Genomic DNA, 56642 nt, shown 5'->3' with positions numbered 1-56642 from the left:
GGCTGGGTTGAGGTGATCCCGTTCCTGGCGGGACTGGGAATCATCACGCTGACCGCCCAGCTGCTGGTTGGATCCATGCGCAGCGGCAGCCTGCGGCGCAACGCCGCGGTGGGCCTTCGCACCAGCGCCACGCTGGCCTCGGACGAGGCCTGGCTGACGGGCCACGCCGCCGCGGTCCCGCAGATGGCCCGCGCGGCCCGCAGTGGATGGCTGTTGCTGGCGGCTTCCGTGCTGTGCGCGGCGCTCTTTCGGCCCCCTGTGGGCTTCGCGGTGGCCGGGGCGGGCTACCTGCAGGTGATCGGCTGGCTGTTGGCCGCCGCCGTCACCGGCCATCGCGCCGCCAAGGCGGTCGCGGACGCGCTGCCCTGAGCCCGTTGTTGCGCGTCGATTCGCGGATTCCTGCCAACTTCAGCCCTGGCGGGTAGTCCTGCGCGGTGGGGAACGTGTCGAACGCCATAAGTGATTGGCACAATTCAATCAAAAGGATGACTCCAAAGCCCAACGGGGACTACTAGACTGGCTTTCGCCCTCAAATCCCTGCGCCGAAAAACCGGTTCGCGCCCAGCGGTTTCGGGACTGACGCTAGCGAGGACAAACCACATGCTTCTGAAGCTCATCCTAAAACACTCCAAACCCTATGCCGGGTGGATCGTTGCGGTCTTCATCCTGCAACTGGCCACCACCATGGCCACGCTGTTCCTGCCCAGCCTGAACGCCAAGATCATTGACGTGGGTGTGGTCAACACCGATATTGACTACATCTGGCGCACCGGCGGGATCATGCTGGTCGTTGCCTTCGTGCAGGTGATCACCGCGATCGGCGCCGTCTACTTCGGCGCCAAGACCGCCATGAGCCTGGGCCGGGATATCCGCCAGGCCGTGTTCGAGCAGGTCTCCACGTTCTCCGCGCAAGACGTGAACAAGTTCGGGGCCGCCACCTTGATCACCCGCGGCACCAACGACGTGCAGCAGGTGCAGATGCTCACCCTGATGCTGCTGAACTTCATGATCACCGCCCCGATCATGTCCATTGGCGGGGTCATCATGGCCATCCGCGAGGACCCGGGCCTGTCCTGGCTGGTCTGGGTGTCGGTGCCGGTGGTGCTGATTGTGGTGGGCATCCTGGTCATCAAGCTGATGCCGCTCTTCCGCCAGATGCAGGTGCGCATTGACGGGATCAACGGTGTGCTGCGTGAGCAGATCACCGGCATCCGCGTAGTGCGCGCGTTCGTGCGCGAACAGCACGAGACCGAGCGCTACGCGGACGCGAACCAGAAGTTGACCGACCTGGGTGTCAAGGTCGGCAACCTGTTCGTGCTCATGTTCCCGGCGATCTCGATGATCCTGCACCTGTCCACCGCCGCCGTGCTGTGGTTCGGCGGGCACCGGGTGGATGCCGGCCAGGTGGAGGTCGGGGCGCTGACCGCGTTCCTGCAGTACCTGCTGCAGATCCTGATGGCGGTCATGATGGGCACCTTCATGGCCATGATGGTCCCGCGCGCCATGGTCTCCGCCGACCGCATCGGCGAGGTGCTGGACACCAAGCCGAGCATGACCGAGGCCGAGGACCGCGAGGTGCACCTGCCCACCCCCGGCACCGTGGAGTTCCGCAACGTCAGCTTCGGCTACCCGGGTGCCGAGGCCCCGGTGCTGAACAACATTTCCTTTACCGCCCAGCCGGGCAAGGTCACCGCGATCATCGGGTCCACCGGTTCGGGCAAGACCACCTTGCTGAACCTGATCCCGCGGCTCTACGACGTGACCCGCGGGCAGATCCTGATCGGCGGGGTGCCGGTGGATGAACTGGGCCGGGATGCGATCTCGCGCAACATCTCCGCCGTCCCGCAGCGCCCCTACCTGTTCTCCGGCACCATCGCCAGCAACCTGCGCTTCGGGGCGCAGAGGGCCAGCGACGCTGAGCTGTGGCAGGCGCTGGACATTGCCCAGGCGGCGGACTTCGTCGCCGAACGCGAGGGGCAGCTGGACTCAAAGATCTCCCAGGGCGGCACCAACGTCTCCGGCGGGCAGCGCCAGCGCCTGTGCATCGCCCGGGCCCTGGCCGCCAAGCCGCGCACCTACCTGTTCGATGACTCGTTCTCGGCACTGGACGTGGCCACCGACGCGAAGCTGCGCGCCGCCCTGGCCGAGCCGACGAAGGACGCCGCGGTGATCATCGTGGCCCAGCGCGTCTCCACGATCACCCGGGCCGACCAGATCCTGGTGCTGGACCACGGGGAAATCGTGGCCCGCGGCACCCATGAGGAGCTGCTGGAAAGCTCGGAAACCTACCAGGAAATCGTTTCGTCCCAGCACAGTGCGGAGGAGGTGGCCTAGATGGCGGATCAGAAGAAGAACTCCTCGGCCCCCGAGGTGGATGCGAGCCTGGAAGAGGTCGACGAATTCGCGGCCGCGGCCAGCAGCGACACCTGGGACGAGGCCCCGGTACGCAAGGCCCAGCACTTCTGGCCCTCGGCCAGGCGCCTGGTCGGACTGCTCGCCCCGTACAAGCTGGGGATGAGCATCGTCTTCGCGATGATCGGCATCTACGTGGTCCTCTCGGTCACCGCACCGCGGGTGCTGGGACGGGCCATGGACGTGATCTTCGCCGGGCTGATCGGCAAGAACATCCCGGCCGGGACCCCGGCCGACGTGCTGATCCAGCAGCTGCGCGACAGCGGCGATGACACCCAGGCCGACATGCTCTCCCGGGTGGACTTCGTGCCCGGGCAGGGCATCGACTTCACCCAGCTCTCCCGCTTCATCCTGATCGTGCTGTCGATGTACTTCATCGCCTCGATCTTCATGTGGCTTTCGGGCTGGCTGCTGAACCGCCTGGTGATGAAGGTGGTGTACCGGCTGCGCAAGGACGTTGAGGACAAGATCAACGCACTGCCGCTGAACTACTTCGACACCCGCCAGCGCGGGGACATCCTCTCCCGGGTGACCAACGACGTGGACAACATCCAAAACGCGCTGCAGCAGGCGCTGAGCCAGCTGGTGCAGTCCGCGCTGAGCGTGCTGGGCATTGTGATCATGATGTTCGTGGTCTCCTGGCAGCTGGCGCTGATCGCACTGGTGGCGCTGCCGTTGTCCGCGGTGGCCGCCGGCATCATCGGCACCCGGGCGCAGAAGCTGTTCACCGCCCAGTGGAAGAACACCGGTGCGCTGAACGGGCAGATCGAGGAATCCTTCTCCGGCCACGAGCTGATGAAGGTCTTCGGGCGCGAGGACGACATGGTGGAGCGCTTCACCCAGCGCAACGACGAACTGTACAAGGCCAGCTTCGGGGCCCAGTTCGTCTCGGGCATGATCATGCCGGTGATGAACTTCGTCTCCTACCTCTCCTATGTGGGCATCGCCGTGGTCGGCGGGCTGCGCGTGGCCTCCGGGTCGATGAGCCTGGGGGATGCGACCGCGTTCATCCAGTACTCGCGCGAGTTCACCCAGCCGCTGGGGCAGATGGCCGGGCTGGCCAACATGCTGCAGTCCGGGGTGGCCTCCGCCGAACGCACCTTCGAGCTGCTGGACGCCGAGGAGCAGGAGGCGGAGGATGCGCGCACCCAGCTTCCCGCCCGCACCGACGGGCACGTCTCCTTCCAGGACGTGAGCTTCTCCTACACCCCGGACCAGCCGCTGATCGAGAACCTGTCCTTTGACGCGGATCCCGGGCACACGGTGGCGATCGTGGGGCCGACCGGGGCGGGCAAGACCACCCTGGTGAACCTGGTGATGCGCTTCTACGAGCTGAACTCCGGGCGGATCCTGGTGGACAACGTGGACATCACCCACCTGTCCCGCGCGGACCTGCGCTCCAAGGTGGGCATGGTGCTGCAGGACGCCTGGCTGTTCGGTGGGACCATCATGGAAAACATCCGCTACGGCCGGCTGGACGCCACCGATGACGAGGTCATCGAGGCGGCGAAGGCCACCTTCGTGGACCGCTTCGTCCGCGCCCTGCCCGAGGGCTATGACACCGTCATCGACGAGGAGGGCACCAACGTCTCGGCCGGTGAGAAGCAGCTGATCACCATCGCCCGCGCGTTCGTGGCCAACCCCTCGCTGCTGATCCTGGATGAGGCGACCAGCTCGGTGGACACCCGCACCGAACTGCTGGTGCAGCAGGCCATGGCGGCGCTGCGCACCGACCGCACCAGCTTCGTGATTGCCCACCGCCTGTCCACGATCCGCGACGCGGACACCATCCTGGTGATGGAGGCCGGACGGATCGTGGAGCAGGGCAGCCACGAGCAGCTGCTGGCCGCCGAGGGCGCCTACTACCGGCTCTACCAGTCCCAGTTCTCCGGCCCGGCCGAGGACGTGGACGCCAACCCGGACACCGCCGCCGTGCCGGTGACCGGCGGAAGCCCGGCCGCCGCCGCTTCCCCCACCCCGGGGGAGCAGTCCGAGACCGGACGGTAGTCCTGCCCGCAGGGCCGCGATGGCGGGAAGCACCCCTTCCCGCCGTCGCGGCCCTGACGCATTTAAGGGGGCCAACCCCGCACAGTGATGTTGCCCATGCCGCGGCGGCAACCCCCGTGCTGCCGGGGGTGGAACAGGCCCGGCAGCACGGGCGAATGCTGGTGTCCGTGCGGAAATCCAGCTTCCTGGCAGCGCGCCGGGAGCGTTGACAGGCCGCTTTGGATGGTTGGATACTGACAGCAGATCGCCGACCACTTGGCTGTTTTCCAACGTCGTTGCGTCGTCCGGAGCGTGCGGCCCGAATCGGGGCCCGGGCATCGGGTACCACGATGAGTGGCCGGATGCATGTTCGCAGTGGCACGCCGAGGGAAAGATGAACCAAGCATGGCAGCTGAGACCGGGGAAGCGATACAGGGCCACGTAGCCAAACTCAGCATGCTCACCCTCACCGGCGTGGTCGTCGGTTCCATGGTGGGCGCCGGGGTCTTCTCACTACCGGGCAGGTTCGCCAGCGAAACCGGGATCTTCGGTGCGGTCATCGCCTGGATCATCGCCGGGGCCGGCATGCTCATGCTCGCCTTTGTCTTCCAGATGCTGGCCAACCGCAAACCCGAACTGGACGCCGGGGTGTACGCCTACGCGAAGGCCGGGTTCGGGGAATACCTCGGGTTCTTCGCCGCCTTCGGGTACTGGGCCAGCGCCTGCGCGGGCAACACCTTCTACTGGGTGTTCATCATGTCCACCCTCTCCGGGCTGGGGGTGGCCGGGCTGGGTTCCGGAGCCACCCTGCTGGCGGTGGGGCTGTCCTCGATCGGGTTGTGGGTCTTCTTCCTGCTGATCCGCCGGGGCGTGCAAAGCGCGGCCCTGGTCAACCAGATTGTCACCATCGCCAAACTGGTGCCGATCATCATCTTCATTCTGATCTGCCTGTTCGTGTTGGACCCGGAGGCGTTGCGGCAGAACTGGTACGGCGCGGACTACGCCGGATCACTCTTTGAGCAGGTCCGCTCCACGATGCTGGTCACCGTCTTTGTCTTTTTGGGCGTGGAGGGCGCGAGCGTGTATTCGCGCCACGCCCGGCGCCGGACGGACGTGGGACGGGCCACCATCCTGGGGTTCCTGTCCGTGTTCGCGATCTTTGCCTCGGTCACCATCGTCTCCTACGGGGTGATGCCCATGGAGCAGATCAGCCAGCTGGAGCAGCCCTCCATGGCCGGGATCCTGGAATACGCGGTCGGCCCGTGGGGCCGCTGGTTTGTGAGCATTGGGCTGATCATCTCGGTGCTGGGCGCCTACCTGGCCTGGTCGCTGATGGCCGCCGAGGTGCTCAGCGTGGCCGCGAACGAACGGGACATGCCCTGCTTCCTGGGCAAGCTGAACCGCACCGACGTGCCGGTGAACGCGGTGCTGCTGACCTCCGTGCTGGTACAGGGCATGCTGGTCATCCTGCTGTTCGCCGAGGACGCGCTGGACCTGGCGCTGGATTTGACCAGCTCCCTGACGCTGATCCCGTTCCTGCTCGCCGCGCTGTACGCGGTGAAGGTGGCCTACGCCGCCCGGCACGGGCAGGGGGAGCGCCGGGCCTCCGGGAGGGACCTTCTCACCTCGGTGCTGGCGGTGGCCTACACCGCCTTCCTGGTCTTCGCCGCCGGCTGGCACTTCTTGCTGCTCTCCTTCATCATCTACGCCCCGGCCACCATCCTGTTCGTCATGGCCCGCCGGGAGCAGGGACGCAAGGCCTTCGAAGGCCGCGAACCGGTGATCTTTGCCCTCTCCCTGCTCGGCGCCCTGCTGGGCGTCGTGGCCCTGGGCGCGGGGTGGATCCACCTCTAGGACAACAGTCGCTGAACTGCACAACGAGAAACCACCAGGGTCGGGCGGCTGTCCGATTCGCAAGGAACGGAAGGAACACGGACCATGAGCGAAACCACGGGCAAGGGTGTGCATTCGGAGGTCGGGCAGCTGCGCAAGGTGCTGGTGTGCGCGCCGGGGCTGGCCCACCGCAGGCTGACCCCATCGAACTGTGACGACCTGCTGTTTGACGACGTGATGTGGGTGGAAAGCGCCCAGCGCGACCACGCAGACTTCGTCTCCAACCTGCGCGGCAACGGGGTGGAGGTGCTGGAGCTGCAGGAGGTGCTCACCCAGACCATGACCCAGGCCGAAGCCCGGCAGTGGCTGCTGGAACGCAAGGTGGTGCCCAACGTGGTCGGTGGCGGGCTGGTCGAGGGCACCCGGGCCTACCTGGATTCGCTGGACGAGGGCCGCCTGTCCGAACTGCTGCTGGGCGGCATGGCCACCAGCGACCTGCCCGAGGACTACCGCACCGATTACGTGAACCTGGCCCGCGAATCCCGCGGCATCTATGAGTACCTGATGCCGCCGCTGCCCAACACCCTCTACACCCGGGACACCACCTGCTGGATCTACGGGGGAGTGACCCTGAACCCGCTGTACTGGGATGCCCGCCGGGATGAGACCCTGCTGATGAAGGCGATCTACAAGTTCCATCCCGAATTCCGGGATTCGACGATCTGGTGGGGGGATCCCGAACAGGAGTGGGGCCAGGTGACCGTGGAGGGCGGGGATGTGATGCCGGTGGGCAACGGGGTGGTGCTGATCGGCATGAGCGAGCGCACCTCCCGCCACGGCATTACCCAGCTGGCCTCCTCACTGTTCCGCCAGGGGGTGGCCGAGCACGTGATCGTGGCCGGGATGCCGAAGCTGCGTGCGGCGATGCACCTGGATACCGTGTTCACCTTCGTGGACCATGACGTGGTGACCCTGTATCCCAAGATCATGGACGAGGTGCACACCTTCTCGCTGCGTCCCTCCGATCAGGAACCGGGTGTCACGGTGATTGACCACGGCACCAAGAGCTTCACCGACGTGGTCGCCCAGGCGTTGAACCTGCCCAAGCTGCGGGTGGTGGCCACCGCCGGGAACAACTATGACTCCGAACGCCAGCAGTGGGACAGCGGCAACAACGCCGTGGCCCTGCGCCCCGGCGTGGTGTACACCTATGACCGCAACACCCAAACCAATGATGCGCTGCGTGCCGCCGGCATCGAGGTGCTGCCGATTGTCGGCGCCGAGCTGGGCCGCGGCCGCGGCGGCGGGCACTGCATGACCTGCCCCATTGAGCGGGACGCCGTGCAGTACTAGCACGCACCTGCCCACGGGTGCCCCGAAGTTGACGAGGCGGCGCATTGGCGTGCAAAGACCCCGGGAACGGGTGATCGGCTTTCTGGCCGACCGCCGGTTCCCGGGGTCTTTTGGGTGTTGGCTCCTAGCCCAGCTGTTCCACGGCATCGCAGGGGTTGGTGCCCGGCTGCAGGTTGCGCACCGTCAGGGAGAGCTTGGCCAGCAGCTCCTGCAGCTGGCGGCTTTCACTCTCATCGAGCTGGGCGAGCAGTTCCTGCTCCGCCTGCGCGACCTTGCCCTCGAGCCGCTTCAGGGTTTCCAGCCCCTGCGCGGTGGCGATAATCTTGCGCGCCCGCCGGTCGGAGGGGGCGGGGATGCGTTCGACCAGGTTTGCCTGCACGAGGTCGTCAATGAGGTAGGTCAGCACGGTGCGGTCAATTCCCAGGTGCCCACCGAGCGCCTGCTGGTTGGCCGGGTCATGGTGCACCACGGTGGACAGCAGCTGGAAGCCGCGCACCCCGCAGGGGATCCCGGCGACCGCCTCGGCGAACCGCGACTGGTGCCCGCGCAGGATCATGCCCAGATGCCAGGCCAGGTCCCCGGGATTGGGGGTGCTGGCGGCGGCTGGGGCGGTGACAGTGTCCGGTGCGGTGTTCATGTCATCCATTCTATCGGAATATATGCGCTTGCATAGATGTTCTGTTATCAATATAGTCTGTACTACAACATATTTGAAGGGTGTGTCAGATGGATTCAGTTCAGCAGCGCGACCAGAAGACCGTGGGGATTCTGGGTGCCGGCCGCGTCGGCACCGCCGTGGCCCGCCTGGCCCTGGACGCCGGCTACCGGGTCAAGATCGCGACCTCCAAGCCCGCCAGCGAGATCAGCCTGATCGTGGACATCGTCACCCCGGGCGCCGAGGCCGTCAACGCCAGCGACCTGGCCGACGCGGAAATGATCGTGGTCGCCGTGCCCCTGCACAAGTACCGCACCGTGGACCCGGCCCTGCTGCAGGGCAAGACCGTCATTGACGTCATGAACTACTGGTCGGGCACCGACGGGGAGATCGCCGAATTCGAGGACCCCACCCAGTCCTCCAGCGAGGTCATCGCCCAGCACCTGGCCGGGGCCAACCTGGTGAAGTCCTTCAACCACATCGGCTACCACGACATGGAGCCGGAAGCCGGGGGAGCCGGGGACGGCGAGGCCCGCGCCCTGGCCCTGGCCGGGGATGACCCCCGGGCCGTCCAGGAGGTCGCCGAGTTCATCAGCAGCGTCGGCTTCGCCCCGGTGATCGCCGGGGACCTGCGCTCCGGGCGGCTGTTCGAACCCGGAACGCCGATCTTCAACGGGCGCTTCACCGCGGCGGAAATGGAAGAGCAGTTCAACGCTGCCCGCGTCTCCCGCTAACCACATCACCGCTTCCCACCAAGACAAGGAACCCACGACATGGAACTCGGCGCCTACAGCTTCGGCGACACCCAGCGCAACGCTGACGATTCACTGCGCAGCACCTCGGAAGCCATCACCAACCTGTTCGAGGCCATCAAGTTGGCCGACCGCAGCGGGCTGGACTACTTCGGGGTGGGGGAGCACCACACCACCAGCATGCCGGCCTCCTCGCCCGGAGCCATCATCGCGGCGGCCGCCGCAGCCACCGAGCAGATCAAGCTCGGCAGTGCGGCGAGCATCATCAGCACCGATGACCCGGTGCGGATCTACCAGCAGTTCGCCACCGCTGACATCATCTCCGGCGGCGGCCGTGTGGAGATCACCGCGGGCCGCGGCTCCTCGGTGGAAACCTTCCCGCTGTTCGGCTATGACCTGGAGGAGTATGACGAGCTCTACGCCAACAAGCTGGATCTGCTGATGACCATCAATGATTCGCAGGCCCCGGAGGTCACCTGGTCCGGGAACAAGCGCCCGGCCCTGAACGACCTGGCCGTGGTGCCGCGTCCGGCCCAAGGCAAGCTGCCGATCTGGCTGGCGACCGGCGGCAACGCGAGCTCCTCGGCCCGCGCCGGCCAGCTGGGCCTGCCGGTGTCCTACGCCATCATCGGCGGGGCACCGCACCGCTTCGCCCCGTTGGCGGACCTGTACCGCAAGGCCGGTGCCGCCTCCGGGCACGCACCGGAAACCCTGAAGGTCTCCGTGGCGGCCATGGGCCTGATCGCCCCGACCAAGAAGGAGGCGTTGGAGCGTTTCTACCCGGGCTGGTACAACCTGAACCTGGAAATGGGGCGCCTGCGCGGCTGGCCAGCCCCGGACAAGCGGGCCTACGACATCCAGGCCGAGGCACCGGGCGCCTACTACGTCGGTGACCCGGACGAAGTGGCCGAACGCATCGTGCACCTGCACGGCTACCTGGGCCACACGCGGCACTTCCTGCAGATGGACGTCGGCGGCATCCCGCAGGAGCAGCTGCTCGAATCCATCGAGCTGCTGGCCACCGAGGTGAAGCCCCGCGTCCAGCGGCTGCTGGAAAAGAAGTAATCGCGGGTTAGCGGCGGAATAAAGGCGCGCGAACACCACCAGGGTGTTTGCGCCCCTTTGCACTGCCCGGAGTCCGCCAGGGGGCGTGCGGGAAAACGGACGCAGACTCTGAAATGACTGGATGCAATTCACCTTTTGGGACAGGGGACACTACTGTTCAAACAGAACATGTTCCCCGCGGGTGCTACCTTCGCCTGCGCACCATGTCGCCTTATCATCCTCGTGTCCACGAAAGGCCCACCCCATGCCTGTTCCCCGTATGCGCGTACTGCGCGCCCTGAGCGCCGGCGCCCTGACGGTTGCCCTTGCCGGCGGCGCCACCGCCGCCACCGCGGCGGCTGGCTTCACCGCCCCGGCCTCCGGTGTTCCGGCGCTCTCCACACCGCACCTGGCTGCCGCCCCGGCCGCGGCCAAGAAGGTCGTCACCAAGGTCACGACCACCGCCAACCTGAACCTGCGCGCCGGTTCAAGCACCAAGCACAAGGTGATCCGAACCATTCCCAAGGGCAAGACGGTCAACGTTTCGGCGACCGCCTCCAACGGCTGGTACAAGGTCAGCTATGCGGGCAAGACCGGCTGGATCTCGAACAAGTACACCAAGGTCGCAGCGAGCACCGCGCCCAAGCAGCCGGCCCCCAAGGGCGCCAGCACGGTGAAACTGTGGGTGACGGCGAGCGCGAACGTGAATATCCGCAAGGGCAGCAGCACCGGGCACGCCTCCGTGGGTACCCTGCCGAAGAACAGTGTCGCCAAGGCGACCGAACGGGCCGCAAACGGCTGGTACAAGATCAGCTACAAGAACAAGACCGGCTGGGTGTCGAACAAGTACGTCAAGACCTGCTCCAAGGGATGCCAGGTCGATACCGGCGACTACACCACCAACCGGGCCGGGCTGAGCGACCGGTATTTCACCAAGGCCAACGGCAGCGACCTCTATGCCGCCGTCGGCGGGACCCGGAGGGTGGGGGATATTCCAAAGAACTCCATCGTCTACCGGGACCTGAAATGGGAGAAGGAAGGCGGGCAGGTGGCCGGCTGGTACTTCGTGCGCACCCAGGGGCTGAACGGCTGGATGAAGGCCAGCGACCTGAAGCGCAGCAGCAACGCGGGCACCACCAATTCGAAGGGATACACCCGCGCCCAGGTGCTCAGACAGTCCAACGGCAAGGTTTCCAGCTCCATGCTGGCCGCAGTGCCGTGGGACAAGGAGAAAACCCTCATCGCCGCACCGGCCGTGAAGGACCTGACCCGGCTGAACACCGCCTTCAAGAAGCAGTTCGGGAAGAACCTGGACATCGACCTGGCCTACCGGACGCTGGATACCCAGAAATACCTCTACGCCGAGCTGGGTTCCTACATTGCGGCGAAGCCCGGAACCTCAAACCACGGCTGGGGCCTGGCCATCGATGTGCCCGAAACCTACGACTACTCCTTCCGCGGCAAGTACTACAAGTGGCTGAAAGCCAACTCCCACAAGTACAACTGGACCCACCGCAAGAACCTGGAGGAGTACCGGTCGGATGGTTCCAAGAACCCCTACGCCGAAGCCTGGCACTTCGAATACACGGGGAAGTAGGCCGACAGCCGCAGGCCGTGGGTTCCAGGGGTGCAGTGCAGCCCACCCCTGGAACCCAGCGGTCCTATTTGCTGCTTAGCGGCGGGATCGCGGGGCCTGGGCTGCCCGCGGCGTAGTCGCTCATCGGAACCGAACCGTCATCAAAGAGCTTCTGGATGTCCGCCAGAATCCTCCAGCCCTGTTCGGAGGCGTCCCCGCGCACACTGAAGGTGGCATCGGCGCTCAGGATGCCCTTGAGCACGTTGCCGTACGCCGAAAGCCTGGGGGCCGAGGTGTCGGTCTGGAAGGTCACCCGCTCCATGCCCTGCACGGCGAAGGGGCCGCCCACGTTCATCTCGAACTCCAGTTGGCCGGTGTCCAGGCGCAGGCGCATCACATTCGGCGGCACCCGGCCGTCGTGGGGGAACTGTGGGTACTCGTGGGGCGGGCGGCGGAAATTGATGGTGATCTCCTTGCGCGGCTTGCCAATGGCCTTGCCCGAACGCAGGGTCACCGGCACACCGTTCCAGCGCCAGCTGTCCACTTCCAGGGTCACCTGGGCGAAGGTTTCGGTGTTCTTTGCCGGGTCCACCCCCTGTTCGGACACGTAGTCGGGAAGGTCCTTGCCCCCCACGCTGCCGGCCGTGTACCGCCCGCGCACCACCGAGGACGCCGGGTCCTTGCCCCACAACCGGGCCGAGCGCAGCACGTGCGCGGTCAGCACCGGAAGCTCCACATGGTCAATGCGGGCCGGTGGCTCCATCATCACCAGGGACATCACCTGCAGCAGGTGGGACTGGATCATGTCGCGGAACGCACCGCTGGAGTCGTAAAATCCGGCGCGCCCCTCCAGCCCGAGCGTCTCGTCGTAGGTGATCTCGATGGACTGCACATGCTCCCGGCTCAGCAGCGGCTCCAGCAGCCGGTTGGCGAAGCGCAGCCCCGCGAAGGAATGCACCGCGGGCAGGTTCAGGAAGTGATCCACCCGGAACGTCTGCTTCTCGGGAACCAGCCGCGCCACCAGCTGGTTCAGCTTGCGGGCGGACTCCAGGTCGTGGCCGATGGGCTTCTCCAGGGCCAGCACCAGGGATTCGGGCAGCTGCAGTCCCTTCAGCACCTCCAGGGACTTCATGGTCACCTGGGGCGGCAGGGCAAAGTAGAGGCAAGCCGGTTCCTCCAGGCCATCAAGCAGGGACTGCAGATCCTGCGCGCTGGTGGCGTCACAGGTGATGAAACGGGTGGTGTTCAGCGTGTGCTCGGCGGCGGGACCGTGGCTGTCCACAGTGTCAAAGGCCTGCTGCACCGTTTGCTTCCAGGTGCCGTCGTCGTTGCGGTCGGCGCCGATGACGGTGACCCGGCACTCGGGATCGGCACGCAGCAAGGTGCCCAGGCCCGGGAGGAGCAGACGGGAGGCCAGATCGCCGGTGGCGCCAAAAATTACCAGATTCTTGATGCTGTCCATGCCCCGCACCCTACTCCCTGTGAAGAGGGAACTGTACCCTTTCGCGCTATCGCCCAGTTTGTTTGAATGAGGTCATGGCTAGCGAGAATGAGAACACTGGATCCACGCCGCTGGAAGACTACGCGCTGCTTTCGGACCTGCGCACCGGGCTGCTGCTCAGCCGGGACGGGAGCATTGACTGGCTGTGTTTTCCCAGATTCGATTCGCCGGCCGTGTTCTCCGCCCTGCTCGGTTCGGCCGCCGACGGGCGCTGGCGGCTCTGGGCTCCGGAGGGAAGCGTGGTCTCCCGCCGCTACCTGCCGCGCACCTTTGTCCTGGAAACCATCTGGCGCACCGCCACCGGCACGCTGGAAGTGCTGGACTTCATGCCGCCGAGCATCGAGCAGGCCGACGTCATCCGCAGGGTCACCTGCCTGGAAGGGGAGGCCGAGATCGAACATGACTTGCGCATCCGCTTCGACTACAACCGCGCCAAACCCTGGACCCGGAAGGTCACGCTGACCAAGGAGGGCGCCACCGGCCTGCTCTCCGTGGCCGGACCGGACGCGCTGCTGCTGACCGGTCCGCAGCTGGAGCCCGACCATGCCTGGAACCAGCGCCATGAACGCCGTGAGCGGCAGGACAGCGCGGACCGTGGCCAGGGCCGGCCCACCGACTACCAGGGCGCGGTCCCGGACCGGCTGACCGGACGGTTCACCCTAAAGGCGGGGCAGACCCAGGACTGGGTGCTGACCTGGCACAAGTCCCATCTGCAGCCGCCCAAGCCGCTGGATGCCGAACAGGCGCTGCAGGCCACCGTCAGGTACTGGCGCGACTGGTCGGCCCGCGTGCAGGTCACCGACCGCTATGACAACCAGGTGCTGCGTTCGCTGATGGTGCTGCGGGCGCTGACCGACCAGGCCACCGGCGGGATCGTGGCCGCACCGACCACCTCGCTGCCCGAGGAGTTCGGTGGGCAGCGCAACTGGGACTACCGCTACACCTGGCTGCGGGATGCCTCGCTGACCATTGACACCCTGGTGGCCCACGATTTCACCGACGGTGCGCTGCACTGGCGCAACTGGCTGCTGCGTGCGGTGGCCGGAGACCCGGACGATATCCAGATCATGTACGGGATCGCCGGGGAACGCGAACTGACCGAATCAGTGCTCGACCACCTGCAGGGCTATGAGCAGTCCCGGCCGGTGCGGGTGGGCAACGGCGCGTTCGAGCAGTACCAGGCCGACGTGGTCGGTGAGGTGATGCTGGCCCTGGCGGCCCTGCGTGATGCCGGTCATGGGGAGGGTGAGTTCTCCTGGGCGCTGCAGCGCAACCTGCTCAGCTTCCTGGAGCGCAACATGGAACGCAAGGGCCACGGGATCTGGGAAATGCGCGGCAACGCGGACTTCTTCACCCACGGCAGGGCCATGATGTTCGCCGCGTTCGACTAGGGGGTGCGGGCGGTGGAGGAGCACGGGCTGAGTGGGCCGGTGGAACGCTGGCGGCACCTGCGCGAGAGGCTGCGGGAAGAGATCATGGAACGCGGCTACGACGCGGAGCTGAATTCCTTTACCCAGACCTATTCGAACAAGGAAGTCGACGCCTCACTGCTGCAGCTGCCCAATACCGGGCTGCTGCACCCCGAGGACCCGAAGATGCTGGGCACCGTGGCGAAAATCGAGGCGGACCTGCTTGACGAGGCGGGCATGGTGCGCCGCTACCGCACCCAAACCGGCATGGACGGGCTGCCGGGCAACGAGTACTCGTTCTTGATGTGCAGCTTCTGGCTGGTGGAACAATACGCCCGCTCCGGACGCAGCGACGAAGCCAGGCAGCTGCTGGACCGTTTGGCCGGCTTCGCCACCGACCTGGGGCTCTTTGCCGAGGAATACGATTCGGCGGGCGGGCGGCTGGCCGGGAACTTCCCGCAGGCCTTCAGCCATTTGGGCTTCATCCGGGCGGTGGACGCGGTGGAAGGCACCCCGCGCAAGTCCGGGGTCTAGCAGCGGCTGGCGCCCCAGCGCTTCCGTCCCCGAGCGCCAGCTGCCCTTTGGCGGCGGGCACGTGATGCAATAAGGGCGTGATGTTACGGCAATTGGAATACTTCGTGGCGCTGGCCCGCGAACAGCATTTCGCCCGCGCGGCCGCCGCCTGCTACGTCTCGCAGCCCGCGTTGTCCGAGGCAACCCGAAAGCTGGAGGCCGAACTCGGCGTACCGCTGGTGCGCCGCGGCCACTCCTTCCAGGGGCTCACTGTGGAGGGGAAGAAGGTGCTGCCGTGGGCCCGGCGGATGCTGCTGGACCATGAGGCATTGCGCCAGGAAGTGGAGGGGCTGCAAGAGGCCCTGAGCGGAAGGTTGCGCCTGGGCGTCGTGCCGGCGGTCAGCTCCACCGTCGTGGAACTGACCGCTCCCTTTGCCGCGAGCCACCGGGGGTGTCGATTCAGGTGCAGACCAGCCTGCACTCCTCCCACATCATTGAACAGGTGCGCGGTTTCGAACTGGACGCCGGGATCATCTACGCAGCACCGGAGGATGCGCAGGATCTGGTGGTGCTCCCGCTGTACACGGAGGAACACGTGCTGATCACCGGCCCGGGAATGCTCACCGAAGCCGCGGTCGCAGGGTGGCGGCAGGCACTGGACCTGCCCCTGTGCCTGCTCGATTCCAGGATGCGCGGACGGCAGGTATTGGATGCCGCGCTGGAACGCCACGGGATGAGCGCTTCACCGCGCATCGAAACCGATTCGGTGGTATCGCTGCTCTCCCATGTGGCCACCGGCCAGTGGGCCAGCATCGTGCCCCGTCAATGGCTGGCCCCGCTGGGCCCGTTGCCGGGAATCCGGATGATAGCGTTGAGCGAGCCGGAGCTCTCCCCGCAGATCAGCCTCGTCCTGACCGCCAGTGAGCCGATGCCGCTGATGTCCCGCGCCCTGTTGCGCACCGCACGGGAAGTGTATCCATAGCGGCCTTCCACGGGCACTGCCCGGCATGGGGTCGTTTGCTACTGTTCCCGGCAGAACAATAAGAGCTGCCTATTGATTCATTGAAGATAAGTCTTGGACGTAATCAAGAGCTTGCGGAACTCTAGATAGTGGGCCCTTCCCGGCCCTTCATCCAGCCTTTTCGTGAGAGGGAATCTCGATGTCCAGCGAACCGACTTCCGCACGCTTGCCTCATGCAGACCGGTGAGAAGCGCTTTATGCCGATGACGCTGCCCGCATCATCCCGGAGGCCAGCCGGTGCCGGGCGTCTTGGGCCAGGAAACTGGCGGAGGTCCCCAGATCTGCGACCAGCGCTGCGCGTGGGGATGGGACTGGCCATTCCAGGCACCACCCTGCTGTTGGTGGGGCGGGCCGACCTGATGATCTACGCGGTCTTTGGCTCGGTGACCGGAATGTACGGTCGCAGCCCACACCGGGGCCAGCGGCTGCGTGACCAGCTGCTGGCTGGCGGAATGCTCTTGGGCGCCGGGCTCGGCGGAATCCTTACCGCGCCCCTGGGATTGCGGAGCTGGTCACTGGTGCTGGTCAGCGTGGGATGCGCGGTGGCCAGCCTGGTGATTGCCGACCGGTTCGCGCTGCGCCCGCACGGGGCGTTCTTCCCGCTGTTCGCGTTCGGCGCGCTGGCTACATTGCCCGGACACGATCAACCGGACCTGGTCGGGCTGGCGGCGTACGCCCTGGCGGTATTGGTGAGTCTGCTGCTGGGTCAGCTGGGACGGTGTTCCGGGCAGCAGGCTCCGGTGCCGATTCCCACCTGGACCTACACGGCACGACACGCCTCAAGCTATGGGCTGGTGGTGTTGTTGGCTGGCGCGGCCGGGATCCTGTTCGGCTTTGAACACCTGCAGTGGGTGCTGGCCGGTGCCGTGGTGCCGCTGGCCGCCGGGAATGCGCGCGGCCGGGTGCGCCGGGCGGCACATCGCGTCGCCGGAACCGTGGCCGGGTTGGGTGTGCTGCTGGTGCTCTTTGAACTGCACCTGAACCAGCCGGCGCTGGGCATTGCGGTAATCCTGCTGATGTTCCCCACCGAGGCGTACATGACCCGCAACTACGGGCTGGCGCTGAGCTTCTTCACCCCACTGATCATGCTGATGCTGGATCTGGCCGCGCCCGGGACCAGCTCCCAGCAGCTGTGGGAACGCGCCGGAGGAAACCTGCTGGGCGTCACGGCGGGGCTGGTTGGCTCGTGGATTGTCGATCCGCGGCGGCGGGTACTGGAAACAGAAAGCTGATCAAGGCGTGCCGCCCAGGAAACGGCCCACGAAAGTGGCCGAGGAGACGCTGGGATGTGAGACACAGCCGATTCGCCGCAAGGGGTCGGGCGTCGACCGGATCCGGTCGATAGGCTAGGAGCATGTCTCACACCCCGCCGTATTACCACCAGCCAGGGTTGCCGCCGGTGCGCCGGCAACGCGTCTTCGAGGCCGGGGCGGTCAAGAAGGGTGACCTGTTCACCGTCGCGGCGTACATTGTGTTCTTCATCCTCGGCGGGGCGATGCTGATCGCACTGATCCCCGGCTACATGCACGCGTTCCCGGATGAGGACTCGGCGCTGTTCGGGGTGAACATGATCCTGTACACGGTGTTCTTCATCCTGGCCATGATCCAGTGCGGGCCCCAGTTCTTCGAATCCTTCGCCACCATGCGCTACTATCCGTGGCTCAAATGGCTGATGCTGCCCGGCGGCTGGCTGCTGACGGTGATGATCTCCGCATTCATCACCATGTTCTTCGGCGGTCCCCAGACCAGCATGAACCAGCAGGCCCTGCAGGATATGACCCAGTCGGTGCCGTTCCCGGTGATGTTCGTGACCACGGCACTGTTCGGGCCGTTTGTGGAGGAGTACATTTTCCGGCACCTGCTGATCGGCAAGCTCTCCCGCAAGGTCAACATCTGGGTATGTGCCCTGATCTCCACGGTCCTGTTCGCCTCGATCCACTTCGCCAATGGCGGGGGGATCGGCTCCGTGGTGGAAATCCTGCCGTACCTGATGCTGGGACTGATGATGTCCCTGGCCTACATCCTCACCGGCAAGTCGCTGGCCTACGCCTACATGCTGCACGTGGCCAACAACGGGATGGCCCTGCTGGTGCTCTACACGCTGGCCCCGCTGCTGCCCGCCGCGGGGGTGTAAGCCACGTTTACCGGCCATGAACCACACAGCCGCGGCTACCGGGGGATGCTGTTGGCGCTGTTTGCCAGCGGCCTGGCCACCTTCTCACAGCTGTACTCGGTGCAGGGCCTGCTGCCGGAGATGTCCCGGAACCTGAACATCAGCGAGGCGCAGGCGGCGCTCAGCGTTTCGGCCGCCACCCTGGGCCTGGCCCTGGCGGTGATCCCGTGGGCGATTGCCTCGGACCGGATGGGTCGTCGGCAGGTTATCGGCATCGCGCTGGTCTCCTCCGTGGTGCTGGGGCTGGCCGGGGCGGTTAGCCCCAGCGTGGAGCTGTTGTTGGCGGCCCGGTTCCTGGAGGGCGTGGCGCTCGCCGGGGTTCCGGGCACCACCCTGGCCTATTTGGCCGAGGAGCTTTCCGCCCGGGCGGTGGCCATCGCCAGCGGCATCTACATTTCGGGCACCACGGTCGGGGGCTTGGTTGGCCGCCTGCTGGCCGCCTGGGTCGCACAGCCGTTGGGTTGGCGGTGGGGCGTTGCCGCGGTCAGCCTGCTGGCGGCCGCGGCGATGATTGTGTTCTTTATCAAGGCACCGCGGGCGCAGGGCTTCACCCCCGTGCCCGATGTCCACCTGCGCCCGGTGCTGCGGCGTTTTCGCGCCAGCCTGCAGGGGCGGCGCCCCATCCTCTACCTTCAGGGCTTTCTGCTGATGGGCGGGTTCGTGGCCGCCTACAATTATCTGGCGTTCCGCCTGGAGGCCCCGCCCTTCATGATTCCCCCGGCGCTGGCCGCCCTGGTGTTCCTGGCCTACCTTGCCGGGACCTGGTCCTCCATGGCCAGCGGCGGCATCGTGAACCGGGTGGGCCGGCGCACCTCACTGCTGCTGGGCATCGGGGTGATGATGGCCGGGTTGCTGCTGACCCTGTCTGCGGTTCTGTGGGTGATCATCCTTGGCATGCTGATCTTCACCGCCGGGTTCTTCGCCGCGCACGCCGTGGCCAGCGGCTGGGTGCCGGTGTTGGCCCCGGAAACCCGGGCGCAGGCTGCCAGCCTCTACAACCTGGGCTACTACATCGGCTCCTCGCTGTTCGGGTGGCTGCTGGGCATCCCCTTCATGCACTTCGGCTGGTCCGCCCTGGTGGGGTGGGTGGTGGGCCTGCAGCTGGTGGCCGCGGCGGCCGCCTGGTTCCTCAGGCCGCCGCGCCAGCCACAGCCCGTCATCGAACGTAGTACTGAATGAAGCGGTAACCGTTCGTCGGCTTGTTTGACGCCGTTCGCCGGATTCGTGGTTTGATGCACGTCACTTGGACGGTCCCGACGCCAACACATCCGGCAGGATTTTCTGCGGCCCTTCAACGGAGAAGGGTGGAGATCACGCAGGAAGGTGTCGATGAGCAAGACACAGAATTCAACATCACCCCACGGGTATACGACCCTGGCCAAGACCCTGGGGAACTGGGATGCCCTGGCGCTGGGCTTTGGCGCCATGATCGGTTTTGGGTGGGTCGTCCTCACCGGCGGCTGGCTTTCCAACGCCGGAACCCTGGGTGCCACGGTCGCCATCATGGTCGGCGGCGGCATCATGGCCGTGGTGGGCCTGACCTATGCGGAACTAACCGCATCGATGCCCAAGGCCGGGGGTGAACACAACTTCATTCTCCGCGCACTTGGCCCCCGCCCGTCCTTCATCGGTTCATGGGCCATCACCGGTGGATACGTGACCATCGTGGCGTTCGAGGCGGTTGCCTTCCCCCGTACCGTGGAATACATCTTCCCGGGCATGAGCCGGATTCCGCTATGGACGGTGGCCGGATTCGAAGTGAACCTGACCTGGGCGTTGGTGGGTGTGGCGGCCGGGCTTTTCATCACCTGGATCAACGTGCGCGGCGTGAAGCAGGCCAGCGTCGTTCAGACGTTCACAGTGCTCTTCCTGTTGGCGGTCGGCGCCATGATGATCTTCGGTTCGGTGACCTCCGGCGAAGCATCAAATATGGAACCCTGGTTCACTCCCGGAATGTCCGGCTTCTTCGCGGTGCTGGTGGCGGTCCCGTTCCTCTTCATCGGCTTTGACGTGATCCCGCAGTCCGCGGAGGAAGTGAAGATCCCATCCCGGCAGATCGGCAAGCTGGTGGTGGTTTCGGTGCTCATGGCAACTGTTTGGTACATCATGGTCGTCCTGACAACGTCATCGGCAATGCCCGCCAGCGAACTGGCCAACGCGGACATCGCCACTGCCGATGCCTTCGGCGCGCTGTTCAACTCCCAAATCATGGCGAAGATCCTGATCGCCGGCGGAATCGCGGGGATCCTGACCTCCTGGAACTCACTGCTGCTGGGCGCCTCCCGGCTGGTCTTCTCACTGGCACGTTCCGGGATGCTGCCGCAATGGTTTGCCAGGGTCCACCCCAAATATCAGACTCCGAGCAACGCACTGATTTTCATTGGCGGCATTTCACTTCTGGCCCCGTTCTTCGGTGCGGAAATGCTTGGCTGGCTCGTGGATTCCGGGGCACCGAGCATCATCATCGCCTACTTCCTGGTCTCTGTGACATTCCTGCTGCTGCGCCGCCGGGAGCCGAACATGAGCCGGCCCTTGCGCATCGGTGGTCGGGGGCGCTTCGGCGAGGTCATCGGTTGGATCTCGGTGCTGCTCACCGCGGCGCTGTTTAGCCTATACATGCCCGGCATGCCCGCCTCACTGAGCTGGGAGCCGTGGCTGATCTTCGCGCTGTGGTGGGTCCTTGGGGCCGTGTACTTCGTCAAGGTTCCCGGCGGAATCCCGGCCGGTGAAGACGCCGAAGAAAAGGTGCTGCAGATCGTCAGGGCGCGCAGGAAATAAGCGCGCCATGCCGCTAGGTCAGCTCGTCGTAGTCTCCGCCAACCCACCTGGCGTAGCGTTCGGCGGAGAACTGCACGACCCGGTGGGCATCTGACGGGACGCAGGCGGCGAAATTATTGTAGAGGCGGTCAAAGCGCAGGCTGTCCAGTTGGGCGGCCATGCGCCGCACCACCGCCGCCGAGAGCGGGATCCGGTTGGGATAGCTACGCAGGAAGGTGACATTGCCATCGGCCACGGGAAAGACCGCGTCCCCGGCCAGCAACGCGCCACCGCCCCGGGCTCCCGCGGCCCACTCGGCCACGGTGCTTCCGGGGAAGTGGCCGCCCACTTGATGCAGCCAGATGCCCGGCAGCACCTCAAAGGACTCGCTCCAGTAGCGGATGGCATCGCTGCTGCGCTGAACCCACTGCTTGTCGGCCTCGGCCACATAAATCGGTGCATCATCAAAGGCCTGACTGTACTGCACCTGCACGCCGTACATGTGCGGGTGGCTGGCCACAATGGCCGCAATACCCCCGAGTTCCCGAATGACCTCCACCGCATGGGAACTGATCATCCCGGGGACGTCAAAGAGCAGGTTCCCGATTTCGGAACGGATCAGCAGTGCGCTTTGCCCGATTCCCACCTCGGGTGCCCGCAGGGCGGTCAAACCCTCCTCCAGCTCCCGCATCTGGATCTGGTGGCCCTCGCGCTCAAGCGTATCGGAACAGGTCCAGCGTTGAGTGCCACCGGGGATGTACTGGCGCTCGTCTTCGCAAATGGGGCAATGGGTGGGCAGGGTGCGCGAGGGTTCGAACTGAACCGGCCTGGGTTTGCGGGAGAGCATGATCTAACACGGAGAATAGGAATCATGCCAGCACCACGCAAATACGACGCCGAGACCCAGGCCCGAGCGGTCCGCCTCTACCAAGAACGCCTGGAGCAGGGAAACATCTCACAGACCCGGGCGCGCCAAGAGATCGGTGAGTTGCTGGGTATTAATCCCGGCACCTTGCGCAACTGGATCCGTCGAGAGCAAGGCGAGGGCCTCACCCCTGCGGCGTCAGCCAGTCAAGAGCCGGCCAACGAAGAAGTGGCGCGCTTGCGGCGCGAGAACGCTCAACTGCGGCGGGCGAACGAGATCCTGAAGACCGCGTCAGCTTTTTTCGCGGCAGCGGAGCTCGACCGCAAACTCGGACAGTAATCGCCTACATTCGCGAGTACCACCACCGGTTCGGGGTCGAGCCGATCTGTGATGCCCTGCGCGAGCAGGGCATCACGATTACCCCGTCCACTTTCTATGCCCATCAGGCCCGCGGATTCGGTCCCAGCGACCGCGACCTGACCGACGCCTACCTGGCCAACAGCATCTACGACCTCTGGGCGGCTAACCGCCGTCTGTATGGGCGCAGGAAGCTGTGGAAAGCAGCGCTGCGTGCCGGTATCGAGGCAGGCCGGGATCAGGTCGAACGGCTGATGAAGCTGCTGGGCATCACCGGGATCCGGCGTGGGAAACGCACCACGGTCACGACCCGCCAGGATCCGCAGGGCCTGCGGCATCCGGACCACGTCCAACGCCGATGGAACTGGCCCACGCGACCGGATCAATGGTGGGTGGCGGACTTCACCTATGTGTGGACACCCCAGGGTTTTTGCTATGTCAGTTTTATTACCGATGTCTTCTCGCGTCGGATTCTCGGGTGGCGGGTGATGAGAACCAAGACCAGCCTTTTGGTGCAATCGGCCTTGGAACAATCGTTATTCATCCGGCGTAGGACGAACAGCGAGTTCACCACGCAGGGGCTTTTGCATCACAGTGACGCCGGCAGCCAGTACACAGCTCTGGCATTCACCGAGCAACTGGCCGCGGCGGGCATTACCGGTTCGATCGGCACGGTCGGTGATGCGCTGGATAACGCGTTGATGGAGTCCACGATCGGACTGTTCAAAGCCGAGGTGATTTGGCACGAACAAAAGCTCTGGGAGTCCTGGCAGCAGGTCGAGCAGGCCACCGCTGCGTGGGTGAGCTGGTTCAACACTCAGAGACTGCATTCGAGTATCGGGGACCTGCCGCCGGTGGAGTACGAAGCGTTGTATTACGATGAACCACGGGGCAGCAGCGAGCCCGCTGCTGCGTAACACGGCTCTCTACGAAACCCAGGCCGGTTCAAACTCCACTGCGCATCCTGCGCATTGCCATGGTGCATCTGCCGGGTTCATGGTTGTTCCCTGTCCTCCTGGTCGATTAGCCACCACGCTACTTTGAACACTGCCTGCGTGACAGAGCCCGGTGCGGTTTGTTCTGAATTCGGTGATGTGGCAAAAGACGAGAAGGCGCTTCGCTTGGTCCTAGTAGGAGGGAGCGGTGGGAAAGCCGGCACAGCTGTAGAGACTGGCGCCGTGCATCAGATCTCTAGCGACTTCAGTTGCTGGTTCGTCGGTTTGGATACCCATTACTGCAAAGCCGTCACGGGGATTGCAAAGTTTTATTTGGATGCCGTCACGTAGCTATGGAGGGTGCCGTATTCGCCGACGGCGCCGTTATGATGCGTTCGCCCTGAGTTTCTGGTCCCCAACCGCTTCGACCGTGGTACGGGAGGGGTGGCTAGCCAACATCTTCCCCGGGATCATCGAGCTGCACGGTGATCTTTTGGTCAATCCAATCAGCCTCATTTACAGGTGCATTAGCTGTGTGCAGCGGAGGGATTTGTTCATCTTCGATGTCGCGATCCACCTCTAGGCGTTGGTCGACCAAATCCACCTCGGAGACTTCGGTGTCCGGATGCAGGGGCTCGAAAGTCATATCGTTCATCCCTCTCTTCGTGTGCTGAGGCTGACTGCTGAGGTTTGGAACCTATTATTGCCGGAAGTCAGGCGACGCCTTCTGGGAACCTCGCTAGGGGTGCACCTCTCTGATCTCCCGGATTTTTTGGTCTGTGCCGACAAGATACAAATGATTCCCTGAGAAGTCCAGAGGCAGGTGTGGCACATCCGGCACGGACCGGAAAGGCAGCAGCACTAAAGGTCGGCTGCACTCTGCTGCGATGCTTGCCGGCGAGTATTGAAGATAAGGGGAATTGGAGGTTCGTCGCCCTGTTGGGCAGCGTTCGTCGTTAGTTCATCCTCGCTCTTGGGATATGGGATGGAGGGCTGACCATAACCTATGATTCTCTTCTTCGAGGTGTAACACCATCTCGATCCCGGCCAAATTCAGTCCCGCATCGAGCAATACGACTATTCTTTCGATCCGGGCAACATCCGCCGGCGAATACTTCCGCGTTCCGCCCGCAGTTCTTTGGGGTGTCACCAGCCCCCGTGCTTCGTATAGCCGTACTGACTGAACACCGGCGCCAGCCAACTGCGCTGCCGCCGAGATCGAGTATGTCCTCTCTGGCGCTACGGATGCTTGTGGTCTATGTGCCAAATTTTTTCCTCCCTTTTGGTTGCGTGAACTCGTGGTTGGTGTTATAAAAACTGTACCAGCTGATATAGATTTTAGGGCAGCTGGAAGAAGACAGCCAAAGGAGAAGGGAGAACTGTGATGCTGCTGGACAACGACGTCTTTCGTGAGTTTGATCGGATGGTGAAACAAGCGTTCAATGGTTCTCCGGGGTTCGACCGGGCACATTTGATGCCGATGGATGCCTGGAAGGATGAGCAAGGCTTCCATGCCGAGCTTGAGATTCCAGGGATTGACCCGGACGCTGTTGAACTCTCGGTGGAAAGGAATGTCCTGAAGATTCGCGCCACTCGACCAGAGCAAGCCACTGATGACCAGTTGCTGGTTCGGGAGAGGGCATGGGGTGCGTTCGGTCGAGACTTGATCCTCAGTGATCACCTCGATGTGGACAACATCCACGCGCATTACGAGGACGGGCTGCTGCGCCTGGATATTCCTATCACCGAGAAGTCGAAGCCGAAGCGAATCGCCATCACCAAGGGTAATCGCTCAAAGGAGCTGACCTCTTAGAAGGCAATGCCGATCCTTCGGCTTGAGGTGGGCGACAAGCCGGAATCGTATGGGCGCTCCCAGAGAGATCCCGGGTTGAAGAAACGATCCTGTTGGACTATTCCTTGCAGGAAGTACGCCATTTCCCCGTGGATGCCGGTTAGCTCTCTGCGGTGATGACGCCTGCCCCAGCGATCTTCGGCTAAAGGCGCTCTGCCGTTTGGTCCCGCTTGGGGTCAGCTCCGAGTTTCGGAGCTGACCCCCAGCCCTGAGACAAAGGAGAACCGAAATGCGTAAGTCACAGGTAGTCCTGCGTTTTGATGACGATCAAGTGGAGGAACTGCGGAACGCGTTGTGCCACTACCGGGAACACGTCCTGGAGCAGTTGCAGGACGCGTATCAGTTCGAAGGGGCAGGGAATTCCTCTTATTGGAGCTCCAAACTGTCCACGATTCAATGTCTTGTTGAGTCGGTAAACTCCTCCGGTTCGCAGCTCGCAACGTCGCTGGTCGAGGGTGGAAAAATTCCCAGTTTCACTGACTTCTACGAAGCATGTAGCTAACTGCCCCATGGCATGGCGAGCCACGGAACCTGCAGTAGTCGCAGGGGAATCGATAGGGCAAAGTGTAATTTTTGGGGTTGCCCTGCAGTAAGCGCAGGACCATTCCCAATGGGGGCGTTCATCTATGATTAGGGCTCGATTCCAGGCCCGCGATTCATTTCAACCCTTAGTAGTCGGCGCACAGGGTTGCGGTTACTGAGGCAGATTTATGGGCAGGTGCTCTAGAAGCCCCTGCCCATTGTTTTCTGTACTGCATCCAGGTGGATTTCTGCCAGGGGTGGTGCGCGCGCTCTGAAGCGCAATATGTCGCGAGTGTACGAGCCTCCTGAAGTACCAGATACCCGCAAAGCCCTCGGCAGCAAAACTTGATCCGGTAGGTCTGCATTCGTGGTGCTCGTTCTTCCTCTAGTGCCCGGGGGGTCCGAGCGCTTGGCAAAGTACTCGAGTTTAAGGCTCAGTTGGTGAAGAAAGACGAGGTCAGCTGGGGTGAGGGCCAGTTCGAGTGAGTCTGCCACGCGATGTTCGTCGAGCGTGGACGCAGTCAGAACCGCGAAGGGGACTACTTCAGGCACTGTCCGCCATGACTCGACACGCTCCTGGGTGTTCGCCATTCTTCTCACCTCCCTGCCTCCGGTAGCGAAACTTCTGTATCACAACGTTAACAAGGACCTGTGCCGTTTGATATAGATTAATAGCTCGCTCTGGCTCATCTGTCAAGATTGGTTCACAGTACTAAAGCCCAAGGGCGGAGGGTGCTTTCTGCCCACTGGCCACGGGGTGTATCGGCGCCTGTGAACCAGGCAGGCGCCGACATGTACTGGTTTCACACCCAATCACAGAGCCAGGCGGCGCTGAACAAAGCACAACCCGGCTTTGGATCCTTTGTTCGGCTCGATCGCTGCTGCTTCAAGAACGGCAATGGATACTCCTACACCGTGTTGTACCGCACGCGCTGAGGGAGCGCGCTCCGGCGGTGACTACAACAGGAAGCCGCCAAGGACCGCCGCACCCAGTGCCACCGCCCAGGCCGGGGCCTTCCATCCGGACAAGGCAACGAAAGCGGCCGCCGCGACCACGAACGTGGCGGTATTGGGCACACCGTGAGTGAACACCGGCGAATACAGGGCGGCGGCGAGCAGACCTACCACGGCGGCATTCACCCCGCCCAGGGCGCGGCGCACGATCGCATTGTGCCGCAGCCCTTCCCAGAATGGCAGCACGCCGATCACCAGCAGTGCAGAAGGCAGGAAGATCGCCACCAGGGCAATCAACGCCCCGGCCCAGGACGCCATAGGCAGCTGCGCACTGGCCCCAAGGAATGATGAGAAGGTGAACAAAGGGCCGGGAACCGCCTGCGCCGCTCCATATCCGGCCAGGAATACTTCCTGGTCAACCAGGCCGTTGCCCACCATTTCAGATTCCAGGAGAGGCAGTACAACATGCCCGCCGCCAAACACCAGCGCACCGGTACGGTAGAAGACGTCCGTCAGCGCCACCACGGCAGTGGGGCTTAGGGTGCGCAGTACCGGGAGCAAAGCCAGCAACAAGACAAACAGGACCAGACAGGTGACCGAGAGCGCCCGGGCCACCTTCGGCTTCAGCTGCGCCTCCTGCTGGCCAGCCGCTTCCGGCACCGGAAGCCATAGCAGCCCGATCAGGGCAGCGCCGAGCATGGCCAACACCTGGGTGAGCGGGCCGGGCAGCAACAGGACCACGGCCATGGTGGCCACGGCAAGAGTCGCGCGGCGGGCATCGGGGGTCAGCATCCTGGCCATCGAAATCACCGCGTGCGCCACCACGGCAACGGCCGCCGCCTTCAGGCCGCTGATCCAGCCGGTGCCCAGGGTGTCCGACAGCCATGGAGCTCCCAGGGCGAACCCAAAGAGCAGCAGCGCCGAGGGCAGGGTGAAGCCAACCCAGGCCAGCAGCATCCCGGGCAGCCCGGCGCGCTGCAGCCCCACGGCCATGCCCACCTGGCTGGAAGCCGGCCCGGGCAGGAACTGGCACAGGGCCACCAGATCGGCGTAGGTGTTTTCCTTCAGCCAACGGCGGCGCACCACAAACTCGTTGTGGAAGTAGCCCAGGTGAGCGACCGGGCCGCCGAAGGAGGTCAGGCCCAGGCGCAGGAACACGGCAAACACTTCCCAGGGGCCCCGGGCAGGGGCAGCTGGTTTCGGGGAAGAGGCAGCGGTGTTCATCCTGCCCATCGTAGGGGCGCCAGTTGACGGGAAGCTGGATATCTTGTGAAGACACGGTGACGTATTCGGGGCGAGCATGACGCGGCCCGCAGCGCCGAAATGGAGATGCCCGGACCGGCTTCGTAGAGTAGTTCCGTGAAGCCTCGCACCGCACCCACCGAATCCAACCGCTCCATGGCCCGCCAGATCCTGGCGCTGGCGATTCCCGCGCTCGGCGCGCTGATCGCCGAGCCGCTATTCCTGCTGGCCGACACCGCGATCATCGGGCACCTGGGTGTCTCCGAACTGGCCGGTGCGGGCCTGGGGACCACGGTCATCCAGACCGCGGTGGGGCTGATGATCTTCTTGGCCTACGCCACCACTCCCGCCGTGGCCCGGGCTATCGGAGCCAGCCAGTTTGGACGGGCCATGGCTGCCGGGCGTGACGGCATGTGGTTTGCCCTGGCCCTGGGCCTGGTGCTGACCGTCATTGGGTATTTTGGCGCCGAATCATTGGTGCGGTTGATGGGGGCCGAGGGCGCCGTGCAGCAGTTCGCGGTGGATTACATCATGTACTCCCTGCCCGGGGTGACGGCCATGCTGCTGGTCTTTGCCGCCACCGGCGTGCTGCGCGGCATGCAGGACACCAAGACCCCGCTGATCGTGGCCTCCGCCGGGTTCGGGTTGAACATTGTCCTGAACTTCACGCTGGTCTACGGGTTCAACATGTCCGTCAGCGGGGCGGCGCTGGGCACCTCGATCGCCCAGTGGGTCATGGCTCTGGTCTACTTCCGGCTGATCATTCCGCAGATCCGCCAGGCCGGGCTGCCGCTGGCTCCCACCTGGGCGGGCTTCAAGGCCACCGGACACGTGGGGTCATGGCTGATGCTGCGCAACGCCACCATGCGCATTGCCTTGCTGGCCACGGTGGTGGTGGCAACGAACGCCGGCGAGGTGACCTTGGCTGCCCACCAGCTGGTGTTCACCCTCTTCTCCTTCCTGGCCTTCGCCCTGGACGCCCTGGCGATTGCCGCGCAGGCGCTGATCGGCAAGGAGCTGGGGTCCGGGGACAAGGAGCAGGCCACCAAGCTGACCGGGGTGATGACCCGTTGGGGCGTCTACTTCGGGATCTTCACCGGCCTGTTCATCTTCGCCCTGTCCTGGGTGCTGCCGGTGCTGCTCAGCTCGGATTCCTCGGTGCATGAACTGGCCACCCCGGGGCTGTGGCTACTGGCCATCTCGCAGCCGATCTGCGGCGTGGTGTTCGTGCTGGACGGGGTGCTGATGGGAGCGGGGGATGCCCGTTACCTGGGACTGGTGGGCGTGGTGAACCTGGCTGCCTACCTGCCGATGCTCTGGGCAGTGGATGTCCTTGCCCAGGACCAGCTCAGCTCCATGATCTGGATCTGGGTGTCCTTCGCCGGGGGATACATGCTGGCCCGGATGATCACCCTGGGGGTGCGGGCCCGCACCGACAAGTGGATGCGCCTGGGTCTCTGATCCGGCTGGCGCTGGGCGCAGTGATGGCTTAACGGCGTTGGAGGTTCTTCAAGTGTTGCCCTGGGCATCGGCAGCCACACCATCAGAACTTATTACCCGCATCCCAGGTATCAGGTTGTAGCCTTCATTACAGGTAACGCAGGAATGATTAATAATAATAAGACACCAGGCGGCAAAAAACGCTAGCAGTAACTGTTCTTGGTCTTTTTAGAATATAGGAGGAAACGCTAAACTAGATTGTTGGGTGCATTAAGGGGCGCGAAAAAGGGCCACGGCTTTGCCTTCGGCTTCAACGACGTGGTCAAGAACCTGTTCATCCTCACCTCGGTGCTCTTCGCACCGCACGTGGCCGACAGCCTGGGATGGAACGCGTGGATGGCCACGGTGCTGGTCATCTTCTGCGCCTTCGTGGCCTTCGCGGTGCTCATCCCGCGCCACGCGGTCCCCGCGTTGCGGGAAATCGATGCCCAATCCGGAAGCAACCGCGCCGAGGTCCTGCGCGCCGCGCAGACCAAGTAGCAAAGAGCGGATTCCTGCTGGCCGGAAAGGCCAAATCCAGTGGCGCTAGCTCCAGATGTCGTCGGTTTCGAACTGGTTGAGCATGGCGTTGCGGATCGATTTGAGGTGTTTGGCCATCGCCTGCTGGGCCGCCTTGGCCTCACCGGCTTCGATTGCCTGCACGATGGCCTCATGTTCCTGGATTTCCCGGGAAGTGGACATGTAGGCCTGCATTCCGGGCAGCACGTAATGGGCGCGGGCGGTGTCATGGAAGCAGCGCTCCAGCGCGGCGGCAATACGCGAATTGCGTCCCCCCTCGGCCAGCTGCCGGTGGAACTGCTGGGCGCAGCGCATCGAGCCGATTGGATCCTCCGCCGCGAGCCGGGACTGCTCGTCAAGCTGGCTGCGCAGGGCCGCAATGAACGGTGCGGTGGCATGCCGCGCGGCACCGGCGGCGGTAAAGGGCTCGAGCAGCATCCGCATGTCCAGGGTCTCGTACACGTCATTGAGGGTCACCCCGCGGACCAGGTACCCCTTCTTGGGCAGGATCTGCAGCAGTCCCTCGCTGGTCAGCTGGCGCAGGGATTCGCGCACCGGGGTCTTGGACACCTTGAATTCCTCGGCCAGGCGCGGCTCGACCACCATGGTGCCCGGGGCAATTACCCCGTACAGGATCCGCTCACGCAGTTCGGCGGTGAGCTTCTCGGTGAGCGAGGTGGCCATCTGATCTCCCATCCCGGCTCCCGCCAGTATCTGGCGCGTAATCTTTGTCCTCGGGTCTTTACTGTGACCCTAGCTACACCTTAGTCTGACCTGAAAGATATTTCAGGTATCTGTTATCTGCGGATACCTTCCCCACCTTCCAATGGAGCGCATCATGGCACCGCAGGACACAAGCGTTGGCGTTGGCCCCGCCCAGCAGCACCATGCGCAGCAGCGCCGTCGGGCGATCTTCGCCTCCGTGCTGGGCACCGCCATCGAATGGTACGACTACGCGTTGTATGGGGCGGCGGCCTCGGTGGTGATCGGCCCGCTGTTCTTCGCGGCCGCCGGTTCCACCGGTGAGGCGCTGGCCGCTTTCGCCACCTTCGCGGTGGGCTTCGTGGCCCGCCCCTTCGGCGGGGTCATCATTGGACACCTGGGGGACAAGTTCGGGCGGCGTCCGGCCATGTTGCTCTCGGTGATCCTGATGGGCATTGCCACGGTCGGCATTGGCCTGCTGCCCACGGCCGATTCCTGGGGAGTGTGGGCGGTGGCCCTGTTGGTGCTCTTCCGCCTCATCCAGGGCTTCGGGGCCGGAGCCGAACTGACCGGTGCCATGACCCTGGTCGCCGAATATGTGGAACCGAAGAAGCGCGGCTGGTACACCTCACTGGTGCTGGCCACCCCGCCGCTGGGCATCGCCTTGGCCACCGTGAGCTTCTTTGCCGTGGCAGCCCTCGGGGACGCCGCCCTGCTTGGCTGGGCCTGGCGAATCCCCTTCCTGATCTCCGCGGTGCTGTTCCTGCTGGCCCTGTACATCCGCAACCGGCTGGAGGAGACCCCCGAATACGCTCGGGCCATGCAACGGGCGCAAGAGCACGGCAACACCGGCAAGCTCCCGGTGCTGAAGGTCTTCTCCGGGCATTGGCGCGAAGTGCTGCTCGGGTTCTTCGCCATCACCGGGCACAACGCCGTGAACTACATCCTGGCCGTGTTCTCCATCAGCCTGATGGTCGGTTCGGGCATGGAACGCAGCCATGCCCTGCTGGCCGTGACCGTCGGTTCCCTGGTCTCGGTGGTGCTCACCCCGGTCGGTGGCCGGCTGGCCGACCGTTGGGGAACTTCGCGCACCCTGGCGGCTGGGAACATCAGCGGCCTGCTGCTGGCCTTCCCCATCTTCTGGCTGCTGGCCACCGGCCAGTTCACGCTGGGCATGCTGGCCATTGCCCTGGGCTATGCGCTGGTCATCCCCTGCACCAGTGGGGCGCAGGGCGCGTTTCTCACCGAACTGTTCCCGGTCCAGGTGCGTTTCACCGGGATCGCGATTGCCCGGGAACTCAACGGCGCGCTGGTCGCCGGCATGTCACCGCTGATTGCCGCCACCCTGCTGGAGCTGGGCGGCGGGGCGATTACCCTGCCCGCAGGTTTCCTGGCCCTGTGCTGCCTGAGCTCCGCGGTGGCGATTTTCCTTGGAACCAGGGCCTCCCGCCGGGCATAGATGAACGCCGGGGCGAGCCGGGCCCCCAGAACCAGATTTGTCGTCAATGAAAGGAACCCGCAGTGTCGAACCTGCAGCGCCAAATGCCCGATGTCAAGGAATTGGCCGCACTGATGAAGTTCTCCCTGCCCACCCTGCGCCGCCGCCAGGCCCGGCTGGCGAAGGCCGCCGACCTGTGGGACCTGCGCAAGATCGCCAAGCGCCGCACCCCGGCCGCGGCCTTCGACTACGTGGACGGCGCCGCCGGCCGGGAAATCACCGCGGACCGGGCGCGGGAGGTCTTTGACTCGGTGGAGCTGCTGCCGCGCATCCTGCACGGCACCGCGCACTCGGATCTGTCCACCACGATCGCCGGTGGCAATTCGGCACTGCCCTTTGGGATCGCACCGACCGGCTTCACCCGCTTCATGCAGTCCGAGGGTGAGATCGGCGGTTCCCGGGCCGCGGAGAAGGCCGGGATCCCCTTCAGCCTGTCCACCATGGGCACCCGCTCCATTGAGGAAGTGGCCAGCGCCGCCCCAAACGCCCGCAAGTGGTTCCAGCTCTACCTGTGGAAGGACCGCGAGAAGTCCCGGGCCCTGGTGGAACGGGCCGCGTTGGCCGGCTTTGACACCCTGCTGGTCACGGTGGACACCCCGGTGGCCGGCCAGCGGCTGCGCGATGTGCGCAACGGGATGAAGATCCCGCCGGAACTGAGCCTGAAGACGGTGCTGGATGCCTCCTACCGGCCCGAATGGTGGTTCAACTTCCTGACCACCGATTCGCTGAAGTTTGCCTCACTGTCCAATACCTCCTCTGATTTGCCCACCATCATCAACTCCATGTTCGACTCCTCGCTGGACTTCGATGACCTGCGCTGGATCCGCGACCTGTGGCCGGGCAAGTTGTTCGTCAAGGGGGTGCTCACCGCGGAGGATGCCCGCAAGTCGGTGGCCGCCGGGGCGGACGGACTGGTGGTCTCCAACCACGGAGGACGGCAGCTGGACCGTGCCCCGATCGCGTTCGAGGCGCTGGGGCAGGTGCGCCAGGAGGTGGGTCCGGAGATGGAAATCATCCTCGACTCGGGCATCATGTCCGGGGCGGACATCGTCGCCTCCCTGTGCGCCGGCGCCGACTTCGTGCTTATCGGCAGGGCCTACCTGTACGGGCTGATGGCCGGCGGACAGCAGGGGGTCGAAAAAGCCATTGAGCTGCTGGCCAAGGAAGTCGAGGTCAACATGCAGCTGATGGGAGCCGGATCCATCCGGGAACTGACCCCCGAGCTCATCCGGGTGCGCGCCGGGCGTACGGCCAGTCCGGCACTGAATCGCTAGCGGGTCATCGCGGGGACCGGCGTTGTTAAATGTGCCGCCGGTCACCCAGCCCAGGCTCAGGTGTCAGGGTCTTCTATACCGCGTAGAATAGGCGTGTGCCTGCACCAAAATCCACTGCAACCCAAGCCCAAGAAGTTTTCCGGCCCGTACTGCTGCGCGGCCTGACTGCCGCCGCCTACGCGCTGATTTCCATCTTCTGGATCGGCGCCGACCTAAAGGTCCTGTCCTATTCCACTGCCGGCCTGCTGGTGCTTACCGGCGTGTTCATGTGGCAGTACGCGTCCGTGGCCACCGTTCCGGCCAAGGCGCGGGCCCCCTATGCTTTTGGTGCCGGCATCATGCTGCTGGCCGGCATCACCACGCTGTTCGCCTCCACCCCGGCCATGGTCGCCTACATGGCTGCGGTCGGCCTGCTGGTCGGTGGCGTCTCGGAAATCGTCGTGTTCGCCAAGTACCGTCATGAGTTCCCGCCGTTCCGCAACCAGCTGATCAGCGGCGCGGTGGCCGCCGGGGTCGGTGTGGCTCTGGCCTTTGCCGGACAGCTGGACACCCATGGGGTACTGGGGATGATTGGCGGCAGCGCCGTGGTCTTTGCCGTCTTTGAGCTGATCGCGGCCTTTGGGCACCTGCATGACTCCCGCAAAAACCCTGCGGCCGAAACTGACTAGACTTGATGGCAACACGAGGAAATAGAAATGGAGATCCTGGTGTCAAATAATTCACCCAAGAAGCAACCATGGAGTCAGTCGATCAAGGCTCCACTGGTCTTTTCGCTGGTGCTGGGAATCGTCGCCGCCTTTGTCGGGATGATCAGCGTGACCGGCGGCTCCGAGAATGACCTGCGCATCGATGTCGGACTGATCTGCTTTGGCATCGCCTTCATCGCCAGCCTGCTGGTGATCTCGGTGCTCACCATGGCGTCGAAGGAAAACGACCCGACCCTCGGCAAGGGATCCGGCGTGAACCGCGCCTCGGATCGCCCCCACGAGAAGGACTGATTAGGCGCCGGAAACACCCGCAGAGCCACAAACAATGGTGGGCCGCCCCTTGGGCAAGGGGCGGCCCACCATTGTCATCGGCCGGGTTTCGGCTTGCCGCGGCCCGCGGCGGGCCGGCGCTTACTCCTCCGGCTCGTCGGCCGGACCCCATTCGGAGAGGAAATCCTCCGGGCTCAATTCCCCCAGATCCCGGCGCACCAGGGCAATTAGCCGCTCGGCTTCTTCCAGGTTCGAGGTGGGCAGGGTCAGGACCCGGGAATCATCGGTGCGCGAGTAGACCACCACGCTGGAACCGGAGGGTTCAAACTCCGCATCGCCCAGGACCGCCGAAGCCACTGCCGCCGTCCAGCGGGCTGCGGCCTTCAAGGGCGAGTCATCGGTGCGTTCCAGTCGTGCTTCATAGTCCTCAGACGCGTGGTGCTCGTTCATGGTCAATCCCTCCGACGTACTTCCCGGTGCCAGGTCCTGCACACCGGGAAGTGGATCTGCAGATCAAGTCTGTTCGTGGTTTCATCCTAAAGGTGCCGCAGTTTTGCGGCGAGTACCGGCACGGGAATTATCCCGTGCGTGAAAACCTCAGGCGCGCCTGGCCTTACGTGCCCGGTAGGCCCGGACATGCTCGCGGTTGGCGCAGTTGCCGGTGTCGCAGTACAGCTTCGACCGGTTGCGGGAGAGGTCGACCAGCGCCGCCCGGCAGTCCGGTGAGGCGCAGATGCGCAGGCGCTCAAGCCCCTTGGAGCGGATCACCTCAGCGACGGCCATGGCGGCCTCCACTGCCATGCGGTCATAGAGCGGGGCGCTTTGGGTGGTGGCGTGCAGGTGGTAGTCCCACTCGTCATGCTTGATCAACTGGGGCAGGGCCTGCGCGTTGCGCAGGATGGCATTGACCCGGCGCACCGCGTTGTCCTCATCCGCGGTCCAGATGTCGTGCAACTGGGAGCGCAGCTGGCGGATGGAACGCAGCTCGGCCAGGTTGTTCGCCCGGGCCCCGGTGAAGCGTTCGGTATCCAGGAAGTAGTCCAGGTCCCCGACGGTTTCGAGCTTGTCCACCAGGCCGGAGTTGGTGTTCAGCAGGTTGACCACAGTACGCAGCGAAGCCTGTGTGTCAGGTGCAAAGGTCATTGTGACTCCTGTAAGTCGTCATGGATTGACGAGCATTTCGGCAGAATCGTATTGTCATGATCATACATTCAATGACTCCTGACTCCCGTGCGCGGGTCGTGCTCTGAGGGGCGCGCGGGAACCGGGAGCCCGTTCCGAAAGCCAGCACCCATGCCCGAGATATCTTCAGCCCCCGAGGCCCTTCCGCATGTTGCTTCCAAGCCCCGCAAAACCGGGAACATGGTCGGAGTGTGGATCGCGCTGCTGTCCTCCGCGGTCTTCGGCCTATCCGGATCCTTCGCCAAGGCCCTGATGGAGGCCGGATGGTCTCCGGCCGCGGCGGTGACCTGGCGAATGGCCGGTGCTGCGCTGGTGCTGGCCATCCCCGCAATCATCGCGATGCGGGGGCGCTGGACGCTGCTGCGCACGAACTGGGCGCCGATCCTGCTCTTTGGGTTGTTCGGGGTGGCCGCCTGCCAGCTGTGCTACTTCCTGGCCGTGCAGCGGCTGGATGTCGGGGTGGCGCTGATGCTCGAATACCTGGCCCCGGTCTTCATTGTCCTGGTGCTGTGGATCAGGCACCAGAAGCGTCCGCGCATTCCCACCATCGCCGGCACCCTGGTCGCACTGGTGGGGCTCATGGCCGTGCTGGATATTGCCGGAACCACGAGCATTGATTCCATCGGGGTGATGTGGGGAATCGGCGCAGCCATTGGCCTGACCGTCTACTTCTTTGTCAGCGCCCGGGTCAACGGCGCGCTGCCGCCGATCATGCTGTCCGCCGGTGGTTTGCTGGTCGGTTCGCTGATGATGGCCCTGATCGGGTTGTTCGGCATCCTGCCCATGGAGGTGACGTTCACCGAGGTGAACCTGGCTGGTCTGCAGACGCAATGGTGGGTCGCCCTGGGCGGAATGATCATCCTGTCTACGGTCATCGCCTATGTCACGGGGATCATGGCCGCCCGGGCCCTGGGATCCAAGGTCGCCAGTTTTATTTCACTGACCGAAGTGCTCTTTGCGGTGTTGTGGGCGTGGCTGCTGCTTGGAGAACTACCCGGGCTAATCCAGCTCTTCGGTGGTCTGCTGATCGTCGGCGGGGTCGTGCTGGTGCGCGTGGATGAGCTGCGTCAGCCGGTCCAACGCTAGTTATCGGAGGCCCTCTGATACCGATCAACCATTTGGTTGATGGCAGCAACTTTTCGTCCACCTAGAGTCGATGGTGGGGTGCAGCAGCACCACGACCTTGAAACTTGGGTATCGAAAGGAACGCATCGGTGGCTACTTCGGACACCATGAACCCTCAAGGCTCCCCGCAGGCATCACACCCGTGGGGAGCCTTGGCTATTCTGGCCGCCGGACTGGGGCTTGTGGTCCTTGACGGGACCATTGTCGGGGTCGCCCTGCCGCAGATCATTGCCGATATCGGTCTGGACCTGGGCGATGCTCAATGGGTCAACAGTCTTTACGCGGTGGTGCTGGCCGCCCTGCTGCTGTCCGCCGGAAGCCTGGCCGACCGGTGGGGCCGCAAGAAGCTCTTCGTCAGTGGACTGCTGCTCTTTGCGCTTGGCTCTCTTCTGGCCGCGGGGGCCGGGGCGGCGGGACCCCTGATTGCGGCCCGCGCGGTCCAGGCGGTGGGCGCTGCCTGCATCATGCCGGCCACGCTGTCCACGGTGAATGCCATGTTTCAGGGCAAGCAGCGCGCCGCCGCGTTTGGCATCTGGGGTGCGGTGATTTCCGGCGCCGCCGCCGTGGGACCCCTGGCCGGCGGCCTGTTGACGCAATATGCCTCTTGGCACTGGATCTTTCTGGTGAACCTGCCCCTGGGCGCGGTGCTGCTGGTGCTGGCGCTGGTCTTCGTCCCGGAAACCAAGGGTGGAAAGCCGGCCCGCGGCGTGGATGTGGACGGCGCCTTGCTCAGTGCGCTGGGGATGGGTGCCCTGGTGTTCGCCATTATCGAAGGACCCGAGACCGGCTGGTGGAAGCCGAAGTCCGAGCTGCGCGTTGGCCCCTTCATCTGGCCCGCGGATGCCGCGGTATCCATTGTCCCGGTTGCCCTGCTGATTGCGGCAGCGGCCATTGTGCTGTTCATCTTCTGGGAACGGCACCGGGCCCGGGTGCGCCGCTCGGCCCTGCTGGAACTGCAGCTGTTTACCGTCCCCACGTTCTCCTGGGGAAACCTGACCGCCGCGAGCGTGGCGATTGGTGAGTTCGCGCTGTTGTTCGTCTTGCCGCTGTTTTTGGTCAATGCCCTGGGGCTCTCCGTGCTGTCCTCCGGGTTGGTGCTGGTGGCCATGGCGGTGGGCGCGTTCATTTCCGGGGCTCTGGCCCGTCACCTGGCCGCCAGGATTTCCGCGGCCGGGACCGTGCTGCTGGGCCTGGGCATGGAAACCCTTGGCGTCCTGATCCTGGCCGTGGTGCTCTCCGCGGGCGTCCCGCCGCTGGCTGTTGCGGCGCCCTTGGTGTTGTATGGGCTGGGTCTTGGCCTGGCCTCGGCCCAGCTGACCGGAACCGTGCTCTCCGGGGTGCCGGTGGAGATCTCGGGTCAGGGTTCGGCAACCCAAAGCACGGTGCGCCAGGTCGGTTCGGCGCTGGGAACCGCGATTTCCGGGGCCGTGTTGGCCGCGAGCCTGGCGCTCACGTTGCCTTCCAGCCTGGCCGGTGCCGGGGTGGCGGGAGCGAAGGCCGGTGAATTGGCCGAGGCGACCCGGCAGTCGGCCGGCACCACGATCAGCCAGTTGCGCGCCCAGGGCGCCGGGCAGTCGAACCCGGCCGTGGACGCGCTGGCGGCCGGGTTTGCCGATGCCACGCGGGTGTCCATGATCGCTGCGGCGGTGTTTCTGGTCCTTGGGGCGCTGGGAGCCTGGCGCATGCTCGTGCTGCAGCGCCGCGCATCGTCCCGCCCCAACGACTAGGGCGAGCGGCTGGTCGCCGATTCCGGCGGGCAGGGTCCGGCCTAGACCGGCTGCCATGCCTTCGCGTGCTCAAGGCCAGTGCCCGTGCCGGGGAGTAACGCACAAAGCCACGGTGTGGCTGTCGTCCCGCAAGGGGGAGCAGCCACACCGTGGCTTGTGGTGTTGGGTTCAGCGCCCGGAGGCTACTTCTTGCCGAAGCGGCGCAGCCGCAACGAGTTCAGCACCACCAGCACCGAGCTGGCCGCCATGGCCGCACCGGCGATCATTGGGCTGAGCAGTCCCAGGGCCGCCACCGGGATGCCGGCGGTGTTGTAGGCAAAGGCCCAGAACAGGTTCGTCTTGATCGTTGACAGCGTCTTTTCGGACAGCGCGATCGCGTCGTTGACCTGGTGCAGGTCGTTGCCCATCAGGGTGATGTCCGCGGCCTCGATGGCCACGTCGGTGCCCGAGCCCATGGCGATGCCCAGGTCCGCCTGGGCCAGTGCCGGGGCGTCGTTTACCCCGTCACCCACCATGGCTACGACCTGGCCCTCGGACTGCAGCTGCTCGATGGCCTTGGCCTTGTCGGCCGGGAAGACCCCGGCGAACACGTCCTGCGGCTGGATGCCGACGCTGCCGGCCACCTTCGTGGCGACCTGCTGGTTGTCACCGGTCCGCAGCATGACGCGCAGCCCGCGCTGCTGCAGGGCGCGGATGGCCTCGGCGGAGGAATCCTTGATCTTGTCGGCCACGGAGATCACCGCGGTGAACTTGTCATCCACCGAGACCAGGATGGCGGTGGCCCCGGCCTCCTCGGCCGAGTGCAGCATCTGCATGGCCGCCTCATCCAGCACCGTGCCTTCGGACTCCAGCCAGCTGTAGCGCCCGACCACGATCTTGTGCCCGTCGATGATGCCCTTCACCCCGCCGCCGGGATCCGAGTCGAAGCCGCTGACCTCGGCCAGCGCTCCCAGCTCGGCCCCGGCGGTGGCGATGGCCTGGGCGATCGGGTGCTCGGAGTGGTGTTCCACGGCGGCCGCGACGGCCAGCGCCCGGTCCGGGTTGACCCCCTCCACCGCGGTGGTGCCCAGGTAGGTCATCACCCCGGTGGTCACGGTGCCGGTCTTGTCCAGCACGATGGTGTTCAGCTTGCGGGTGTCCTCCAGCACTTCCGGGCCGCGGATCAGGATGCCCAGCTGTGCGCCGCGCCCGGTGCCGACCAGCAGGCCGATCGGGGTGGCCAGGCCCAGCGCGCAGGGGCAGGCGATGACCAGCACCGCCACCGCGGCGGTGAAGGCGGCCAACACGTCGCCGCTGAACAGCCACCAGGCCAGGAAGGTGAGCACCGCGATGCCCAGCACGATCGGGACGAAGACCGCGGAGATCCGGTCGGCCAGGCGGGCGATCGGCGCCTTGCCGGACTGGGCCTCGGAGACCAGGCGGCCCATCTGGGCCAGTGTGGTGTCCGCGCCGATGCGGGTGGCCTCGATGACCAGGCGTCCGGAGGTGTTGATGGTGGCGCCGGTGACCTCATCCCCGGCCGCCACCTTCTGCGGCACCGATTCACCGGTCAGCAGGGAGGTGTCCACGGCGCTGGTCCCGTCAATGACCTTGCCGTCGGTGGCGATCTTCTCGCCCGGACGGACCACGAACTGGTCCCCGATCTGCAGTTGGTTCGCCGGGATGCGGTGTTCCACGCCATCGCGCAGCACCACCGCCTCCTTGGCCCCCAGGTCCAGCAGGGTCTTCAGGGCATCCGAGGCGCGGTTCTTGGCGCGGGTCTCCAGGTGGCGGCCGATCAGCAGGAAGGTCGCCACCACGCCGGCGGTCTCAAAGTACAGGGTGTGCTCGTGCATCCCGCCGCCGGTATGGGCGGTCATCATCGGGTCACGGAAGAGTTCAAAGACCGAGAAGAAGTAGGCGGCCAGCACACCCAGGGAGACCAGGGTGTCCATGGTGCTGGTCAGGTGCCGCGCGTTGATGGCCGCGGCCTTGTGGAACGGCCAGGCGCCGTAGAACACCACCGGGGTGGACAGCGCGAACGCTACCCAGCCCCAATGCGGGAACTGGGCGCCGGGGATCATGGAGATCACGAACAGCGGGATGGTGAAGACCAGGGAGAAGATCACCCGGTTGCGCAGGTTGCCGTGCTCGGTGGGCTTGGTCCCAGCCGGTTCCTCCGGCGCGGCGCCCTGGTGCCCGTGCTCGGGTTGGCGCACGCTGGCCTCGTAGCCGGCGGCCTTGACGGTCTCGATCAGCATCTCATCGCTGATGTCCGCCGGGACGGTGACCATCGCGTTTTCCAGCGGCAGGTTGACCGAGGCGGTGACCCCGGGCAGCTTGCCGAGCTTGCGCTCCACCCGGTTCACGCAGGAGGCGCACGTCATGCCCTGGATGTCCAGGTCAACGGTGCGCTGGGTGGGGTGCCGGGGTTGGCGCACGCTGGCTTGGTAGCCGGCGGCCTTGACGGTTTCAATCAGCTTCTCGTCGCTGATGTCCGCCGGGACGGTGACCTTCGCGTTTTCCAGCGGCAGGTTGACCGAGGCGGTGACCCCGGGCAGCTTGCCGAGCTTGCGCTCAACCCGGTTCACGCAGGAGGCGCAGGTCATGCCCTGGATGTCCAGGTCAACGGTGCGCTCACCCGCGGTTGGCAGGTTCTGTTCGGTTTGGGTGGACATCATCAATCCCTAGGTGTTGGAGAGGTGTGCCGCCTGCTGCTGGGGCAATTAGCGGCTGATTGCTACCACGTTGTAGCCCGCTTCGTCGATGGCCGTGCGGATGGCGGCATCGTCCAGGGCGGCGGCAGAGGTGATGGTGGCGGTGGAGGTGCCGTTGGCGACCAGCTGGACGTCCACGCCGGATACCGAGGAGAGCTCTTCCAGCTCCTCGGTCACGGAGGCCACGCAGTGCCCGCAGGTCATGCCGTTGATCTGCACCTGGGTGCGGACCGCTTCGGCCTGCCCGTCGGGGCGGCTGGTGATCTTCAGGCCCTCATTGGTCTTGTTGGCCGACTCGTCCGAGCAGCCGCAGCCGCATCCGTTCTGGGTTCCCATGATTGTTCTCCTGTGTGATCGTTGTGCGCCCACGGGGGCGCTGGTGTGCGGCGGGGCGGGGTTCTCCCCGAGCCCGCTGGTCGCCGGTGGTTTGCCGGCGGTCCGTGGTTTTTCTAGCGCAGCAGCCGGGAGATGGCCGCGCTGGCTTCGGTGACCTTGTCCACGACGATGTCCGGGTTGCCGGTGTCCCGGGACTGGTTGGCCGCGGAGACCACGCAGTGTCCGATGTGCTCCTCGATCAGCTGGACGCTGACCTTGTGCATGGCCGCGTTGATGGCCGAGATCTGGGTGAGGATGTCGATGCAGTACTTTTCGTCATCGACCATCTTCGCCACCCCGCGCACCTGTCCCTCGATGCGCTTTAGGCGACGCAGCACCGCGGCCTTGTCGCTGGTGTAGCCATGGCCCTCGTGGGCATCATGGATCTGTGCTTCGTGTTCCATGGTCCAGACTATACCCCTAGGGGGTATGGGGTATCAAGCGGAATTCGTGTGGTGTGGCTCGCAACCTGAGACCCGGTAAGCACGTGGCCTAGGTTTTTCCGCTTTGACGAACAGCGGGGATCGTTACAATGAGTGTTTGTCGCCGGCGTGCCCGGCGGCCGCCGACCGGGCAACCGGCCGGTGCCACAGGCGCAGCGGGGACCGGCAAGTCCCCGGCGGCGGTGCGGGATTCCTTTAACAGGGCCCGCTGCACGGGTGCGGCCCTCACCGGGGCTGCCGCGGGCAGCCGGGACGGGACCGGGCCGGGCGTGCGCCGAAACAATAGGGTGAAGCTTTCTAGAACATGTCCCAGGAATCCAAGAGCCGATCCGAGAACACCCGGATCGAGGACCCGCAGACCGAGGCGGTGGCCACGCAGGCCCCCCAGGAGGCGGTGCCCCCTGCCGCCAGCGTAAAGCGGGAGCACTCCTCGAAGGTCTATGCGCTGATGACCTCCGGGACCATCGTCTCGCGCGTGCTCGGGTTCCTGCGCACCGCGTTGCTGGCGGTGGCGATCGGCTCGTCGACCACCATGGCCGACATCTTCGAAAAAGCCAACGTCATCCCCACCATCATCTTCATGCTGCTGGCCGGTGGCATCTTCAACGTGGTGCTGGTGCCGCAGCTGATCAAGGCCTCGAAGAACAGCGACAACGGGCGCTCCTACACCTCCAAGCTGCTGACCCTGACCATCGTGGTGGTCGGCGCCGCAACAGTGCTGCTCACCCTGATGGCCGGGCCGCTGATCAAGGTGCTCACCCTGGGGTGGACCCCGGCCATGCTGGCCCTGGGCACCACGTTCGCCTTCTGGTGCCTGCCGCAGATCTTCTTCTACGGGGTCTACGCTGTGGTGGGCCAGGTGCTCAACGCGCACGGGCGCTTTGCGGCGTTCATGTGGGCCCCGGTGGTGAACAACGTGGTGCAGATCGGGGTGATCGGTGCCTTCATCGCCCTGTTCGGCGCGTACGGCGGGGATGCGAACCAGCTGGAGAACTGGAGTGCGGCCAAGACCGTGCTGCTGGCCGGCGGCTCCACCCTGGGCATTGCGCTGCAGGCGGTGGTGCTGTTCTGGCCGCTGCGCAACCTGGGCCTGAAGCTGCGCCCGGACTTCGCCTGGCGCGGCATGGGCCTGCGCCACGTGGGCAAGATCGCGATCTGGACGTTGGGCTCGATGACGGTGGGCAACATCGCCTCGCTGGTCAACTCCCGCTTCGTCTCCGCCGCCACCCCGGCGCGCCTGGCCATGCCCAACGGGGGCGCCTCGGTGCCCGGCGAATACGCGCTGAACACCACCCAGCTGATCACCGTGCTGCCGCATTCGGTGTTCGTGCTGGCCCTGGCCACCATCTACTTCAACGAGTTCACCAAGTCCTTCCAGGAGCAGCGCACCGAGGAGATCGGGCCGCTGCTGTCCAAGGGGCTGCGCACCTCCGCGGTGCCGGTGGTGTTCGCCACTGTCGCCTTCATCGTGCTGGCCGGCCCGCTGGGCCGGCTGTTCGCCGGTAGCTCCTCCACCGCGATGCTGCAGGGTGCGGCCATCGGCCAGCTGCTGCTGCTGACCGCGCTGGGCCTGCCGTTCAAGTCCGCGCACTTCTTCATGCTGCGCGTGTTCTTCGCCGACGAGGACACCAAGACCCCGATGATCATCCAAAGCATCATCGCCGCCCTGGGCGTGGCGCTGGCCTTCACCGCCACCGTGACGCTGCCGGCCGTGCAGATCACCGCTGCGGTGGCCCTGATCTACGGGGTCACCAACATCATCTCGGCCATCATCGCCCACTTCCTGCTGGTGCGCCGCTATGGGGACTACGGGATAGTGCACGTGCTGGACACCTATATCCGCATCGGGGCGATGGCCGTGGTCTCCGGGGTGGTTGGCGCCGTGGCGCTGGGCATCATGGGCGGCTACAACTGGGGCTTTGCCTGGTCCTCCATCCCGGCCGCGTTCCTGACCCTGGCCGTGGTGGGCGTGGTGATGCTGGTGGTCTACCTGCTGCTGCTGCGCATGATCCGCTCGGCCGAACTGGATAACTTCCTGGGCCCGCTGGCCCGCTTCGTGCCGAACCTGCGCCGCTAACCGCAGGTGCAAACCCGGGCCGGCGTTCACCCCCGATGCCCGGAAACAGTGTGGCCTACCCGGCGTTCTGGGCGGCGCCGGGCTGCCGGGAATCGCGGGGCGTGCACGGTAAGCTGGGGCGTGTGAGCACGATAGATCTTCATCTGCGCCCGATTTCCACCGCCGAACACACCGCCTTCCTGGAGCGCACCAGCCAGGTCAGCTTCCTGCAGCGGCCCGAATGGGCCCAGGTGAAGGGCGAATGGCGGGGCGAGTCCCTGGGCTGGTTCGCCGCGGATGAGCTGGTGGGCGCCGCGCTGGTGCTGCACCGCGGGCTGCCGGTGGTGCGCAAGACCCTGGCCTACATTCCAGATGGCCCGGTCATCGACTTTTCCACCTACACCCCGCGCCAGGTGCTGTCCCCGCTGGTGGACTACCTCAAGGCCCACGGGGCCTTCCAGCTGCGGCTGGGCCCCGGGCTGATGGTGCGTTCGTGGGCGCCGGGCGCCGTGCGCAAGGCGCTGGGCAAGGAGGGCATGCACACGCTGGCGGACCTGGAACCCAAGCACACCTGGGCCACCGCCGATGCGGTTCTCAGCGAGCTGCAGGCCATGGGCTTCGCCAAGCAGGACACCGGCATGGACTTCGCCGCCGGGCAACCCGAATACGTGGCCCGCATCGACCTGCATGATGAGCAGGACCAGCCGCTGGACGCGGACGGGGTGCGCGCCAAATACTCCTCCACCACCCGCAACGAGGCCCGCAAGGCCCTGCGCGGGCCGCTGGAGGTGGAGGTTGGCGGGCTGGAGGACATGGACCGCTTCCATGCCCTGTACCGGCATACCGCGGACCGCAACGAGTTCACCGGCCGTCCGCTGTCCTACTTCAAGAACATGTACCTGGCGCTGAACCGGGCGGTGCCCGGCTCCTGCACGCTGTATCTGGCCAGCCACGAGGGCACCGACCTGGCCGCCTCCATCGTGATCCGCTCCACCAACCTGTCCTGGTACATCTACGGCGCCTCGTCCTCCGAACAGCGCAAGCTCTTTGCCCCCAAGGCCATCATGGAACGCATGATCGCCGATTCCATCGCCGCCGGCAGCCGCTACCTGGACCAGGGCGGGGTGAGCCCCACCCTGGAGGCCGGCCACCACCTGGCGGGGTTGACCAAGTTCAAGACCAACACCGGCTGTGACATCATCCAGACCACCGGGGAATGGGACCTGGCGCTGATCAAACCGCTGGCCTGGGCCTTTGACAAGTACATGACCTGGCGCGCGAAGAAGTAGGCAAGGAAGCAGAGACTATGGCCAACCCATCCACCTCGATTGACCCCGCCCAGCCCTTCGTCCCGGTCATCCTCGGCGGGGACATCGGCACCTACACCCTGGCCAGGGAATTCCATGAGGCCTACGGGGTGCGTTCGGTGGTCATGCCCGCTGCCGGCAACGGGGTCATTGAGCATTCGGTGGCCATCGAGCTGCGTCCCATCGGCTCCATGGCGGATGAGGCCCGGGTGGTCCAGGCGCTGCGCGAGCTCGGGGAGGAACTGGCCGGCGAGGGCGAGCGGCCGCTGCTGCTCTTCGGGTCCCTGGACTACCACGTCATGCTGATCGCCCGGCACCGCGAGGAGCTCTCGGCCCAGTACGTGATCCCGTATCCGGAACTTGAGGTCATTGAACAGGCGGCGCTGAAGGAGAACTTCTATGCACTGGCCGAACGGCTCGGCGTGCCGCACCCGCGCACCCGGGTCTACCGTCCGGGCAACGCGGTGGCCACCGTGGTGGAGGGCCTGAACTTCCCTTTGATCGGCAAGCCCTCCAGTTCCGGGGACTGGATTGCCGCGAAGTTCGCCGGCAAGCAGAAGATCCACACGCTCAAGGACTTCCAGCAGCTTACCGACCTGCTTTCGCGCATCGACGCCAGCGGCTACGACTCGGGCTACATCCTGCAGGAGTACATTCCCGGCGGGGATGACGCCATGCGCCTGTGCACCTACTTCGCCACTGAGTCGGACTCGGGCACCGAGGTCGTCTTTGCCGGGTACGGGGAAGTGGTGATCGAGGAGCACGCCCCGTTGGTGCTGGGCAACTCGGCGGCGATTGTCACCGGACGGCACCGTGAGGTCGCCGAGGCCGGGGCCCGGATGCTGCGGGAGATCGGCTGGCACGGGGTGGCGATGATCGACGCGAAATACGACCACCGTGACGGGCAGGTGAAGTTCTTTGAGATCAACCCGCGTCTGGGCCGCAACCACTTCTACCTCACCGCGGCGGGCATCAACCCGGCCCGGTTCTATGTCAATGAATTCCTCGGCCCCCAGTACGACGCTTTCGACGTGCGCCGGCAACCGGCGGTGGTGCTTCAGGACGGGATGGCCCAGCTGCGGGAGGAGAGCCTGTTCACGGTGCTGCCCCACGCCCTGCTGCGCCGCTACCTGGACACCCCGACCGGCCGGAAGGCCGCCGCGCTGCTAAAGGCCGGCAAGGTCTCCAATCCGCTGAAGTACCGGGCCGAGAAGAACCCGCGGCGCAAGCTCTACCTGCTGCTGAACGCCGTCAACCACGTGCGCAAATACCGCAAGTTCCCGCCGCGCACGGCCTAGCGGCCACCCCGCCAGCCCAGGCGGCAAGCCCCGCCAGCAGCTGCGAACACTGGGGGAACATGGCAGTGCCCGGGGAATGATGAGTTCCCCGGGCACTGCCATGACCGGTTAGCGCCTTTTGGGCGGCCGGCTAGTGGTATTCGATGCGGTGCTGGCCGCGCGAGAGCACCAGGCCCAGGGCCAGCATGCCCACGCCCAGCACCAGGTGCAGCCAGTTGTCCGCGTCGTTGAGCGGAATGAAGTTGGCGGTGCTGTCAAAGTCAATGATCAGACCGTAGATCCACAGCAGCAGGTAGATGATGCCGCCGCCGATCAGGTAGCCCTTGGCCGCCCCGATGCTGCGGGCCATCACCAGGCCGGCGATGCCGAACAGCAGGTGGACCGCGTTGTGCAGGTAGGAGACCTGGAAGATGCCCAGCAGCTTCGCCTCCGAATGGTGGCCGGCGCCGGAGAGGGCATCATAGTTCGTGGTCACTCCCGGGATGAAGCCCAGGATGCCGACCAGCAGGAACACCACGCCGACCACCAGTGCGGCGACCTGCACGGCGGCGCGTGAGCGACTAGTTGTTGGATGATTCGTGGACATGGCTGATACTCCTTGAAGAGGGGTTCGGGTGAAACGGGCAACACCGACTCAGGTGGCAGTTCTTTGGAAAAAGCACGCCTTTCTCCGACACGAATCGGCCAGAACCTCGTGGTGGCGGACTCCTCGGTGCGGGTCCGGCGTTCTCACCATGTGTCGTTGAGGCTACCGCCGCCGTCAGGGGACCAGAAGACGGGGGTGACAAGACACAGCGGACATCCAGCATGGCTCCCGCACCCGCTGAGCGCCCCGGCCGGCACCGGCTACGCCCCGGGGCGCGGCCCTTGATACGCTGAGCTTCTCAAGCCACCGGCCCGTCTGTGGGCACCGGTTTCCTGCCCGCCCGTAATACTTTGCGGTTCCGGGACGCGGCAACGAAGCCGGTGGGTTAACTTAGGGGCAGGGGTTCTGCCCGAGCCCGAACCTCGAACCCCGGTCTGGTCTGCAGCAAAGGAGCACAGTCATGGGACGCAAAATCGTGCGTCGGCGCGTCATCCGCGCCACCCTTGACGGTGCCCGAAAGGTACGCGAGGAGAAGCTGGCCGGGGAGGAACCCCTGGAAATCCGGTTCGGCGCCACCGCCTACACCACCTCCATGCGCACCCCGGGGGACGACTTCGACCTGGTCGCCGGGTTCCTGCTGGCCGAGGGCATCATCAGCGGCAGCGAACAGCTCAGCTCAATGCGCTACTGCGCCGGCACCGACGCCGAGGGCAATCAGACCTACAACGTCATCGAGGTGCAGCTCGGGCCCGGAGCGCACCCGCCCGAACTGGCCGCCATGCGCAACGTGGTCACCAGCTCGGCGTGCGGGATCTGCGGCACCAACTCCATAGACGAGGTGCGCAAGAAGTCCGCGTTCCGCATTGGTCCACAGGACGGGAAGGTGCAGCTGGAGGTGCTGCTGGCCATGCCCGACACCCTGCGCGAATCCCAGAAGCTGTTCAGCCACACCGGGGGCGTGCACGCCGCCGGACTGTTCTCCACCGACGGGAAGCTGCTGGTGCTGCGCGAGGACGTGGGGCGGCACAACGCCGTGGACAAGGTGCTGGGCGCCGCCCTGCGCGCCGGCAAGCTGGCCCTGCAGGACACCGTGCTGCAGGTCTCCGGGCGGGCCTCCTTCGAACTGGTGCAAAAGGCCGCCATGGCCGGCATCCCCACGCTCACCGCGGTCAGCGCCCCCTCCTCCCTGGCGGTGGGGCTGGCCGAGGACACCGGACTGACCCTCGCCGCCTTCTCCCGGGGCAGCAGCGTCAACCTGTACACCCACCCCGAACGCGTCACCGGAAGCTGACCGACACCCGCACCAGCAGTACCGCCCGCACCATATCATGGAGGAACCCCTTGCACCGTCCGGCCCCCACCCAGGACATCAATGAAGAGGAACTGAAGGTCAGCGAGCCCCAGCGCAGCGCCGCCGGGGCCAAGGCGGTGATGGTCTCCATGGAACGCGGCTTCGCCGAAGCCGGGGTGAGCCGCACGCTGCGCTCCATGGCCCGGGTGAATCAGCGCGGCGGCTTCGACTGCCCCGGCTGCGCCTGGCCCGAGTCGATCACCGGGCGGCGCAAGCCGGCCGAATTCTGTGAAAACGGGGCCAAGGCCATCGCCGAGGAAGCCAGTGCCCGGGTGGTCACCCCGCAGTGGTGGGCCGAGCACCCGATCAGCGTGCTGCGGGAGAAAACCGAGTACTGGCTCGGCTCCCAGGGCCGGATCACCACCCCCATGATCATCCGGGCCGGGGAAACCCACTACACCCCGATCAGCTGGTCCCAGGCCTTTGCCACCGTCGCCGAGCACGTGAACGCCACCACGGCCGAACGCTGCGTCTTCTACACCTCGGGGCGCACCGCGAACGAGACCGCGTTCATGTACCAGCTGCTGGCCCGGTCGCTGGGCACCAACAACCTGCCGGACTGCTCGAACATGTGCCATGAATCCTCCGGTTCGGCACTGAACCCGACCATCGGCATCGGCAAGGGCACCGTGTCCCTTGAGGACTTCGAGCATGCCGAACTGATCTTTGTGGTGGGCCAGAACCCGGGCACCAACCACCCGCGGATGCTCTCCGCGCTGTCCGAGGCACGCAAGCGCGGGGCCCGGGTGGTGGCGGTCAACCCGCTGCCGGAGGCCGGGTTCTTCGGCTTCAAGGACCCGCAGACCGTCGGCGGCATGCTGGGCAGGCCGCAGGAGGTCAGCAGCGACTTCCTGCAGATCAAGGTGGGCGGGGACCTGGCCCTGTTCCAGGCGTTCGGGCACCTGCTGCTGAAGGCCGAGGAACAGGATCCGGGCCGCGTCATTGACCGGGACTTCATCGACTCGTCCACCGACGGGTTTGAAGCCTACCGCCGGGCCCGCCAGCACATCGACTGGGACGCCACCGAGCAGGCCACGGGCCTGAGCCGGGCGCAGATCACCGAAATCGCCCAGCTGCTGATCGCTTCCAAGGCCACCATCTTCTGCTGGGCGCTGGGGCTGACCCAGCAGCCGCACTCCGTGCCGACGCTGAAGGAGATCATCAACCTGTTGTTGATGCAGGGCAACTTCGGCAAGCCCGGGGCCGGGGCCTGCCCGGTGCGCGGGCACTCCAACGTCCAGGGCGACCGCACCATGGGCATCTGGGAGAAGCCCAGCGAAACGCTGCTGAGGGCCATTGACACCGAGTTCGGGATTCACGCCCCGCGCCAGCACGGGTATGACTCCACCGAAACCCTGCACGCGTTCGAGAACGACGCAGTGGACGTGTTCGTCTCCATGGGAGGGAACTTCGCCCTGGCGAATTCGGAGACCGAGCTGTTGGAAGCCGGGATGCAGCGGGCCAAGCTCACCGTGCACATCTCCACCAAGCCGAACCGCTCCCACGTGGTGCACGGGCAGACCTCCCTGATCCTGCCCACCCTGGGCCGCACCGACAAGGACGACAAGCACCCCGGCGGCGCCCAGTTCCTGTCCGTGGAGGACTCCATGTCCGTCATCCACTCCACCCAGGGGCGGCTGAGCCCGGTCTCCGAGCACCTGCTGGCCGAACCGGTGATCGTGGCACGCATGGCCACCGCCATCCTCGGCGAGGACCATCCGGTGAACTGGCGGGCCATGGCCGAGGACTATGACGTGATCCGCGAGCATATTTCCCGGGTGGTGCCCGGGTTTGAGGACTTCAACCGGAGGGTGCGGCAGAAGAACGGGTTCGTGCTGCCCAACCCGCCGCGCGATTCGCGCTCCTTCGCCACCGACATTGGGCGTGGGCGCTTCACCGTCAGCGGGTTCGAGGCCCTGCACGCCCCCGAAGGCCACCTGATCCTGCAGACCATGCGTTCCCACGACCAGTACAACACCACCTTCTACGGGGTGGATGACCGCTACCGGGGCATCAAGGACGGGCGCCGCGTGGTGCTGGTGCACCCGCAGGACCTGCAGGACCTGGGGTTCACCGACCGCCAGCTGGTGGATGTGATCTCCACGTTCCGCGGCACCGAACGCCGCGCCAACCGCTTCCGGCTGATCTCCTACCCCACCGCGAAGGGGTGCGCCGCAGCGTACTTCCCCGAGGCAAACGCCCTGGTGCACCGGGACCTGGTGGCGCGCGAATCCAACACCCCGGGATTCAAGGCCATGATGGTGCGCTTCGTGCCGCACACCGAACAGCCCGGCCCCACCCTGGACAGCTAAGCCAGCCAGACCCCGCCCCCGCCGCCACACCTGATATCGAGGCCCATGAAACCTACTGCCACCCCACCACCGCGCGGCTTCGCCACCGTGCTGGTGATGGCCTTCATCCTGGCGGCGCTGAACCTGCGTCCGGCGGTGACCTCACTGGGCGCCCTGCTGGACCCGGTGATTGACGGGCTGGAAATGAACGGGTTCGTGGCCGGCATGCTCACCGGGGTGCCGCCACTGTGCTTTGCGCTGCTCGGGCCGTTGGCACCGCGCCTGGCCGGGCGGCGCGGGCCGGAGCTGGTGGTGATCGGTGCCATGGCCGCCATCCTGCTGGGCATGGTGCTGCGTTCCATCGCCCCGAGCACCTGGCTGTTCCTGCTGTGCACGGCCCTGGCGCTGACCGGCATCGCGCTGGGCAACATCCTGATGCCGGTGCTGGTCAAGCGCTGGTTCCCGCACCGGGTGGGAATGGTGACCGGGGCCTACACCACGGCGGTGGCGCTGGGCGCCTCGGCGGTGGCGGGGATCGCGGTGCCGGTCAACGAGGCGCTGGGCGGGAACTGGCGGGTGGGGCTGGGCGTGTGGGCCACACTGGCCGCCCTGGCCTTGGGCGTCTGGCTGGTGGTGTACTTCGGGCTGCGCAACCAGATCGCGGCACGCCAACAGCAGGCCGGCGCGTTCAGTGAGGGCAACGGGATCGGGCCGATGTGGCGCAACGCGACCGCCTGGTGGGTGGCCATCTTCTTCGGCACCCAGGCCTCGGCCGCCTACATCTTCATGGGGTGGGCCCCGAAGATCTTTACCGGCTACGGGCCGGCGCCCGGGTACGCCGGGGCGCTGCTGGCCGTGATCCTGGGTGTGGGGGTCCCGCTCTCGTTCATCATGCCGGCCCTGGCCGGACGGTTCCGCAACCAGCGCCCCCTGGTGCTGGTGACCGGGACGGCCGGGGTGCTGGCGGTGGCCGGGCTGCTGACGTACCCGGCACAGGGCGCGATGCTGTGGGCGGTGCTGCTGGGGGTGGCCGGGGCGAACTTCCCGCTGGCGCTGACCATGATCGGGCTGAAGGCGCACACCGCCGCCGGGGTGGCCAAGCTGTCCGCCTTCGGGCAGAGCGTGGGCTACCTGATCGCCTTCCCCGGCCCCTTCGCCGTCGGTGCCCTGCATGAGATGACCGATTCGTGGACGGCCCCGGTGCTGCTGCTCGGGGCGCTGATGGTGCTGCAGACCGTGTCCGGGATGATGGCCGGCAAACCGCGCTACGTGGAGGACAGCACGCTGGTGCGGGTGTAGCCGCCGGTTGTGGCGCGGCACCCTGCCGGGATTTGCGGTGCGTCATAGACTGGGGTTGTGGAAGGTTCAGGTAGCTCTCGCATCGCCAGCCTGCTGTGGTCTGCGGCCGTCTTCCTGGCCGTCCTGCTGCTGGCGCTGCTTGCCGATCCCGCCCGCTGGTGGGGTGCCGGACACCTGGGCTACCTGCTGGGCCTGGGCGGTTTCTCCCTGGGCTTCGCCCTGCTCACCGCGCTGGGCCAACGCGCCTCACGGCTGACCCTGATCCTTGCCGCCGTGGGCATCTGCGGGTACCTGAGCGTGGGGCTTCCCGCGTTGGGGCTGGTGGTGCCGCTCCTGCTGTTCCCGGCCGCCGCGACGGCCGCCGGGCTGCGCTTCTTTACCCTGACCGTGATGTTGGGGCTGATCATCCTCTCCCTGGGCGTGCGGCTGGTGCGCGGGGAGCAGACCCAGGTGGTCCTGGGCTATGAACTGCTCGCCATCCTGGCGCTGAGCCTGCTCGGGGTCGCCCTGGGCGAAATGATCGCCACCCGGCGCCGGCTGGCCGACCGCGCCGACAAGCTGCAGGAAAGCCGGCATGAACTCAAGGGCCTGGCCACCCTGCGGGCCCGGGCCGAGGCCGGACAACGACACCTGGGGGAGCGGCTGCGGGTCTCCCGAAGGCTGCATGACCAGCTCGCCCACCATCTGGCGCTGGTCTCCCTGCACACCAACGCCGCCCTGGAGGAAGTGTCCGGGGATGAGGCGGCCACAGTCAACCTGGAACACGTCCGTGATTCCTCAGCCAAGGCGCTGCAGGAGCTGCGGCGCACCGTGGACTCCATGGACCAGGACGGGCTGGGGGACCGGGACGCCGGTACCCTGGGTGACATTGAGGAACTGGCCTCCACGCTGCGGGACGCCGGATTGCGGGTGGAAGTCAGCGCCCCCGGGGTGGACCTGGATGACCGGTTGCCGATCTTGCTGTTGCGCCTGGTGCGGGAAGCGGCCATCAACGCGGTGCGGCATGCCGACACCACCCACCTGGTGGTGTTCCTGCGTCTGGAAGAGTCCGAGGGACAGGAGCATTGGTTGGTCTCCGTGCGCAATGATGGTGTGCGCCGCGGGGCCAAGGACGCCGTGGATGGTCTGGGTTTGGCGATGTTGCGTCAAAAGATCAGTGAAGCCGACGGAAGCGTGGAATGGGGCCGGCTGGGGCGCCACTTCCTGCTTTCCGCAGAGATTCGAGCCACGCAGACGGACAAGTCCTGAGCCGCCATTCCGGGCAAAGACCGGTGGCTCTGGTTCTGCCGCAGTGCTCAGGCTAGAGTGAGCTCACCGCGCAAGCGCGGGAACAATTGGTCGGAAGGCCGGTACCGTCAGGAGGTCACGATGGGGGAATTTCGGGCGTATACCATGCAGGAGCGCTCCACGTATCTGGCGCCGTCATGCGAACGCTGCGGCCAACACCGGCACGTCATCTGGGAGCAGGTTGAGGGGACGGATAAATACATTCCACGCGATGCCGGCTGCTCAAATGAGGCCTGCACCGCCTAGCCCAGCTGAAAAGCAGCAATAAGGGCCAGCCGCGCTTCGGACCGCCGTCCAGAGTCCGTCCCGCAGGCGCTGGCCCCGCGGACTTGAGCCAAAAATGAGCTTTCGGGCATGGCGCGAGTCACCAGAAACCCGTACGCTTGGAAACAAGCTCTGCTAGCCAACATCGAACAAGCTGCCAGCCACCTGTTGGTCCTTGTTCGTCAGGGACATGTTAGCCTGCGGCGCGACGAGAAGGGGGAGACCCCTATCGTCGCGACGACGAAAAGGCCTGATCATGTCCCCATTTTCTGGAAATTCGCCTGTTAACGCCCGTGTTCGGGAGCTGCTTGGGTCCCGTGAGGGCCGCCAGTACCTGGAATCCAATGAATGGATCCACGGGATGCCCATTCTTGTCACCCAACCCTTCCAGCCGCTGGAAGAGGCCCTGGCCCTCACCGCCCGCTACGACGGCTCGGTGCTGCTTGCGGTGCTGGGAAAGAACGATGACGCGCTGCGGATGCTGCACATTTCCCGTTCCTGCGCCGACCTGCAGCCCGTGGAGGCAACACCCCAGGACATGGTGGTGTGGGACCTTGTCGAACGAGCCACCCGTTCCTGCCTGGTCACCTTTCGGATCAGCCATTGGAGTTCCAGCGCCGTCGCGCACGTCCTTCCGTCCTTTAGCGTTCAGGGCAGCGAACGGCGCGGCTTCTATCGGCACGAGCTGGTCTCAACACGGGTTGATCCCTGCGTGAATTAGCATCCGGCGGGCAGCGAAGCCTGCCGGCCCGGGGCAACCGCTGGTGATGCTCCCTGCCTCCGCTGGGTAGATGCTCAAAACCCTTTCGCGTGTCCTGGAAATCCGTAACGTGGGCGGTGACCGAGGTTGCCAACTGTGAAGGAGAACCAGCATGTCCAATGACGATACGCGCAAGGTAGTTGAGATCCTGAAGGACATTCGCGTCGCCATGGTGACGACCCACGGACCGGACCGGCTCTACAGCCGCCCGCTGACCGTCATCGATGTCACCGAGGACGGGGACCTGTGGTTCTTCACGGTCACCGAAACCGATCTGGTCCGCGAGATTGAAGCGCGCAGTGAAGTGAACGTGTCCTTTGCCGGGAACAAGAAGTGGGTTTCCGTGGCAGGCAACGCCCGCATCGTGCGGGACGTTGAAAAGAAGCGTGAACTGTGGAACTCCATGGTCGAGACGTTCGTGGGAGAGGACCCCGAGGCCTCCAACGTGGTGCTGGTGCACGTGGACTCCGACTCTGCGGAATACTGGGAGAACCCCGGCGGTGCAGCCAGCGTGGTGGCCAGCTGGGTCAAGGAGAAGTTCACCGACAAGAGCGCCCACCCGGGCGACTCGGGCACCGTGGACCTGTAGCCCCTACCGGCCCTGCCCACAGGATAAAAAGAGGCGTAGCCTCGACCAGATCCCCTAGGAGGAAGGTCGAGGCTACGCCTCTGTCGGTGCCCAGCCTGCTGTTCGGGCCACTGGCCTCAGGGATGCCGTTTATTCGTCATGCCCCTGATCCTGGCTCATGGAGCCCTCGGCCGGTGGGGTCTCTCCGGGCGGTACGCCGCCGCCCGGTTCCAAGCCGGTGATGTTGTCCTTGACCGGGTCAGGGTTCGAGGTGGCACCGGCCTGCTTCTTGTCGACCTGGTTTTCCTCGTCCTTGTCGCTTCCCGGACGGGATGAAGAGTGCTTTGTCATCGGGACACTTCCTGTTCGTAGTCGGTTTCCCTGGCGGTGAGGCCTAGTAGTTGGCCGGCGGGTCGGAGGCCGGGAAGGATTCCTTCTCCCATTCCTTCACGATGCCCTCGTCTTCGCCCTTGCCGTTGCGCTTCTTGGCACCCTGGTCCTGCTGTTCGGTTGCCTTGTCCGGCTGGTCATTCTCGTCCAGATTCTGGTTCTGCTGATCATCCGAGGTTGGTTCCTGGGTCATTTCTCTTCCTTCGCTCGTGATCGGACATTGTGCGGCAGAAGGCCGGTCCAGAATGAACACCCTTGGCAGGGCGGTTCCTTCTGGTCGAAGCCAGCACCTACGTGGAGACTAACCAGCGCCGCAAGGCGCAATCAATGGCTCGCAAAATCATGCATGTTTTTCTCAGGAAGAGTGCGCATCGTCGCGCCAAGCACTTGGACCGCTGTTCACGTCATGGCCTCCTCCGGGGTCACCGTTGGCGCTGTGCGCGATGGACTGCTGAGTGCCGTGCAAGCTTCGCGGTTCCATCTGGGAAGCCCTGACCGCGTTCCTGATTTTCACCGCCGCATCCTTTGAAGGAACCGAAATCGAGTTCAGTTGGCGGGGGTTCGTCGCCTAGAGTTAAACCTGCGGCAATCGAAGGGAACACCATGTCTATACGTTCATTTTTCGCGCGGATCTTCAAGCTGGGCCAGGCCAACGCCAACGCGGCCCTGGACGCCGTTGAGAACCCGAAGAAGATGCTGGATCAGACGGTGCGTGACTACACGAACAACATTGCCGAAGCTGAATCAGCCGTGGCCCAGACCATCGGCAACCTGCGCATGCAGGAAGAAGACCACGCCAAGGCCCTGCGTGAGGCCAAGGACTGGGGAGCGAAGGCGCTGGCGGCCTCCAACAAGGCCGACGAGTTCAGCGCGGCCGGGGATGAGCAGAACGCACAGAAGTTCAACCAGCTGGCGACGGTGGCCATCCAACGCCAGATGTCCTGCGAGAAGCGGGCCGCCGGACTGGAACCCACCATCCAGACCCAGCGCGAGGTGGTGGCCCGGCTCAAGGACGGGCTGAACTCCATGAAGTCCAAGCGCCAGGAACTGGTGTCGAAACGCGATGAACTGGTGGCCCGCGCCCGCAACGCCAAGACCCAGGGGCAGATGCTGGATGCGCTCAAGTCCCTGGACATGAGCGACCCAACCTCCGAGGTGGGTCGGTTTGAGGCGCAGGTGCGCCAGGAGGAAGCCAAGGCCCGCGGCGCCGCCGAATTGGCTGCCTCCTCGCTGGACGCGCAGTTCGCCGAACTGGACAATCTGGGCCAGGACGCGGAGGTGGAGACCCGCCTGGCGGCTTTGAAGCCCAGTGCGGACATCGTGGACGAGGCTCCGGCGCGCAGCGGCGAAATCGCCGCGGGTGCCCCGCAGCCTTCCGAGGTGGAGGCCCGGCTGGCCGCGCTGAAGAAGGATCGTTCCTAGTCCGTTGGCTTCCAGCGACGACAGGCCTCCGCCGCTAAACCCTGTGGTTTAGCG

Annotated in this window: 49 protein-coding genes, 2 pseudogenes and 1 other annotated feature (1 of these 52 running past the window's edge); of the genes and pseudogenes, 36 read left to right on the top strand and 15 right to left on the bottom strand. The window is 65.4% G+C overall.

Annotated elements, in window-relative coordinates; all coding sequences use genetic code 11:
* From RCJ92_RS00655 to arcA, 5 genes are all read left to right on the top strand, one after another.
* Positions 1-369: the 3' portion of an SdpI family protein gene (locus RCJ92_RS00655; protein WP_446753447.1), read on the top strand. The gene continues 3 nt to the left of window position 1, outside the view; the window shows 369 of its 372 coding nt (coding positions 4-372); its start codon lies beyond the left edge, outside the window; its stop codon occupies positions 367-369.
* 231 nt (positions 370-600) lie between these two features.
* A complete protein-coding gene (locus RCJ92_RS00650) occupies positions 601-2334 on the top strand; it encodes an ABC transporter ATP-binding protein (RefSeq protein WP_138175441.1) in 1734 nt (577 codons plus the stop codon).
* Positions 2335-4419: an ABC transporter ATP-binding protein gene (locus RCJ92_RS00645; RefSeq protein WP_446753446.1), complete on the top strand. Its 2085-nt coding sequence runs from the start codon at positions 2335-2337 to the stop codon at positions 4417-4419.
* A gap of 384 nt (positions 4420-4803) precedes the next feature.
* Entirely contained in the window at positions 4804-6252 is a 1449-nt protein-coding gene (locus tag RCJ92_RS00640; RefSeq protein ID WP_446753445.1) for a basic amino acid/polyamine antiporter, read from the top strand.
* Positions 6253-6336: 84 nt separating this feature from the next.
* Positions 6337-7584, top strand: coding sequence for an arginine deiminase (gene arcA, locus RCJ92_RS00635; RefSeq protein WP_446753444.1), 1248 nt, complete (start codon positions 6337-6339; stop codon positions 7582-7584).
* 124 nt (positions 7585-7708) lie between these two features.
* Here the strand turns inward: arcA and RCJ92_RS00630 are convergent, their stop codons facing one another.
* Positions 7709-8221 carry a MarR family winged helix-turn-helix transcriptional regulator gene (locus RCJ92_RS00630; RefSeq protein WP_171021161.1) on the bottom strand — a complete coding sequence of 171 codons (513 nt, stop codon included), beginning with the start codon at positions 8219-8221 and terminating at the stop codon, positions 7709-7711.
* 89 nt (positions 8222-8310) lie between these two features.
* On the opposite strand from RCJ92_RS00630, the gene RCJ92_RS00625 reads away from it, so the two are divergent.
* The 3 genes from RCJ92_RS00625 to RCJ92_RS00615 all read left to right on the top strand — a co-directional run bounded on the left by RCJ92_RS00625 (position 8311) and on the right by RCJ92_RS00615 (position 11632).
* Positions 8311-8973, top strand: coding sequence for an NADPH-dependent F420 reductase (locus RCJ92_RS00625; RefSeq protein WP_446753443.1), 663 nt, complete (start codon positions 8311-8313; stop codon positions 8971-8973).
* A 39-nt stretch (positions 8974-9012) separates the two neighbouring features.
* On the top strand, positions 9013-10056 hold the full coding sequence (locus tag RCJ92_RS00620; protein WP_446753442.1) for an LLM class flavin-dependent oxidoreductase: 1044 nt from the start codon (positions 9013-9015) through the stop codon (positions 10054-10056).
* Between the two features lie 244 nt (positions 10057-10300).
* Positions 10301-11632: an SH3 domain-containing protein gene (locus tag RCJ92_RS00615; RefSeq protein ID WP_446753441.1), complete on the top strand. Its 1332-nt coding sequence runs from the start codon at positions 10301-10303 to the stop codon at positions 11630-11632.
* Between the two features lie 64 nt (positions 11633-11696).
* Here the strand turns inward: RCJ92_RS00615 and RCJ92_RS00610 are convergent, their stop codons facing one another.
* A complete protein-coding gene (locus tag RCJ92_RS00610; protein WP_446753440.1) occupies positions 11697-13073 on the bottom strand; it encodes a glucose-6-phosphate dehydrogenase in 1377 nt (458 codons plus the stop codon).
* Positions 13074-13147: 74 nt separating this feature from the next.
* Between RCJ92_RS00610 and RCJ92_RS00605 the strand changes: the two are divergent.
* The 7 genes and pseudogenes from RCJ92_RS00605 to RCJ92_RS00575 all read left to right on the top strand — a co-directional run bounded on the left by RCJ92_RS00605 (position 13148) and on the right by RCJ92_RS00575 (position 21006).
* Positions 13148-15055 (top strand): annotated as a pseudogene (locus tag RCJ92_RS00605) (glycoside hydrolase family 15 protein).
* 80 nt (positions 15056-15135) lie between these two features.
* Positions 15136-15303: pseudogene (locus tag RCJ92_RS00600) on the top strand (LysR family transcriptional regulator); the annotation flags it as partial.
* Positions 15304-15362: 59 nt separating this feature from the next.
* On the top strand, positions 15363-16016 hold the full coding sequence (locus tag RCJ92_RS00595; RefSeq protein WP_446753466.1) for a LysR family transcriptional regulator substrate-binding protein: 654 nt from the start codon (positions 15363-15365) through the stop codon (positions 16014-16016).
* 344 nt (positions 16017-16360) lie between these two features.
* Positions 16361-17287, top strand: a complete 927-nt coding sequence (locus RCJ92_RS00590) for an FUSC family protein (protein WP_446753439.1) — start codon at positions 16361-16363, stop codon at positions 17285-17287.
* Between the two features lie 122 nt (positions 17288-17409).
* Positions 17410-18189: a CPBP family intramembrane glutamic endopeptidase gene (locus tag RCJ92_RS00585; RefSeq protein WP_138175478.1), complete on the top strand. Its 780-nt coding sequence runs from the start codon at positions 17410-17412 to the stop codon at positions 18187-18189.
* Positions 18190-18234: 45 nt separating this feature from the next.
* The gene (locus RCJ92_RS00580) at positions 18235-19407 is read left to right on the top strand and encodes an MFS transporter (protein WP_446753438.1); all 1173 of its coding nucleotides are present in this window, start codon (positions 18235-18237) and stop codon (positions 19405-19407) included.
* A 150-nt stretch (positions 19408-19557) separates the two neighbouring features.
* Positions 19558-21006, top strand: coding sequence for an APC family permease (locus RCJ92_RS00575; protein WP_346921776.1), 1449 nt, complete (start codon positions 19558-19560; stop codon positions 21004-21006).
* Positions 21007-21019: 13 nt separating this feature from the next.
* Here the strand turns inward: RCJ92_RS00575 and RCJ92_RS00570 are convergent, their stop codons facing one another.
* Entirely contained in the window at positions 21020-21832 is an 813-nt protein-coding gene (locus RCJ92_RS00570; RefSeq protein ID WP_446753437.1) for a hydrolase, read from the bottom strand.
* Between the two features lie 24 nt (positions 21833-21856).
* Between RCJ92_RS00570 and RCJ92_RS00565 the strand changes: the two genes are divergently transcribed.
* Positions 21857-23124, top strand: a protein-coding gene (locus RCJ92_RS00565) for an IS3 family transposase (protein ID WP_446753436.1) whose coding sequence is annotated in 2 segments (ribosomal slippage) — positions 21857-22145 and positions 22145-23124 — 1269 coding nt in all. Because the reading frame shifts where the segments join, the coding sequence is not laid out codon by codon here.
* Positions 22144-22275: a sequence feature (AL1L pseudoknot), on the top strand. Its footprint overlaps the gene before it by 132 nt.
* Positions 23125-23590: 466 nt before the next feature.
* Here the strand turns inward: RCJ92_RS00565 and RCJ92_RS00560 are convergent.
* Complete coding sequence (locus RCJ92_RS00560) at positions 23591-23788, bottom strand: hypothetical protein (protein ID WP_446753435.1); 198 nt, start codon at positions 23786-23788, stop codon at positions 23591-23593.
* Between the two features lie 315 nt (positions 23789-24103).
* A complete protein-coding gene (locus RCJ92_RS00555; RefSeq protein WP_446753434.1) occupies positions 24104-24613 on the bottom strand; it encodes a MerR family transcriptional regulator in 510 nt (169 codons plus the stop codon).
* Here RCJ92_RS00555 and RCJ92_RS00550 point away from each other — a divergent pair.
* Positions 24527-24955 carry an Hsp20/alpha crystallin family protein gene (locus RCJ92_RS00550; protein WP_246049611.1) on the top strand — a complete coding sequence of 143 codons (429 nt, stop codon included), beginning with the start codon at positions 24527-24529 and terminating at the stop codon, positions 24953-24955. The genes RCJ92_RS00555 and RCJ92_RS00550 overlap by 87 nt on opposite strands.
* Before the next feature lie 268 nt (positions 24956-25223).
* Positions 25224-25496 (top strand): hypothetical protein, encoded by a 273-nt coding sequence (locus RCJ92_RS00545; protein ID WP_446753433.1) that lies wholly within the window; start codon positions 25224-25226, stop codon positions 25494-25496.
* 977 nt (positions 25497-26473) lie between these two features.
* Here RCJ92_RS00545 and chrA read toward each other — a convergent pair.
* Positions 26474-27694 carry a chromate efflux transporter gene (gene chrA / locus RCJ92_RS00540; RefSeq protein WP_446753432.1) on the bottom strand — a complete coding sequence of 407 codons (1221 nt, stop codon included), beginning with the start codon at positions 27692-27694 and terminating at the stop codon, positions 26474-26476.
* A 174-nt stretch (positions 27695-27868) separates the two neighbouring features.
* Here chrA and RCJ92_RS00535 point away from each other — a divergent pair, with 174 nt between their 5' ends.
* Both RCJ92_RS00535 and RCJ92_RS00530 read left to right on the top strand, forming a co-directional pair.
* Complete coding sequence (locus RCJ92_RS00535; RefSeq protein ID WP_446753465.1) at positions 27869-29173, top strand: MATE family efflux transporter; 1305 nt, start codon at positions 27869-27871, stop codon at positions 29171-29173.
* Positions 29174-29413: 240 nt separating this feature from the next.
* Positions 29414-29692 carry a hypothetical protein gene (locus tag RCJ92_RS00530; RefSeq protein WP_446753431.1) on the top strand — a complete coding sequence of 93 codons (279 nt, stop codon included), beginning with the start codon at positions 29414-29416 and terminating at the stop codon, positions 29690-29692.
* Between the two features lie 45 nt (positions 29693-29737).
* Here the strand turns inward: RCJ92_RS00530 and RCJ92_RS00525 are convergent, their stop codons facing one another.
* Positions 29738-30406, bottom strand: a complete 669-nt coding sequence (locus RCJ92_RS00525) for a GntR family transcriptional regulator (RefSeq protein WP_421014353.1) — start codon at positions 30404-30406, stop codon at positions 29738-29740.
* 142 nt (positions 30407-30548) lie between these two features.
* Here RCJ92_RS00525 and RCJ92_RS00520 point away from each other — a divergent pair, with 142 nt between their 5' ends.
* From RCJ92_RS00520 to RCJ92_RS00505, 4 genes are all read left to right on the top strand, one after another.
* Positions 30549-31871 (top strand): MFS transporter, encoded by a 1323-nt coding sequence (locus RCJ92_RS00520; RefSeq protein WP_396277460.1) that lies wholly within the window; start codon positions 30549-30551, stop codon positions 31869-31871.
* Positions 31872-31942: 71 nt separating this feature from the next.
* Positions 31943-33184, top strand: coding sequence for an alpha-hydroxy acid oxidase (locus RCJ92_RS00515; protein ID WP_446753464.1), 1242 nt, complete (start codon positions 31943-31945; stop codon positions 33182-33184).
* 95 nt (positions 33185-33279) lie between these two features.
* Positions 33280-33852: a DUF308 domain-containing protein gene (locus RCJ92_RS00510; protein WP_421014351.1), complete on the top strand. Its 573-nt coding sequence runs from the start codon at positions 33280-33282 to the stop codon at positions 33850-33852.
* Positions 33853-33879: 27 nt separating this feature from the next.
* Entirely contained in the window at positions 33880-34182 is a 303-nt protein-coding gene (locus tag RCJ92_RS00505; RefSeq protein ID WP_246049608.1) for a hypothetical protein, read from the top strand.
* Between the two features lie 120 nt (positions 34183-34302).
* Here RCJ92_RS00505 and RCJ92_RS00500 read toward each other — a convergent pair whose 3' ends face one another.
* A complete protein-coding gene (locus tag RCJ92_RS00500) occupies positions 34303-34611 on the bottom strand; it encodes a hypothetical protein (protein WP_054821189.1) in 309 nt (102 codons plus the stop codon).
* Between the two features lie 147 nt (positions 34612-34758).
* Positions 34759-35304, bottom strand: coding sequence for a CGNR zinc finger domain-containing protein (locus tag RCJ92_RS00495; protein ID WP_054821190.1), 546 nt, complete (start codon positions 35302-35304; stop codon positions 34759-34761).
* Between the two features lie 219 nt (positions 35305-35523).
* Between RCJ92_RS00495 and RCJ92_RS00490 the strand changes: the two genes are divergently transcribed.
* On the top strand, positions 35524-36429 hold the full coding sequence (locus tag RCJ92_RS00490) for an EamA family transporter (RefSeq protein WP_446753430.1): 906 nt from the start codon (positions 35524-35526) through the stop codon (positions 36427-36429).
* A gap of 146 nt (positions 36430-36575) precedes the next feature.
* Complete coding sequence (locus RCJ92_RS00485; protein ID WP_446753463.1) at positions 36576-38195, top strand: MFS transporter; 1620 nt, start codon at positions 36576-36578, stop codon at positions 38193-38195.
* 182 nt (positions 38196-38377) lie between these two features.
* On the opposite strand, the gene RCJ92_RS00480 is transcribed toward RCJ92_RS00485, so the two are convergent.
* The 3 genes from RCJ92_RS00480 to RCJ92_RS00470 form a co-directional block, all read right to left on the bottom strand.
* Positions 38378-40852: a heavy metal translocating P-type ATPase gene (locus RCJ92_RS00480; RefSeq protein WP_446753462.1), complete on the bottom strand. Its 2475-nt coding sequence runs from the start codon at positions 40850-40852 to the stop codon at positions 38378-38380.
* 48 nt (positions 40853-40900) lie between these two features.
* On the bottom strand, positions 40901-41227 hold the full coding sequence (locus RCJ92_RS00475) for a heavy-metal-associated domain-containing protein (protein WP_421014348.1): 327 nt from the start codon (positions 41225-41227) through the stop codon (positions 40901-40903).
* 113 nt (positions 41228-41340) lie between these two features.
* The gene (locus RCJ92_RS00470; RefSeq protein ID WP_054821742.1) at positions 41341-41670 is read right to left on the bottom strand and encodes a metal-sensing transcriptional repressor; all 330 of its coding nucleotides are present in this window, start codon (positions 41668-41670) and stop codon (positions 41341-41343) included.
* 343 nt (positions 41671-42013) lie between these two features.
* Between RCJ92_RS00470 and murJ the strand changes: the two genes are divergently transcribed.
* The 3 genes from murJ to RCJ92_RS00455 all read left to right on the top strand — a co-directional run bounded on the left by murJ (position 42014) and on the right by RCJ92_RS00455 (position 46370).
* Entirely contained in the window at positions 42014-43786 is a 1773-nt protein-coding gene (gene murJ / locus RCJ92_RS00465; RefSeq protein ID WP_446753429.1) for a murein biosynthesis integral membrane protein MurJ, read from the top strand.
* A 122-nt stretch (positions 43787-43908) separates the two neighbouring features.
* Positions 43909-45054 (top strand): lipid II:glycine glycyltransferase FemX, encoded by a 1146-nt coding sequence (locus RCJ92_RS00460; RefSeq protein WP_421014346.1) that lies wholly within the window; start codon positions 43909-43911, stop codon positions 45052-45054.
* Positions 45055-45071: 17 nt separating this feature from the next.
* On the top strand, positions 45072-46370 hold the full coding sequence (locus tag RCJ92_RS00455) for a carboxylate--amine ligase (protein ID WP_446753428.1): 1299 nt from the start codon (positions 45072-45074) through the stop codon (positions 46368-46370).
* Between the two features lie 130 nt (positions 46371-46500).
* Here the strand turns inward: RCJ92_RS00455 and RCJ92_RS00450 are convergent, their stop codons facing one another.
* A complete protein-coding gene (locus tag RCJ92_RS00450; RefSeq protein ID WP_446753427.1) occupies positions 46501-46956 on the bottom strand; it encodes a DUF4383 domain-containing protein in 456 nt (151 codons plus the stop codon).
* 460 nt (positions 46957-47416) lie between these two features.
* On the opposite strand from RCJ92_RS00450, the gene fdhD reads away from it, so the two are divergent.
* From fdhD to RCJ92_RS00420, 6 genes are all read left to right on the top strand, one after another.
* Positions 47417-48247, top strand: coding sequence for a formate dehydrogenase accessory sulfurtransferase FdhD (gene fdhD / locus RCJ92_RS00445; protein ID WP_421014344.1), 831 nt, complete (start codon positions 47417-47419; stop codon positions 48245-48247).
* 50 nt (positions 48248-48297) lie between these two features.
* Positions 48298-50619: an FdhF/YdeP family oxidoreductase gene (locus RCJ92_RS00440; RefSeq protein WP_360027270.1), complete on the top strand. Its 2322-nt coding sequence runs from the start codon at positions 48298-48300 to the stop codon at positions 50617-50619.
* A 45-nt stretch (positions 50620-50664) separates the two neighbouring features.
* Positions 50665-51897, top strand: a complete 1233-nt coding sequence (locus RCJ92_RS00435) for a CynX/NimT family MFS transporter (protein ID WP_446753426.1) — start codon at positions 50665-50667, stop codon at positions 51895-51897.
* 57 nt (positions 51898-51954) lie between these two features.
* The gene (locus RCJ92_RS00430; protein WP_446753425.1) at positions 51955-53145 is read left to right on the top strand and encodes a sensor histidine kinase; all 1191 of its coding nucleotides are present in this window, start codon (positions 51955-51957) and stop codon (positions 53143-53145) included.
* Positions 53146-53704: 559 nt separating this feature from the next.
* Entirely contained in the window at positions 53705-54169 is a 465-nt protein-coding gene (locus RCJ92_RS00425) for a hypothetical protein (protein WP_446753424.1), read from the top strand.
* Positions 54170-54320: 151 nt separating this feature from the next.
* Positions 54321-54797 (top strand): pyridoxamine 5'-phosphate oxidase family protein, encoded by a 477-nt coding sequence (locus RCJ92_RS00420; protein ID WP_446753423.1) that lies wholly within the window; start codon positions 54321-54323, stop codon positions 54795-54797.
* Between the two features lie 129 nt (positions 54798-54926).
* Here the strand turns inward: RCJ92_RS00420 and RCJ92_RS00415 are convergent, their stop codons facing one another.
* Both RCJ92_RS00415 and RCJ92_RS00410 read right to left on the bottom strand, forming a co-directional pair.
* Complete coding sequence (locus RCJ92_RS00415; RefSeq protein WP_054821062.1) at positions 54927-55127, bottom strand: DUF6480 family protein; 201 nt, start codon at positions 55125-55127, stop codon at positions 54927-54929.
* Between the two features lie 43 nt (positions 55128-55170).
* Positions 55171-55359 (bottom strand): hypothetical protein, encoded by a 189-nt coding sequence (locus RCJ92_RS00410; RefSeq protein ID WP_054821063.1) that lies wholly within the window; start codon positions 55357-55359, stop codon positions 55171-55173.
* 410 nt (positions 55360-55769) lie between these two features.
* Between RCJ92_RS00410 and RCJ92_RS00405 the strand changes: the two genes are divergently transcribed.
* A complete protein-coding gene (locus RCJ92_RS00405; RefSeq protein ID WP_446753422.1) occupies positions 55770-56588 on the top strand; it encodes a PspA/IM30 family protein in 819 nt (272 codons plus the stop codon).
* Positions 56589-56642 lie beyond the last annotated feature (54 nt).

The sequence above is a fragment of the Glutamicibacter sp. BSL13 genome (assembly GCF_052928425.1).
The sequence above is the reverse complement of the archived record's forward strand: the minus strand, read 5'-3'. Positions and strand labels throughout refer to the sequence as shown.

Excerpts from the sequence above, each read along its gene's own strand:
- RCJ92_RS00650 (WP_138175441.1), top strand. The coding sequence starts at position 601 with ATGCTTCTGAAGCTCATCCTAAAACACTCCAAACCCTATGCCGGGTGG.
- RCJ92_RS00645 (WP_446753446.1), top strand. The coding sequence starts at position 2,335 with ATGGCGGATCAGAAGAAGAACTCCTCGGCCCCCGAGGTGGATGCGAGC.
- RCJ92_RS00640 (WP_446753445.1), top strand. The coding sequence starts at position 4,804 with ATGGCAGCTGAGACCGGGGAAGCGATACAGGGCCACGTAGCCAAACTC.
- arcA (WP_446753444.1), top strand. The coding sequence starts at position 6,337 with ATGAGCGAAACCACGGGCAAGGGTGTGCATTCGGAGGTCGGGCAGCTG.
- RCJ92_RS00630 (WP_171021161.1), bottom strand. The coding sequence starts at position 8,221 with ATGAACACCGCACCGGACACTGTCACCGCCCCAGCCGCCGCCAGCACC.
- RCJ92_RS00625 (WP_446753443.1), top strand. The coding sequence starts at position 8,311 with ATGGATTCAGTTCAGCAGCGCGACCAGAAGACCGTGGGGATTCTGGGT.
- RCJ92_RS00620 (WP_446753442.1), top strand. The coding sequence starts at position 9,013 with ATGGAACTCGGCGCCTACAGCTTCGGCGACACCCAGCGCAACGCTGAC.
- RCJ92_RS00615 (WP_446753441.1), top strand. The coding sequence starts at position 10,301 with ATGCCTGTTCCCCGTATGCGCGTACTGCGCGCCCTGAGCGCCGGCGCC.
- RCJ92_RS00610 (WP_446753440.1), bottom strand. The coding sequence starts at position 13,073 with ATGGACAGCATCAAGAATCTGGTAATTTTTGGCGCCACCGGCGATCTG.
- RCJ92_RS00590 (WP_446753439.1), top strand. The coding sequence starts at position 16,361 with ATGGGACTGGCCATTCCAGGCACCACCCTGCTGTTGGTGGGGCGGGCC.
- RCJ92_RS00585 (WP_138175478.1), top strand. The coding sequence starts at position 17,410 with ATGTCTCACACCCCGCCGTATTACCACCAGCCAGGGTTGCCGCCGGTG.
- RCJ92_RS00580 (WP_446753438.1), top strand. The coding sequence starts at position 18,235 with ATGCTGTTGGCGCTGTTTGCCAGCGGCCTGGCCACCTTCTCACAGCTG.
- RCJ92_RS00575 (WP_346921776.1), top strand. The coding sequence starts at position 19,558 with ATGAGCAAGACACAGAATTCAACATCACCCCACGGGTATACGACCCTG.
- RCJ92_RS00570 (WP_446753437.1), bottom strand. The coding sequence starts at position 21,832 with ATGCTCTCCCGCAAACCCAGGCCGGTTCAGTTCGAACCCTCGCGCACC.
- RCJ92_RS00560 (WP_446753435.1), bottom strand. The coding sequence starts at position 23,788 with ATGACTTTCGAGCCCCTGCATCCGGACACCGAAGTCTCCGAGGTGGAT.
- RCJ92_RS00550 (WP_246049611.1), top strand. The coding sequence starts at position 24,527 with ATGCTGCTGGACAACGACGTCTTTCGTGAGTTTGATCGGATGGTGAAA.
- RCJ92_RS00555 (WP_446753434.1), bottom strand. The coding sequence starts at position 24,613 with ATGTGCCCGGTCGAACCCCGGAGAACCATTGAACGCTTGTTTCACCAT.
- RCJ92_RS00545 (WP_446753433.1), top strand. The coding sequence starts at position 25,224 with ATGCGTAAGTCACAGGTAGTCCTGCGTTTTGATGACGATCAAGTGGAG.
- chrA (WP_446753432.1), bottom strand. The coding sequence starts at position 27,694 with ATGAACACCGCTGCCTCTTCCCCGAAACCAGCTGCCCCTGCCCGGGGC.
- RCJ92_RS00535 (WP_446753465.1), top strand. The coding sequence starts at position 27,869 with ATGGCCCGCCAGATCCTGGCGCTGGCGATTCCCGCGCTCGGCGCGCTG.
- RCJ92_RS00525 (WP_421014353.1), bottom strand. The coding sequence starts at position 30,406 with ATGGGAGATCAGATGGCCACCTCGCTCACCGAGAAGCTCACCGCCGAA.
- RCJ92_RS00520 (WP_396277460.1), top strand. The coding sequence starts at position 30,549 with ATGGCACCGCAGGACACAAGCGTTGGCGTTGGCCCCGCCCAGCAGCAC.
- RCJ92_RS00505 (WP_246049608.1), top strand. The coding sequence starts at position 33,880 with ATGGAGATCCTGGTGTCAAATAATTCACCCAAGAAGCAACCATGGAGT.
- RCJ92_RS00500 (WP_054821189.1), bottom strand. The coding sequence starts at position 34,611 with ATGAACGAGCACCACGCGTCTGAGGACTATGAAGCACGACTGGAACGC.
- RCJ92_RS00495 (WP_054821190.1), bottom strand. The coding sequence starts at position 35,304 with ATGACCTTTGCACCTGACACACAGGCTTCGCTGCGTACTGTGGTCAAC.
- RCJ92_RS00490 (WP_446753430.1), top strand. The coding sequence starts at position 35,524 with ATGGTCGGAGTGTGGATCGCGCTGCTGTCCTCCGCGGTCTTCGGCCTA.
- RCJ92_RS00485 (WP_446753463.1), top strand. The coding sequence starts at position 36,576 with ATGAACCCTCAAGGCTCCCCGCAGGCATCACACCCGTGGGGAGCCTTG.
- RCJ92_RS00480 (WP_446753462.1), bottom strand. The coding sequence starts at position 40,852 with ATGTCCACCCAAACCGAACAGAACCTGCCAACCGCGGGTGAGCGCACC.
- RCJ92_RS00475 (WP_421014348.1), bottom strand. The coding sequence starts at position 41,227 with ATGGGAACCCAGAACGGATGCGGCTGCGGCTGCTCGGACGAGTCGGCC.
- RCJ92_RS00470 (WP_054821742.1), bottom strand. The coding sequence starts at position 41,670 with ATGGAACACGAAGCACAGATCCATGATGCCCACGAGGGCCATGGCTAC.
- murJ (WP_446753429.1), top strand. The coding sequence starts at position 42,014 with ATGTCCCAGGAATCCAAGAGCCGATCCGAGAACACCCGGATCGAGGAC.
- RCJ92_RS00455 (WP_446753428.1), top strand. The coding sequence starts at position 45,072 with ATGGCCAACCCATCCACCTCGATTGACCCCGCCCAGCCCTTCGTCCCG.
- RCJ92_RS00450 (WP_446753427.1), bottom strand. The coding sequence starts at position 46,956 with ATGTCCACGAATCATCCAACAACTAGTCGCTCACGCGCCGCCGTGCAG.
- fdhD (WP_421014344.1), top strand. The coding sequence starts at position 47,417 with ATGGGACGCAAAATCGTGCGTCGGCGCGTCATCCGCGCCACCCTTGAC.
- RCJ92_RS00435 (WP_446753426.1), top strand. The coding sequence starts at position 50,665 with ATGAAACCTACTGCCACCCCACCACCGCGCGGCTTCGCCACCGTGCTG.
- RCJ92_RS00425 (WP_446753424.1), top strand. The coding sequence starts at position 53,705 with ATGTCCCCATTTTCTGGAAATTCGCCTGTTAACGCCCGTGTTCGGGAG.
- RCJ92_RS00420 (WP_446753423.1), top strand. The coding sequence starts at position 54,321 with ATGTCCAATGACGATACGCGCAAGGTAGTTGAGATCCTGAAGGACATT.
- RCJ92_RS00415 (WP_054821062.1), bottom strand. The coding sequence starts at position 55,127 with ATGACAAAGCACTCTTCATCCCGTCCGGGAAGCGACAAGGACGAGGAA.
- RCJ92_RS00410 (WP_054821063.1), bottom strand. The coding sequence starts at position 55,359 with ATGACCCAGGAACCAACCTCGGATGATCAGCAGAACCAGAATCTGGAC.
- RCJ92_RS00405 (WP_446753422.1), top strand. The coding sequence starts at position 55,770 with ATGTCTATACGTTCATTTTTCGCGCGGATCTTCAAGCTGGGCCAGGCC.